The organism is Clostridia bacterium, from assembly GCA_017410375.1.
Lineage (GTDB): Bacteria > Bacillota > Clostridia > RGIG6154 > RGIG6154 > RGIG6154.
This window is the reverse complement of the sequence record JAFQQW010000066.1, coordinates 57,672-115,342: the sequence shown is the minus strand read 5'-3', so window position 1 is coordinate 115,342 and position 57,671 is coordinate 57,672. Positions and strand designations below refer to the sequence as shown.

The 57,671-nt window shown below is 41.0% G+C and carries 31 protein-coding genes and 1 riboswitch (2 of these 32 cut by a window edge); of the genes, 24 read left to right on the top strand and 7 right to left on the bottom strand.

Annotated elements, in window-relative coordinates:
• The 4 genes from IJE10_11010 to IJE10_10995 form a co-directional block, all read right to left on the bottom strand.
• Positions 1-1,416, bottom strand: partial view of a recombinase family protein gene (locus IJE10_11010; GenBank protein ID MBQ2968633.1) — the 5' portion only. 159 nt of this gene lie to the left of the window's left edge; 1,416 of the gene's 1,575 nt are visible here — the first part of the coding sequence; the start codon lies at positions 1,414-1,416; its stop codon lies off the left edge, out of view.
• Positions 1,409-2,650 carry a recombinase family protein gene (locus IJE10_11005; GenBank protein MBQ2968632.1) on the bottom strand — a complete coding sequence of 414 codons (1,242 nt, stop codon included), beginning with the start codon at positions 2,648-2,650 and terminating at the stop codon, positions 1,409-1,411. The genes IJE10_11010 and IJE10_11005 overlap by 8 nt, the downstream gene beginning before the upstream one ends.
• Before the next feature lie 222 nt (positions 2,651-2,872).
• On the bottom strand, positions 2,873-3,250 hold the full coding sequence (locus IJE10_11000; GenBank protein MBQ2968631.1) for an RNA polymerase subunit sigma-70: 378 nt from the start codon (positions 3,248-3,250) through the stop codon (positions 2,873-2,875).
• 775 nt (positions 3,251-4,025) lie between these two features.
• Entirely contained in the window at positions 4,026-4,265 is a 240-nt protein-coding gene (locus IJE10_10995) for a gamma-glutamylcyclotransferase (protein ID MBQ2968630.1), read from the bottom strand.
• 1,385 nt (positions 4,266-5,650) lie between these two features.
• On the opposite strand from IJE10_10995, the gene IJE10_10990 reads away from it, so the two are divergent.
• The 7 genes from IJE10_10990 (at position 5,651) to IJE10_10960 (ending at position 13,846) form a co-directional block, all read left to right on the top strand.
• The gene (locus IJE10_10990) at positions 5,651-6,244 is read left to right on the top strand and encodes a hypothetical protein (protein ID MBQ2968629.1); all 594 of its coding nucleotides are present in this window, start codon (positions 5,651-5,653) and stop codon (positions 6,242-6,244) included.
• 8 nt (positions 6,245-6,252) lie between these two features.
• The gene (locus IJE10_10985) at positions 6,253-7,065 is read left to right on the top strand and encodes a nucleotidyl transferase AbiEii/AbiGii toxin family protein (GenBank protein MBQ2968628.1); all 813 of its coding nucleotides are present in this window, start codon (positions 6,253-6,255) and stop codon (positions 7,063-7,065) included.
• Between the two features lie 155 nt (positions 7,066-7,220).
• Positions 7,221-9,017 (top strand): hypothetical protein, encoded by a 1,797-nt coding sequence (locus IJE10_10980; protein ID MBQ2968627.1) that lies wholly within the window; start codon positions 7,221-7,223, stop codon positions 9,015-9,017.
• Between the two features lie 418 nt (positions 9,018-9,435).
• On the top strand, positions 9,436-10,056 hold the full coding sequence (locus tag IJE10_10975) for a helix-turn-helix domain-containing protein (protein MBQ2968626.1): 621 nt from the start codon (positions 9,436-9,438) through the stop codon (positions 10,054-10,056).
• 3 nt (positions 10,057-10,059) lie between these two features.
• Positions 10,060-10,299, top strand: coding sequence for a hypothetical protein (locus IJE10_10970; GenBank protein ID MBQ2968625.1), 240 nt, complete (start codon positions 10,060-10,062; stop codon positions 10,297-10,299).
• Positions 10,300-10,486: 187 nt separating this feature from the next.
• Positions 10,487-10,708 carry a hypothetical protein gene (locus IJE10_10965; protein ID MBQ2968624.1) on the top strand — a complete coding sequence of 74 codons (222 nt, stop codon included), beginning with the start codon at positions 10,487-10,489 and terminating at the stop codon, positions 10,706-10,708.
• Positions 10,709-10,774: 66 nt separating this feature from the next.
• Positions 10,775-13,846, top strand: coding sequence for a metallophosphoesterase (locus tag IJE10_10960; protein MBQ2968623.1), 3,072 nt, complete (start codon positions 10,775-10,777; stop codon positions 13,844-13,846).
• A 652-nt stretch (positions 13,847-14,498) separates the two neighbouring features.
• Here the strand turns inward: IJE10_10960 and IJE10_10955 are convergent.
• A complete protein-coding gene (locus tag IJE10_10955; protein MBQ2968622.1) occupies positions 14,499-14,681 on the bottom strand; it encodes a CopG family transcriptional regulator in 183 nt (60 codons plus the stop codon).
• Positions 14,682-14,825: 144 nt separating this feature from the next.
• Here IJE10_10955 and IJE10_10950 point away from each other — a divergent pair, with 144 nt between their 5' ends.
• From IJE10_10950 to IJE10_10940, 3 genes are all read left to right on the top strand, one after another.
• Positions 14,826-15,371, top strand: coding sequence for a hypothetical protein (locus IJE10_10950; protein ID MBQ2968621.1), 546 nt, complete (start codon positions 14,826-14,828; stop codon positions 15,369-15,371).
• A 426-nt stretch (positions 15,372-15,797) separates the two neighbouring features.
• Positions 15,798-16,661, top strand: coding sequence for a hypothetical protein (locus tag IJE10_10945; protein MBQ2968620.1), 864 nt, complete (start codon positions 15,798-15,800; stop codon positions 16,659-16,661).
• Between the two features lie 112 nt (positions 16,662-16,773).
• Complete coding sequence (locus IJE10_10940; protein ID MBQ2968619.1) at positions 16,774-21,708, top strand: hypothetical protein; 4,935 nt, start codon at positions 16,774-16,776, stop codon at positions 21,706-21,708.
• Positions 21,709-21,784: 76 nt separating this feature from the next.
• Here the strand turns inward: IJE10_10940 and IJE10_10935 are convergent, their stop codons facing one another.
• Positions 21,785-22,573, bottom strand: a complete 789-nt coding sequence (locus IJE10_10935; protein MBQ2968618.1) for an AraC family transcriptional regulator — start codon at positions 22,571-22,573, stop codon at positions 21,785-21,787.
• A 669-nt stretch (positions 22,574-23,242) separates the two neighbouring features.
• On the opposite strand from IJE10_10935, the gene IJE10_10930 reads away from it, so the two are divergent.
• The 8 genes from IJE10_10930 (at position 23,243) to IJE10_10895 (ending at position 48,473) form a co-directional block, all read left to right on the top strand.
• On the top strand, positions 23,243-25,456 hold the full coding sequence (locus IJE10_10930) for a hypothetical protein (GenBank protein ID MBQ2968617.1): 2,214 nt from the start codon (positions 23,243-23,245) through the stop codon (positions 25,454-25,456).
• Positions 25,457-25,544: 88 nt separating this feature from the next.
• On the top strand, positions 25,545-26,972 hold the full coding sequence (locus IJE10_10925) for a family 20 glycosylhydrolase (GenBank protein ID MBQ2968616.1): 1,428 nt from the start codon (positions 25,545-25,547) through the stop codon (positions 26,970-26,972).
• 27 nt (positions 26,973-26,999) lie between these two features.
• Positions 27,000-33,338 (top strand): copper amine oxidase N-terminal domain-containing protein, encoded by a 6,339-nt coding sequence (locus IJE10_10920; GenBank protein MBQ2968615.1) that lies wholly within the window; start codon positions 27,000-27,002, stop codon positions 33,336-33,338.
• Positions 33,339-33,387: 49 nt separating this feature from the next.
• Positions 33,388-36,234: a glycoside hydrolase family 2 gene (locus tag IJE10_10915; GenBank protein ID MBQ2968614.1), complete on the top strand. Its 2,847-nt coding sequence runs from the start codon at positions 33,388-33,390 to the stop codon at positions 36,232-36,234.
• Positions 36,235-36,637: 403 nt separating this feature from the next.
• Complete coding sequence (locus IJE10_10910; GenBank protein MBQ2968613.1) at positions 36,638-40,654, top strand: hypothetical protein; 4,017 nt, start codon at positions 36,638-36,640, stop codon at positions 40,652-40,654.
• A gap of 306 nt (positions 40,655-40,960) precedes the next feature.
• Entirely contained in the window at positions 40,961-43,690 is a 2,730-nt protein-coding gene (locus tag IJE10_10905) for a hypothetical protein (protein MBQ2968612.1), read from the top strand.
• 18 nt (positions 43,691-43,708) lie between these two features.
• Positions 43,709-45,283: a glycoside hydrolase family 127 protein gene (locus IJE10_10900; GenBank protein MBQ2968611.1), complete on the top strand. Its 1,575-nt coding sequence runs from the start codon at positions 43,709-43,711 to the stop codon at positions 45,281-45,283.
• Positions 45,284-45,308: 25 nt separating this feature from the next.
• Entirely contained in the window at positions 45,309-48,473 is a 3,165-nt protein-coding gene (locus tag IJE10_10895) for a polysaccharide deacetylase family protein (GenBank protein MBQ2968610.1), read from the top strand.
• A gap of 123 nt (positions 48,474-48,596) precedes the next feature.
• On the opposite strand, the gene IJE10_10890 is transcribed toward IJE10_10895, so the two are convergent.
• Positions 48,597-49,433 carry an AraC family transcriptional regulator gene (locus IJE10_10890; GenBank protein ID MBQ2968609.1) on the bottom strand — a complete coding sequence of 279 codons (837 nt, stop codon included), beginning with the start codon at positions 49,431-49,433 and terminating at the stop codon, positions 48,597-48,599.
• A gap of 136 nt (positions 49,434-49,569) precedes the next feature.
• Here IJE10_10890 and IJE10_10885 point away from each other — a divergent pair, with 136 nt between their 5' ends.
• The 6 genes from IJE10_10885 to thiD form a co-directional block, all read left to right on the top strand.
• Positions 49,570-52,932 (top strand): right-handed parallel beta-helix repeat-containing protein, encoded by a 3,363-nt coding sequence (locus tag IJE10_10885; protein MBQ2968608.1) that lies wholly within the window; start codon positions 49,570-49,572, stop codon positions 52,930-52,932.
• Between the two features lie 433 nt (positions 52,933-53,365).
• Positions 53,366-54,052 carry a DUF554 family protein gene (locus IJE10_10880; protein MBQ2968607.1) on the top strand — a complete coding sequence of 229 codons (687 nt, stop codon included), beginning with the start codon at positions 53,366-53,368 and terminating at the stop codon, positions 54,050-54,052.
• A gap of 6 nt (positions 54,053-54,058) precedes the next feature.
• Positions 54,059-54,970 carry a LysR family transcriptional regulator gene (locus tag IJE10_10875; GenBank protein ID MBQ2968606.1) on the top strand — a complete coding sequence of 304 codons (912 nt, stop codon included), beginning with the start codon at positions 54,059-54,061 and terminating at the stop codon, positions 54,968-54,970.
• Between the two features lie 203 nt (positions 54,971-55,173).
• A riboswitch (TPP riboswitch) is annotated at positions 55,174-55,278 on the top strand.
• A 107-nt stretch (positions 55,279-55,385) separates the two neighbouring features.
• Complete coding sequence (gene thiM, locus IJE10_10870) at positions 55,386-56,207, top strand: hydroxyethylthiazole kinase (protein MBQ2968605.1); 822 nt, start codon at positions 55,386-55,388, stop codon at positions 56,205-56,207.
• The gene (thiE, locus tag IJE10_10865) at positions 56,194-56,838 is read left to right on the top strand and encodes a thiamine phosphate synthase (GenBank protein ID MBQ2968604.1); all 645 of its coding nucleotides are present in this window, start codon (positions 56,194-56,196) and stop codon (positions 56,836-56,838) included. The genes thiM and thiE overlap by 14 nt, the downstream gene beginning before the upstream one ends.
• On the top strand, positions 56,831-57,671 hold the 5' portion of the coding sequence (gene thiD, locus IJE10_10860) for a bifunctional hydroxymethylpyrimidine kinase/phosphomethylpyrimidine kinase (protein ID MBQ2968603.1). 599 nt of this gene lie beyond the right edge of the window; 841 of the gene's 1,440 nt are visible here — the first part of the coding sequence; the start codon lies at positions 56,831-56,833; the stop codon falls past the right edge of the window. The genes thiE and thiD overlap by 8 nt, the downstream gene beginning before the upstream one ends.

Below are 57,671 nucleotides of genomic sequence, written 5' to 3'. Positions count from 1 at the left end.
TGCTGAAGTTTGGTCAGCTTTTCTTTGACGTTCCGTTTCGAGGGCAACCAATTGACTTTTGAGGGTTTCGTATTTTTCCATAAGTTGTTGGCGATCGTTACGGGTTTGAGACCGGCGTGTATTTTCGTTTATGCTTTTCCGGATAAGAATTTCAGTTGTTTCGAGTTCTTCTGTGAGGCGTTTTTGTTCTGTGTCCAGTTCTGTGCAGTCTGAAAGGGTTTGTTGCATCAGACGACAATCTTCTAATATGCTTTCTTTAAATGTTGTTATCTTGCCGAGGGCGTGCAGAAACAGTTCTTTGAGCTCCTCTTCGTAAAAATGGGGCGTGGTACACTTGCAAGTGCCATTGAATTTGTTGTTGCATTGCCAAACGATTCTTTTGTACTTACTGTTGGAGTGCCACACTTTTGAGCCGTAAGGACTGCCGCAATCACCGCAGAAAATGCTGGATGAAAAAATGCTTGAAGAGGAGAAGCGGTGCCCCGTTTCTTTTCGCCGTTTGATTTCGGCTTGTACCATGTCCCACTCTTGAGGAGGTATGATTGCGGGATGGCTGTTTTCCACATAATACTGGGGCACTTCGCCCTCGTTTATTTTGGTTTTCTTTTGCAGAAAATCCACCGTAAAAGATTTCTGGAGTCGGGCATCACCGCGATATTTTTCATTTTGTAGTATGCTTTTCACAGTTGAACTTTGCCATTTTGTCTTGCCACCGGGCGTTGGGATTTCTTCTTCGGTAAGCTTGCGGGCAATGGAGCTCGGCGCGTTTCCTTGCATGAACATACGATAAATCCGCCTTACCAGCTCCGCTTGGTCGGGTACAATCTCGGGAAGACCGTTTTCGCCCTTTTTATAGCCGAGAAATTGTTTGTATGGCAGGCTGACTTTGCCGTCTGCAAATCGTTTCCGCTGACCCCAGGTCACGTTCTCGGAAATGGAGCGGCTTTCCTCCTGGGCAAGGGAAGACATGATGGTAATCAAAAGCTCGCCTTTGCTGTCAAGGGTGTAAATGTTCTCTTTTTCAAAGTATACTTCCACGCCCTTTTCCTTCAGTTTTCTCACGGTGGTTAAACTATCTACAGTGTTACGGGCAAATCGGCTTACCGATTTTGTAACAATAAGGTCTATTTCTCCCGAAAGTGCATCTTCTATCATGGTGTTGAAACCTTCTCGTTTTTTTGTGTTGGTGGCAGATATTCCTTCGTCCGTATACACTTTCACAAATTTCCAATCCCGGTTTGAAAGAATGTAGTTGGTGTAATAATGCACCTGCGCTTCATAGCTTGTGAGCTGTTCTTCGCTGTCGGTGGAAACTCTTGCATATGCTGCAACTCTTCGCTTGTACGGAGCCTCCGTTTTAGGCGTTCTTGCATGTATGTTCCTGGTTGCAGGGATAACGGTAATGTTCTTATTCATGTTCTTGGCTCCTTTCTTCTGCGTTGCCTGTCCATAATTTAACGGATTCTTCTCCGTTTTTGAAGATGAATATCAACTTGTTATTGTTTTCAACGTGTATAGCCGTTATTTTATTGTGAAGGGCATTTAAAGTCCCTACTGCTTTCAATGTTATGTCGTTTAAGATTCTTTCGGGTATCTGCTTTGATGCACAATGCTTTTTGCCGTAGGTGTTGTAGGTGGTGCAAATCCATACAGGACCGGTTGGCCGTATCTTTCTGCGATAACGCTTTCCGCAGTTGGCACATACCATAAGTCCTGTATATGGGTATGTTTTGTTGACAGAATCTTTCGAACTGTATTTTTCGGCACGACGTTTAATTTCTTGTTGCACAGCGTTAAATTGCTCAAGAGAAATGATTGGTTCGTGATTGTTTGCTATATGGTATTTCGGTAGCTCCCCGTTGTTTGTTAGGATGCGTTTGGTAAGATGGTTTTCGCGGTATGTCTTTTGTAATATCAGATTGCCGGTGTATGTGTAGTTTCGAAGAATAATGGATACGCCTTTATCACTCCATGCGTTGCCGTATCTTGTAACATACCCCTTTTCGTTCAGCATTTTCATAATGGCGGTAATGCCCAGACCCGAAAGATAGTTCTCGAAAATGAGCTTTACAACTTTGGCTTCTTCGGGGACGACCGTAAACACACCTTTGCGGTATCGGTAGCCGAATATGTTTTCACTCCAGGGTATGCCGTTTTCAAAATTGTGCTTGATGCGCCACTTCTGATTTTCACTTGCGGATAAGCTTTCTTCCTGGGCATAAGAGGCGAGGATGGTGAGCATCAGTTCACCGTCGGCGCTTGCGGAGTGAATGTTTTGTTCTTCAAAGTATACATCCACTCCAATGCTTTTAAGCTCTCTTATCGTTTCAAGCAATGTAAGCGTGTTGCGAGCAAAACGGGAAATGGATTTTGTAATTATCATATCAATCTTTCCCGCTCTGCAGTCATTAAGCAACCGAACAAAATTCTCTCGGTCGGCTTTAGTGCCGGTCGTAGCCTCGTCTGCATACATTCCGCAAAATTCCCAGCCGGGATGTTCTTGAATCAGGTCTTTGTAAAAGCTGACTTGAGCGGACAAAGAATGCAGCATAGTTTCTTTGCCGGAAGATACTCTTGCATACGCCGCAACTTTTGTCAGCTTTGGTATATGCAAGGTTTGAAATTTAACTTGTCTGATTTTTCGTTCCATGTCGGTTCTCCTTTGTATCATAGTTTGGGTACTACATATATCACTCTGAACCGAACAAATAGCAAGTCTTTTCAGGCAAAAATACTGCACAAAGATATGCCGTGTTTTTGTGCGAATGTATTGCGGCACTTGTTGTAGTCGGTTTCGGTGATGATGTTGTTTTTCAGCATAGTTTTTAAAAGTGACAGGCTTAAACGGTATGAAAAAAGCCCGCTCTTATAATCAAGCGGACTTTCTGCGGATTCGGTTGTAGCACTCGCGGTTACAGTATTTACGGTTCTTGTTGCCATAACTTACAAACTCCTTTCCACAGCATTTACAAACCAGAGTGTAATAGGCTTGCTTTTTGACAAGCTCCTGGTGACTGTTCCAATACGCCATGCGACATCTGTCTGAACAGTACTTCTTTTCTTTGCGGTTCGGTCTTTGCTCAATGGGCTTACCGCATTGCTGACAGACTAAACTGCTTTTCTCTGCCGGATGCCTGCGTAAATGTGATTTAACGGTATCGGGAGAGATGCCGAGTATATCAGCTATCTTTTTATAGCCAAGACCGTTTAACGCTAAATTTTTGATTTGGTTCTGCATTGCTAATTTCATAACATTTCCTTTCTGCCCCGGGGCGGTCAAATCTCTACGGGTATTGCCTTGAACAACGGGCGGCTCCCTTTATGCAAAAAAATTAAAAATCAAAGGGGGTATTAACCCGGGAGTGTTTTTGTTTCTCGTTTTACATTACCCCAATCATAAGCATCTCCTCCTTTCGGGCATATAAAAAGCCTCCACAGTTTTACCTGCGAAGGCTTAAGTTTTGTTTGACTGTATCATAGCACGAAGAACAAACTGTAATCAAGTGGATTTTACTGTAAATTTATCGGCACTAAAGTTTGGTTTTCGCCACCTAAACAGAATTCCGCCGGGTCCATTGTTCGTGTGGGGGAAAGGCCAGGCTATCAGCCTTTCCCCTACACACATGAACAGCCCAAATAAATATCTATATTTATATGCAGTTTTCCGTTCTGAATTTGAAACGTAAACAGCATCAGTTTTCCGTTTTCCGATTATTCAGAATGAAACCATTGTAATTATACCATAGTTTTATGGTATCATTCTATGGTTTTAGGTATCCAAATCATAGGACACATAGGACAGCAGAAATTCTATTTTCACATATATGTATTAAAAAATATTACTTTTGCTGAAAATTTTTCAATTTAATTTTCGCTATAATGTACTTTCTCGTGTCCTATGTGTCCTAAGCCTTTATTTAAGCTACTCTTATAGGACACATGCAAGCAATTTATGGTGTTAAAGTTGTTTTGCTTCGACTCCGATTATAATGATATCACAAGTCAACCCCTCATTCTACACCATTTTACTCCACTTTTTCAGAATTTCCAACCGCAGGAAATCCGATTCCTTCGAAATTGAAGTTCCCTTTGCGTATTTGGTCCATATCCGCTTCTAATGCTTGGGTGTAGTCCGCATGCTTCCGTTCTTTGGCGATGCAGCCCATACAAAGGCAATTTTGGTTGAACATAGACATCATTCGACCTTTTTCCAATGAACCACCGCAACGGTCACAGTTCTGTTTTGTAAAAAATTTGTCGTTCATATTCGCACCGTCTTTCTCATTCGTGTGGTCACATATTACCTCTGAATGTCAAAGAAAGCAAGTCTTTTATGCCTATTCCCCTGAAAACTTTTGCGAATTTTTGCGTGAAGGGGGGCGCCCGTTGACCGAGAAAAAAGGCCCAAAGATTTTACCGCCCCCAGGGTGAATCTTTTTTATATATTGTTTCACTTCGCTTTTTCTTATAGCAAAAGTCCCCCGAAGCACATTTACTCCGAAGGCTTAAGATTATATTTCTCTATTATGTAGTTTAACAAATATTGAGAGTCCATTCAAGTCCATTTAAGTCCATTTAAGTCCAAAACAGTCCACTCGTTTTACATTATCATTGTAACACAGATGCACTGGACAAAACGGACATCTTTTGATACCGGCCACAACTTTCAATTCCTCAGGATATTATCATATAACAGATTGCCGTGACATTTGTGACAATGTTGGACAAATCACACCATATTTCCGATTGCTGTTTCTTAACGCAAAAAAACTCTTACGTGCGCGTATATGTGTTTGCGTTGCTTTATTTCTATTATTTCTTATATTTTTATTATATATAAAGAAAATGAGAAACATAAGAAACAACAAAGCGGAAAGGCTTACCACAAGAGAGGCTTCAGAGTTGCCTAATTTGTTGACTATGCTCAAAAACGGAAATGCCGGAAACACCCCAAGATGTTTCCGGCGTTTTCAATGAGAACAAAAATCAACACTATTTTATCCGGTTGTGAGATGAGAGAAGCATCTTTGTTCAGCAAAAATAAAAAATTCAGAAGTGAAAAAATTCAATTAACATTTCATTGCTTTTATTTTAGTTTTCATACGGGCATACTGCAAGCATAAGCACCGCCTCCTTTGGAGCATACAAAAAGACTCCGCAGTGTTGACCACGAAGGCTTGGGTTTGGTTTGTGTCAAATTGTAGCACTAACCTCCCTTTTATCACGCGGATACGCAACTGTATTCGAGCTTCATGGAAAATTTTTTCAGTCCGGCGTTCGTAGTGGGGAAAGGCATGGCTTTTAGCCTTTCCCACACACGTGTACGCTTGGAACGTAAGTGACTATATACAATAGGTGTTCCGTTCCAAATCCAACGGAAAACCAATATATAGATTTCCGTTTCTCGGGATACGTGCATATCCAAAAGAGGTTTGTGCTACAATTTGACACAAACCAAAATAGGCTGCAATTGCCGTATTTAGCGGCGTAATGAAAAGTCGGACATGCTCAAAATTTCTAATTTTTTTGGTGTGTCGACGTGGTGAAACTGAATTTACAATTAGGCAGGCTATAAAAACAAAAGAAAACATTGACTTACGTCGTAATTTGGAGTATAATATTACGAGAGTAGTTACGAAGAGGTGATTGTATGAATTGTATGGCAGAGCTTATTAATATAGCAAAAAATAATGGTGGAATTATAGAAACCAAAATCGCTGCAGAACATGGTGTGTCCAAGGCGGTGCTTTGTAAAATGTGTAAAGAAAACAAAATTCAAAGAATTGCAAGGGGTCAATATATTCTTCCTGATGATATGCAGGACGAACTTTTATCCATCAGCAAGCGTTCCGGAAAAATTATTTTTTCACATGAGACGGCTTTATTTTTACATGGGATTTCAGATCGAACCCCCTTTGAGCATACAGTTACTGCTCCATCCGGATGTATTCCGTCCGAATCAATTAAGTCGGAATGCAAAGTATATTATATAAAAAAAGAACTGTTTTCATTAGGGAAAACAGTAGTAAAAACGGTGGCGGGAAACGGTGTGCCGGCATATGATATGGAACGTACCATATGCGATATAATCCGTAGCCGTAATAAAGTGGGAACAGAAACATTTTTATCAGCGCTCAAAATGTATATATCTAATCCCGAAAAAGATTTGAACAAACTAAATGAGTATGCAAAAAAATTAAGAGTGGAAAAACTTGTTCGTCAATATCTGGAGGTGTTGTTGTGAGTAATGCAATGAGCTTAAAAGCTAAAATAAGGAACATAGCAAAACAAAAAAATATTCCTGCCCAGGTAATATTGCAAAACTATATGTTTGAACGTTTGTTAGTACGACTTTCGATGTCTGAATACAAAGATAAGTTTGTGATGAAAGGCGGAATGCTTGTTGCTGCAATTGTAGGGCTTGATAACCGCGCAACAATGGATTTGGACACTACCCTCAAAAATTTACCTCTTACGACGGAGTCAATTCGTTCTGCATTAGAAAGTGTTTGTGAAATTTCTTGTGATGATGGCATCTGTTTCGAGGTTGGTAAAATTTCGCCTATTCGAGAAGATGATATATATGGTGGTTATCGGGTAATGCTGGATGCAAAATTTGAGACTCTCGTGATATCTCTTAGTGTTGATGTGTCTACAGGTGATGTGATTACGCCTCGTGCAATCCCATATAGATTTACGGAAATTTTTAATGATGATATGTATTATGAATTATGGGCGTATAACATTGAAACTGTTATGGCTGAAAAAGTTGAAACCATTCTCAGAAGAGGGGTATTTAATACCAGACCCAGAGATTTTTATGATGTTTACATACTTACCACTGCTCAAAAATATGATAAAGTTTTATTTAAAGAAGCGCTGAAAGCTACTGCCGCACATCGAGGTACTGCTAATCAAATCACGAATGTATCTGATATATTGAAAAACATTGAAGAAAGCGATGAACTGAGAGCTATGTGGGGCAAGTACCGAAAACAGTTTGCGTATGCCGCAGAAATAGAGTATGTTCAGATTATGGATATCTTGAAAATCCTAGTTTTATAAAAGTTCATAGAGCGGTTTTCGTCTATTTTGCGGAAAAATGTTGTTAAAATAAGCGAGAGATTTATGAGCGGAACGCTCTAAAGTGGTACAAACGGGAAAATTTAAGGAAATAAAAATTAAGGACGTATAAAAGTAGTGGGGGGGGGGAAAGTTTCATGGATGTCAAAAAGGAAATATGTGAGTTCGTTTCTTCAAATGAATCTGCAGGAGCCCTTTTGCTTACGGGACAGTGGGGTTGTGGAAAAACTTATTTGATTAGGGAAATTGCTCGCGAATTAAATAATGGTGAAAAATACATTGTTGTTACAATCTCTCTTTTTGGTATAGAAACTGTAGAACAGCTTCATAAAAAAGTGAAAGAAAACGTTTTTTGCGCACAAATCTTACGCAAAAATGCAAGTGGTACTGCAAAAGTAATAGGTCCTATCAAAGAGCGCATTAAATCCATTGCATACGCTTTGAGCGAGTATTCGAATTTTGCGAAGGGAATAAACACTGCGTTATCTATTAACTTATATGATTTCGTTGTGCCTTCTTCTGAAATACAATGTTATTGTGAAAAAACAATTATCAGCAAGAAATTGGTATTAGTTTTTGATGATTTCGAAAGATGCAACGTTGATAGCACAAAATTATTAGGGGCTATAAATGAATATTCTGAAAATGCAGGCATCAAAACAATAATTGTTGCAGACGAAAAGCATATATTTGGCAGCAAGTATAATGATTTCAAGGAAAAAGTTATATCACGCACCGTGCATTTAGTTTCTGATTACAAAAATATAATCACGGAGATTGTGAAAAACTATAAAGAAACGACCGCTGGATATGTCGAATTTTTGCAGAAAAATTTAGACGTTTTAATACAAATTTTTAGTGAAAGCAAACATGAGAATATTAGAACATTCAAAACATATATTATTGCTTTTGAACGGATATATGGTACTTGGAAAAGGAGTTCTATTCCAACTGAAAAAATGGCTCAAATTTTATATTCGTTCGGGGCCATACATTTCGAGACAGCAGCAAATAATTATGTGAAGCACGAAAAATATGGGTATATGTTTGCAGAAACAAATGCAAAAGAAAAGTACAGCAAACTACTGCTATCGTATCAACTAAGGCCGCTTCAAAAATGGAGTGTTGAAGGGATATGGGACGAAGAGGAACTTATTAATTCGTTGCGAGTACATTTTGAGCCTAAAGCAGTTACTTATTATGAGATTTTTCTTAATTGGGATTTTTGGAATTTGGATGATGAGATTATATCCAAAGGTTTGCCAGACGCACTTGAGCTCGGATATACCGGTGGGCTTTGCTGTCAGGAAATTATAAGTTTGCTTAGTCGAGTGCAGGCGTTAAATGAATATAAAATCCCTTTACCGTGTGATGTGGATTATCAAAAATTGCTTTCGGGGTTTAGAACAAGAGAAGCTGAAATTAAGGCTGGGAGGTTAACAGAGCCCAAGAATTCATCGTTTATGACTCCCGAACATGTATCTAAATTGTGTGAGCATGCCCAAGTGTTATACAAAGAAATTGAAAGAATGCGAGACAGAAAGGCAGCATGGGAATATCGGCGTAAGTTTATAGAATACTTAAAATCGCCTGATTTGGTCGACAATTCAAACCTTCGTAGTCAAAGTGTAGTTTCATTTGATGACGAGTTGTTAGAATGCTTTGTTTCCGCGTATAGAAGGGTTGAAAATAGTGAGAAGCGAGAGTTGTATCATACTTTAAACGGTCTTGTATTTGATTATAAATACGTGTCAAGTCATGACGATATAGCAGAAACAGTGAAAAACCTTGATAAACTTGTTAAGATACTTTTAGAAATGCTAAGCAAAGAAAAGGATTCGTTTACAATATACATTATTGAAGAAACAACGACATACATAAAAGAAATGAATGCAAAGATAGCGGAAGAAAATAGTGTTGCTAACATCGGCTGACGAAAGTCTGTCGCTTTAGTGTTTAACGATCGGTTATGCCGGTCGTTTTTTATACACAAAAGCAGAAAGTACATTGTTATTTAAGTTGAAATTATAATATGAAGTTATGAGATGTGGTATCAATGAATGAATTTGTGGTTGAACTCTTCATAGCGAGCGATGATGAGCAGGATATAAACGATTTCTAGTCTAAATGAAGATGAAATGGAGAAATGGAAAGAAAATATAGAAAAACGAGCATTGAGTGAGTATTATAAACAAAAAAATTAATCTCCAAAGGAGGGTTTACTAAGATTAGTTCTTACATTAAATTTAACAAATTAAAATCAAATAACTTCTATAAAGTACTTGACAATTTTATATCGTAGTGCTATAATATCTATACTGAAACAAAATGTTTCAGTATGGAGGAGATTTCATGCGTATTAAAGATGATTTTAAGAAAAAGATAATAGTTGATTATATTGATTCTTATTTTGATAACTATAGGGAATCCCCATCACTGAGACAGATAGCAGAAGAAACCGGTATTTCTCTTTCTACTGTGCACAGATATTTGCAGTCCTTAAACGATGATGGAGTGCTTGCATATAAGGGACGGCGTCAAATTCAGACATATCGTATGGATAAAGAGCATTCATCTTATTCAATGCCGGTTTTGGGGTATGTCGCATGTGGAGAAGGACAAGAGGAAAGCGAAGAAATTATTGAATATATTAGATTGCCTGAATCATTAATCGGCAAAGGAGAATTTTTTGTTCTTATTTCCAAAGGTGAATCTATGATAGATGCAGGGATACATCCAGGGGACTATGTTGTTATCAACAGAAGTCAAAAACCTAATATTGGTGATATTGTCGTGGCATTGTATGAAGGAAAGAATAATCTTAAGGTTTTAAAGAAAACTGATGATGGCAAAAAATATTTCTTGGAGTCATGTAATTCCAACAAAATAGAGTATCCCGACATTTATGTGCAAGACCTTAAAATACAAGGCGTTGCTATTAGTGTAATTCATAGTCTTAAGAAAGTGTTATAATGCATGAGTAAAGAAAAAATATACAAATTACCAGGGTTTAAATGTCCTAATCCTTTATGTGGAGCAAAAAATATTGCGTTTGCTGCAAATAAAAATATATTTAATCATTCGAAGATTATGTTGCTTAAGGATGCTAAAGATAACATGTGCGCAGACTATATTGTGATTTGTCCTAAATGTAAGTCGCATTTAATAATTTGGAATCAAAGCATGGTTAATATTCCGATGATTGTTCAAACCTAAATACTATTAGTGATACATCCACCCATCTGTGAATATGGGAATTATGGATAGGCATCAAGTTGGAGATTGAGTACACGAGTAGCTCAGTCGGCGACTTGATGTTTTTTTATATTATCGCAATTTATGACAAAAATAACACTCTCAATATTGTATAATAAGATTATTTATTTTAAGAAAGGATGATAATATGAAAGAAGAATATATTGTTCGAGCAGATTTTTATCCGAATGGACAAATTGTCCCCTTAGGTATTACAGGAGTGGGTGGAGAGACAATATATATTCATAAATATATTGAAAACAAACAAACAAGTTCTAAACAATCAGAATTTATATGCTTTACTGAAAAAGGCGAATATAAATTGACATTAAATAATAAAAAATGGACTGTAAAAGTAAATGATATTTAAATATCTGCAATTTTTGTTGTAAAATCTTCTATTTTGATGTATAATGTCGATATAGGAGGGATGCTTATGAGTCTATCTGTTATTCATTTTTCTGATATACATATAAACAACGACAGAGATTCTATTTTCAACAAGGTTGGAAAACTTAAAGCAGCGTGTGTTAGTTCGCTTCCATCAAATGGGAGTGTAATTATTGCGATTTCAGGAGATATTGCATATTCTGGCAAAAAAGAACAATATGATCTTGCAAAAAATATGTTAACGGAAATCGCCGAATACATTAAACAAGAAAAGAATTCAGATGTTAATATATTATTTGTGCCTGGTAACCATGATTGTGATTTTGAAAGCACGTCATCAGAAGTACGCAATGCACTTATACAATCTGCAAAGCAATCGAATATAGATCGTGAATATTATAATGTGGTAAACAGTGTGCAACAAGAGTATAACAACCTCGCAACATATTATGACATTGATAGTTCGCAATGTCTTCCAACTAAAGAAGTGTCAGTTGGCAACAATAAGGTGCTTTTTCTTTTGATGAACACATCATGGATGTCAGTTCTTAAGGAAAATCCAGGTAAAATAATAATGCCAACTAGCCTTTTCCCAACTGTAAAACTGGATGAATATAAGGTTGTTTTTTGTATGTATCACCATCCGGATGGCTGGTTGAACCCAGACTACAAAAGAGGATTTGTTGATTATGTTCGTACAAATGCGGATATGATTTTAGTAGGACACGAGCACGAAAGGGATAGTTATAAAATAGAAGGAACCTCTTTTTCTGTTTTTTGCAACCACGGCAAGGAATTACAAGACAGTTATAGCGAAAACAGCGGTTTTACAGTACTTAATTTTGATTCGTCTTTTCAAAACTATAATTTGATTGATTTTATATGGTCAAATGAAGCATATAAAAGAGGCGAACAAAGAAGTAATCAATATCATAAAAATATTTCGGCCGCTCGAAATACATATCATCCAAATGAAAAAACATTGTCAGAAGCAAATGATATCGGTATTACTATAAATCATTTTGCAAAAGATGATGTAACGTTGACCGATTTATTTGTTTGGCCTGATTTGGTTAAAAGTGATTACCATAATGAAAAGAGAGGAAATAAAACAATCCGAACCAATATTGCTGAAGAATTGTCAGATAATGCGTTGAATATTTTGGTAGGGGCTTCTACAGGTGGAAAGACTGCTTTGGCAAAACGTCTGTTTTTGATAGAGGAAGCAAAGGATTCTTGTTGTGTATTTCTTAATGGAAAATCATTTACTTCTTCTGATATAAGTAAAATAAGAGAAACGATCGAAAATACTTTTGTATCTCAATACCATGCCGATTGTTTAGAGGATTTCAACCAATTACCAAAAAACAAAAGAATAGCAATTGTTGATGACTTTGATTTGATAAAATATAACAAGGATAGACGGGCAAAAGTTTTGGATTTCTTGTGCGGCTTTTTTGGTCGTGTTACAATTTTTCTTTCGTCTTCTATGGAGTTACCAACAATATTGACGTCAGAATATATTGCTTCGTTAGACCAATTAATCTATTATGATATATTGCCGTTAGGAAATACTAAACGAAAAGAACTGATTTCAAAATGGTATCATTTGGACGAAAACGATTTGACTGAAGAAGAAATTTCGAGTCGAATAGAAATAGCTAGAAATCAAATAGATACGTTTTTAGGTAACGGTGCTGCATTTATACCTGCATTGCCTGTTTTTATTATTGGTACCTTGCAAAATAGTGATGCATTTAAACAAACCTTTAGTGGTAGCAAATATGGCTTTTTATACGAATCGCTTATTGGTAGTTGTTTATCAAAGGTGTCTGATAGCTATTCAAAAGCAGGAGAATACAATATTGACCAAAGTGTATTATCAAGATTGAGTTTTGAAATGCTAAAAAACGGTAAAACTAGCTTTTCTGAAGAACAGTTAACCGATGCTATATCAGAAATAGGCGAAACTTACTTTTTAAAATTATCTGCAACCGATTTTTTGGCTAAGATGATAGAGGCAAATATTATTCGCTTGAGTTATGGAGAAGGCTCTGTTTATCGATTTAAGTATCCGTATATTTTTTATTATTTTGCAGGAAGATATATAGCATACAACCTAAAGGATCCTGATGTTATCAGCATAGTTGAAAAAATGAGTTCGGCTCTATATAACGAAACATATGGTAACATTATCATATTTGTATGCCATTTTGCTGGTAGTAATGAAATTATAGACACCGTCCTACTGAATGCTTATGCTACTTTTGAAAACTATGAAGCCTTTGATTTCCAAAAATCCAATCCTATTTTTGATGAAATTAAAGAAGCTGTTAATGCACTTATTCCAAAGACTGTAGCTAGCGACTCTAATGTAGAAGCTAACAAAGAAAAAGAATTGTTAAGGTTAGACGAAATAGGAATAAATGATGGAACGGCAACCGAAGGCGAGTCAGTCATTGATACTGAGATTTCAGAGAAAGAAAAAGAGATGGCTTCTGTGACCTCTGCCTTAAAAACGATTGAGGTTTTAGGTCAAATACTTCAAAATTATCCTGTAGCGATAAGAGGGAAAGAAAAGTTAGAAATAATAACTGAAATGCACAAACTTGGTATGCGTTCGATTCAGGCTATTATTAATACTATGGGTTATGTTGAAAAAGACTTAATAGAGTATGTTATGGAGCGGGCATTAAAGGATAAAAAGAAATTCCGTCGTGAAGATGTAGAAAAGGCAACCCGTAGATTTATTAATATGCTTGTTTCTGGTATGGCGAGAGGTATGGTTCATCAAGTTGCTATTTCCCTTAATAGTGAACATTTACTACCTGCAGCACAAAAAACATTTACGGAGGATGATTCGATTTCATCAAAATTGATTTTAGCAGACTTGAAAATGAATTGTTTAAATAAGTTTTCATATGATGAAATTCAGAGTTTAAAGAAAACGTTTGAAAGTTCTAATGAAATGTTTGCTTCGCGTATATTAGATTCCATAATCGGTCATTACCTAAACTATAATAAATGTGACCATGGTTTAAGAACGAAATTTTGTAACCTTTGTGGATTTTCCAAGCAAGAAACAATTTTGGCCCAACACAAAAATTTGCTAAATTAATGTAAAGTTGTGTTTGCACAGGTTAAAAACAACGCAACAACTTTTTGTCAAATTTGAAGACTAAGATAAATTAAAACTAAAATGTAAAGAGTAAATGCAAACAGCGGCTGACGAGAGTCAGTCGCTTTTGTATTTGACGACCGGTTATGCCGGTCATTTTTTATTTTCAAAAGCAGTATCATCCAAGAAATAAATAACCTACAGAATTTGTTGAACGAGTGCAAGCGCGAAGAACTTGCAGAAGAAACAAACGAATTAGATAAAAAAGTAATATGCAGATTGATGGATATCTTAAAAGATGAAAAAGTAAATAATGTTGAAAAAACAGAGTAATTGCACCTATCGTTAATTCGGGGTGCATTGTATTATTTAATAAGTTATTTGCCACCAAAACAGAACGATTTAGATGACATTCTAAGTCGTTCTGTTTTTTATTACTTTTATAACTTTCTCAAATAAGTTTTATTTGTAGTAAGCATCCTGTATCTTTTTATTTTTTATTGTTCGCATTAGCAATAGTGCCATTAGGTTTTAACCTAATGTTCCAAAGGTTTCAACCTTTTATACAGTATGCTTTTTTAGTAGGGGTTTATAATTTTAAAGTGACGGAGGACAAAAAAATACCGCACAAGTCGTTTTGTGCGGTCAATAGTTAATTAATTTCTACATCATCAACAGAGTTTTCAAGTATTATATTTATCAATTCATTTCTTGAGCGATTACTTTTAGTTGCTAAATCATCTATTTTCTGTAATGTGCCTTCTTTAATGCGAACAGAAATTATTTTATAACCATCTTCACCTTTTTTATTTATCTTAATAACACTTTTTGCCATAATGTATTCACTCCTTGATACAATTATAATGTTTATAAATATCAAAATATATATTACAAAGATATTCAAAATGTATTCACAAGGATTGACTTTTATATGTATTTCTGTTATAATATCTATATACATATTTTGGAGGGAATAAAAATGAATGAAAAATTAAAAGCCTTTTTTGAAGCAAAAAAAGAGGAAGAATTAAAAAAGCAAGAAGAACTAAACAAAAAACAGGAAGAAGCAAAGAAAAAAACTTTAATTGACTTGGGCTTGTTTGAAAAAGTATATTCACCTGATAATAAACAAAGTGATGAGTTTTCCTGTTATGAATGGGATAGCCAAACTCAAACTAGCAAGTATTATAAAAAAGTGCCAATAGATGTATCTGATGAAGAATATGAAGAAGTTAAAAAATATTCCAAACAAACAGAAGATGTAATTCTTAATCATTTTAACAAAGACAATCCTATTGCAACAGCATTAACTGTTATAGCGTGGATTGTATTTATTGGTGGATTTATTGCTGGTATTGTATTGGGAACAGTAGAGGTAGAAAGAGGATATTATTATACATATACTGATACAGAGTTTTCCTTTGCTATCGCTTTTGTCTATTGGTGTGCTTCTTTGATAAGTGGAACAATGTTTCTTGGTTTTGCAGAAATAATCAAACTTTTGAATGAAATAAGAAACAAATAAAAACTACATAAAGCACCGCCTACAATGTAAGCGGTGCTTTTACCATTTTGTTTCTCTATAAAACAACGGCATCTAAATCATTCGGCTCTTTCAAAAAAGAACCGATAGTTGATTCAATCTCAACTATCGGTTCGTTATTTTTTTGCCTAAAAGTCCTTTAGATAAAGGGCTTTTTCTTTTTGGGGTGACCTTCCTAAGTAAAACGTGCATAAAAAAATTAGAATTTGTTCAGAAATATTTGTTTTTCTCTTTTCTTCCGTTATTTTGTACCCCCATTGTTAAATTTTTTGAAACTGGGTTCAAAATTCGGTTGTTTCCAATATTATTATATTTATGCAATATGTTTTCATTGACACAAGAGATATAAAGCAATATAATTATATTATAGAGATTGCATAAGCGGCAGAAACACGAATGGAGGTTTATATGGGAACAGGAATGCTTTTAATTGCCTGCGTGCTTGCGGTACAGCAGTTGGAGGCAATGCTCATAAAACGATATGGAGAAAAACATGGCGAAGGCGGCATGGTATTTAACGGGATTATTTGCCTGTTTGCGATGGTGTACTTTTTCATAACGGATCAGGGGGGATTGCATTTTCCCGGTAAAATATGGGGCTACGGTCTTTTAAATTCCCTGATGTATGCCGTAGGCTTTTACAGTACCTATGTGGCAATAAAATCCGGCTCTTTTGCGTTGACAAGGCTTTTTATTTCCTTTTCGGTTATGATTCCCACTTTTTACGGTATTTTAATTTTAAACGAGTCGGCTTCGACGATGACGTATGTTGCATTGGGCATGATTTTAGTATCTCTGTTTTTGATGCATTACCAAAAAGGCGAGGGAAACGGGCAGAAGGTCACATCCAAATGGGTTTTGAATGTGGTGCTTGCAGTTCTTGCCAATGCAGCTCTTGTAATTATTGGCAGAGTGCAGTTTGGCGCGTTTGGCGATACATACAAAAATGAGTTTCTGATTCTTTCGTTAGGGGGTGCGGCGGTAGTCCTTTTTGCACTGGGCATTCTTATGGAAAGAAACAGCTTTAAAGCGACAATCCGTTACGGCTTGCTGTATGGGGCAGGTGCCGGCGTATTTAACGGAATCAACAATTTGCTGACCCTTGTGACATATAATTACTTGCCTCTTTCGGTTTCTTCTCCGATTAAATCGGGGCTGGGAATTGTATTCAGCTTTTCGCTTTCGCTGTTTCTGTATAAGGAAAAATTCAGCAAAACGCAGTTTTTGAGTGTAATGATCGGAATTTTAGCGGTGGTGCTGATGAATTTATAACAGTTGATTTCGGGTTTCAATATCATTATATTTTACCAATATGTTTTCATTGACAGAGATTTTTTTTCAATATAAAATTAAATTAGAAAAGAGTTATAGAAAGGATGGTTTTATGGAAAGGATTATAGCTTTAATGGTTTGTTTGGCAGTTTTGTTTTCGCTTTTCGGTGCAATGCCGGTTGTGGCAGCAGAAAAGCAGGTTACTGTTCTGTTAAATGGGTCTCCGGTTACATTTGATGTTCCGCCGATGCTCATGAACGGACGTACCATGGTTCCGATGCGTGCGATTTTTGAAGCACTTGGTGCGAAGGTAAATTGGAGCGAATTTAACGAATCTGTTTCGGGCATATCCAAAACAGGAAAAAAGATTGTGATTTCCATTGGTTCTAACAGAGCAACCGTTGACGGTGTGCCTGTGGAGATTGATGCACCGCCTGTATTGGTAGACGGAAGAACCCTGGTTCCGTTGCGTTTTATTTCTGAAAGCTTTGACTGCGAGGTGGGTTGGGATGACGCAACCTATACCGTTACCATTCAGGATAATCAACCGGCGGTGTCTGATACAACCTATTTTTACACCCCAAGTCATTTCAGAGAGCTTGGTGTTTGGATTCTGGAGGGAGAAACCGGACTAAGAGGCAGAACTGACGGTGTTGGCGATGTGCCGGCTGAAAGTGCACCTGCAATTCTTACCGCTGACATTGCGGTTGAAGGACAGTATAAGCTTTGGGCATATGCAAAGGATTTTGAAACCAACAATCCCGGTGCTCGCTTTTTCCATGCATCGATTGATGGCGTAATCTCTGATGTTAAGCTGGGTGCCCATGGCAAAGAAGGCTTTGCGTGGCAGGAAGTTGGTACATATAACTTAACAAAAGGTAAGCACGATATTTGTCTTTTAGACACATCAGGCTTCTATGCTCGCTGTTACGGTCTTATTTTATCAAGAGATTTAAGTTATGTTCCTACCGACAGTGAAGAAGAATACGGCCAATATTATGCGATTAACACAAGTGAAGACGGTATAGTTCCTTCGCAGTATCCTGCATGGGCTAAGGCAGAAATGACAGATATTGCTAAAACGGAAACCATTGAAAATGAAAAGATTAAAATGGTGTTCTATGAGGGTACAGTTCCGCGCGGAAGATTCGTGCAAAACGAAATTTTCTTAAAGGTCGGCAACGAATGGAGATTGGTTAAAGCAAAATCTGAAGATTTAGGTGTTTTAGCAATGCGTGCAAACGAAGCACCCATTAAATATGATACACCTGCCGTCTCTTTAACCGAGATTCCTAAATTAGCATATGAAACGAATTATGATGGATTTTATGGTGAAATATCAACCAAAGTAAATCAATCTTTCTACAAAAGCGGTAAGCCGGAATGGCTGATTCCGACCTTCATGCAAAAGGACGGCGATAAAATCGTGCTGGGCATGTCCTCTGAAAATGTGGATGCAACTTTAACGTATTCGTTTGATGAATTGTCATTTGAGCCAAAAGTTACGTTTAATGCTACCATGAAGAAAGAGGGCGCATATTCCTTTGCCTATTTCACCGGAGATGAATTTAAGGATGACGAATTCGACAGAGTTACTGCGCCTGTAACCTATGTAAAGGATTTCATTCCTGAAGAGGATTGTGTTTTGGGTGAATATTTAATGTTCACGCCTATGGTTACCTTCACCTTCGGCGAAGGCAACAATGCAATCACAAAGGGCTTGGTTGTTGACCCGACCGAGGTAAGACAGGATGTTGCAACCCCCGGAAGAATGGACTTTGGCGTGATGTTCCGTTCACCTAACGGATTAGCGCGCGGACAGCTGGTTGCCCCTGTATTTAACAGCGAAGGCTCTCTTTTCAATGCCGGGGACAGCTATGCTTTCTCCTACAGACTTCTGTACAATAACGAAGATGCCTATGCAAATTATGTGCATGTGGCAGAAGATTTGTATAAGTGTAATGATATAAGAAGCAATTACTATCATTCCATCAATGAGGCGATTTATAACACAACCGATCTTCTTATGGATGATATGTACGGTGGTTGGGATGATAAGAGCATGGGCTTTTATTACATGGAGCATGAGCATCATATAACCCAATCAAACATCATTGAAATGATGCAACGCTATATGCTCACAGAAAATGAAGCAATTTTAGAGGAAAGAGCAATTCCTTCGTTGGCATATTTGCTTACAAGAGGCGGAAAGCACTTTGGCAGAACCATGACTTTCAGCACCTATTTCCCGGATCCGCCGGCTCCTTTAAAAGGTGTTGACGAATATAACTCTGCTGCAACTTTTGTTGGTTTATACCGTATGTCTCAGGGCAGAACGCCGTTCTTCTTAAATTATGCAGCACAAAAGTCTGAAATCGATACAGAACTTTGGAGTATAGCAGGATTAAACGCAATGAATAATCTGCAGCCGGATGACAGATATGTTGCGTCCATAATCGAGAAAGCCGATAAGTATATTGCAGAAACAATGGATAACCCTGATAGTTCATTTAATAACAGACCGTATGTTGACGGTTTCGTTGCAGGTGACTCCAATGCTATGCTGAATGCTTTCTTACAGGCGTATGAAGCAACAGGCGAGCAAAAGTACCTGGATGCGGCGGAAGATGCTGCGCAGTACAGCATGTATACCCTTTGGACAACCGGTTATCAGAACGATTATGCGACATCAGATTACACCGTTGACCCGGTAAAAACGGTTGAAAGACCCCTGGTAAATGACGGCTTTGGCTGGTACTATCATAAGGACGGCATTCGTTGGAGAGTGGGCAATCCTTTTGGTGTGGTAACGCTGGCAAAGGACAGCGAAACCAAGCTCAAGGAAGAAACCGCACCCGGTTGGGTGCCTGCAAGAACGGGCATGACCACAGAGCATATCATGACTCCTGCAAACGGTAACGCTATCTACATGAATATGTGGCCCGGTTCGATGCTTAGAATTTATAAATACACCGGCGACGAATTCTTCTTAACGCAGGCAAGAAATGCGATCGTAGGCAGATTCGGTAACTATCCCGGTTATTATAACGAACGGTATCTGCTCCACGATAAGCAAGCAGACTATCCTTACAAAGGACCTGACTTTAACTTGATTTACTGGCATCATATCCCCGTATTTTTAGGCATGTTAGAGGATTTCCTTATTAACAATATCTGGCTTCGTTCAGATGCAAATATTGAATTCCCCACAGTACTGCAGACAGGTTATGCATATTTCACAACCAATCAGTACGGCTTTGCGCCGGGTAAATTCTATGATGAAGACGGTATGTGGCTTTGGCTTGACAGAGGCATTATTGAGCCCGACAGCGTGGCGGTTGACTATATCACAGCAAAGAAAGACGGCGTTTTAGGTCTGGCAATGGTAAACGAAAATGATACCGCCCTTACTACAACCATCACATTGGGTGAAAAAATCCCGAATCATGAAACCTATACCGAAACCGCAACCTTTTATGATAAAGACGGCAACAAGTCCACGGTAGAAATTGTTAACGGAAAATTTACCGTTACCATTCCTGCGCGCGGTATACAGTCGGTTGTATTGCATCCCGATGTGAAAACACCTGCATTTGCCCGTGACTATACCGTTTCAAACACTATGGGTGACACCTGCAAGACATTTAACGGCGGTAAAGCATATCTCCTGCAGTTTAACGATGAAAATTATTATGCATACATTTACACGACGAAGAGACCGCAGAACACAAAATCTGTAACCTTTGACTACACCATCGACGGCAAAAAAGAAAGTGTAGTAATTGATGAATATCCCTTTGAAACAATCATCAAGGTGCCTGCCGATCAAGATATTCAATTTAAAGTTACTGCAACAGGGCTTGACGGGAAGACGACAGTCGTTACAGAGAATGTATTAAGTCCGCTGTCAGACGATGAAATTAAACCCTATGTTTACGGAACATATGAGGAGGAAGAAATTACTTCTTCACTTCCTCAATTCAAAGCCTTTGACATAAATGTGTCTGCAATCGGATTAAGCGATGCCAAAACCTTCCGGTTAGTTGTGCCGACCGAAGAGTTGCTGAAGAATATAGGCATTAAAACACTTAACGAAGGTGAAATGTTAGGTGCAAAGGTGCAGGCAGTTTTACACATGAAAGCGGGAGATGGCACAGCTTTGCTTGAAAACACCATCATTTCAAACGAGGTAAGAGATAACGGAACAACGGTTCTCATTGTAACACCCACAAAGAATGCACCTGCTGAGATTTACCACGATATTAAAACCAGCACAACCGCAAAAATAATTCCTGCCAGCGGGAAATTTGAGGACTATAAGGTGGAAGAAGGTAATGCTTCAGGAGACAGTAACACACCTGATGTATCCAAGCTTCCTGATTTTAAGCCGTTTGCGGTGACTTACAGAGGGCAGGGATGCTCCGGCACTGCACTCAGATTTTTAACACCTTTTTTTGATTATCCTTTCGACTTATCAGAAAACCTGCTCAAAGGTCTTAAGCTTACAATGGTTATGACCGAAAACAAGACGGGCGAGAGCAAGGTTTACGAATGCATAATCGAAAAAAATGAAATGCGTGATGATACAACCGTTTTGCAGATTCAGGCACCTGAAGGTTTAAAAGCTGCCGATTATGTAACGACACATACCTTTAAACTCACCATTTCAAAGCCGGATCAGAATGTGGATGTCGAAATCCCCGATCCCGAAAGTGTAAAGGATAAGGTTGTTGCCGTGCCGGATACGTTCAAGGCGTTTACGGTTAGACCTACAGGCGTAGGTGCATCCAAGTATCTTCGGGCGGTTTGCAATCTTTCGGAGTTTCCCTTTGAGGTTGCGGCAGGGACACTTGACGGCTTGAAGATTAAGGTGGAATTCAGCCATGGCGGCAAAAAGTACAGCATCGATTCGGTTGTTGTATCAAACGAAGCCCGCGGTACGGATCAGACCGTTTTAAATATTGATTCTCCCGAGCTTCTGGAAATGTTCCCGGACAGTGCTGCCCAAAGCTCCTTCAGACCCGATATAATCTTTATGGATAAATAAGCAAAAGAAAACACGCAAAAATAATATGCACCCCAAAAGTGTCTAACTTTTGGGGTGCATATCAGTTTTCTGCGTTTTATTTTCTTTTTTGTCGATATTGAAGCGGTGTGTAGCCGGTTTCTTCCCGGAAGTTTTTAATGAAGTAGCTTACACTGTCATACCCACATTGCCTACCAATTTCCGCGACCGGATCGAATCCGTAGCGGAGCAGTTTTTTGGCGCGCCGTATGCGGATGGCTTTTAAGGTGTCCATAATGGTCTCGCCGGTTTCCTTACGGTAGTATTTGCAAAGAGAAAATCTATCCATGCCGATTTCTTCTGCAATCTGATCCAACGTTATGGGCGAACCGCAATTTTCCTCCAGGAATTGATGAATTTTTTCGGTAGCCGACAGCTCGCGGGCAGAGATGGCGTCTAAAAGCTCTGTTGCCCACATGTATCCGTGTGCTGCACGGGATGTGAGAGTTTTTGCTGTCTGACAAAGAGCGTATAGCTGTTCACGAGAGCTTTCCAGAAAATCCGGAACGTCAAAAACAAACCAATCTCCCACGTCGTAAAGCTTTAAAAGTCCGTCGCCGTTTAAAAATGTAACCCAGGAAGTGGAAAAAGAGTCGCCTAACGGTACATACCCGTGCGGTATATTCTTTCGGGTAAAAAGCCCTTGTCCTTTTCTGAGCTGAAAGGTCTCGCCCTGAGCTTTAAATATGCCTTCGCCGTCTGTTACCCAAAGGAATTGATTTAAATCCCAGCCATTTACGCGGTCTATGTATGGTTGTACATCAATGTGCCCGATTGTGGCTGCAACGAAGGGGTAGTCCTCGGGACGGTATTTTTCCAATTCATAAAAGTCTTGTATTTTCCTCATATTTCCAATATCCTTATATTTTTGCAATATGTTTTCATTGACACTCGCTATAAAATGCAATATAATTATATCATAAAGAGGTGGAAGTGTCAAGAAAAATGTAGAAAATGCATGATAAACTGCGACAGAATACGATCCCGCAGCACTACTTTGAGGAAAGTTTCCAATCGGCACAGCCGATTTTCATGCAACAGGCGTAACCGGCAGGATTAAGCCGCGTAACATCTGCGTGATCCGTTTCGGATATCACTCCTTACGTTTGAAGCGTTCCGGACGGTCCTTCATCCACACGCAAGATAGATGTGCGCGGTTTCTCACCGGCGGTATACAGCCTTTAAAAGTTTATATGCATAAAGTTTCCGGGACAGAGAGTCTTAGAAAGGTGCTAAGGGGACCGGAACCCGATATGATTTATTTAACCACTGAATCATTTTAGCCCTTTTAATTGATTTCTGCTCCGGTTTCTGAAACTCCCCTCTGAAAAGCTCCGGAAAAGCGAATGCTTTCAATCTGCTTTCAAAAAGTGAGCCTTTGGTTTAACCTGCCGAATGTTTGCGTTTTGAGCCTTACTCCTTTCACCACAAGGCTTAAGGAAAATGACAGCATAAGCTTTTCCATCACCCAACGGAGCGCCCATTTCATATTTTAATAATTAAGGAGTGTAAATCCATGAGAAAATTAGTATCACTGTTACTTACAATCTGCATGGTTCTTTCGGTTGTTCCCGCAATGGCAGCTACAATCACCATTGAAGACAACATGAACTACCTTAAAGCACCCGTGTCGCTTTCCTACGGCAGTACAGGTGCAAGCTCGGGCTATGCAGGTTATAGTGGTGAAACTGTATCCTTCGTTTTGCAAAACGGAGGCGAGGTTGCCGAAGCGCTTGGCTTTAAGCTGGAAAAAGGGCTTAAGATTTCGGCATACAACACAGGAAACGATTTTGACGGTCTTGTGGTCAACGCAGATATCACTTATACAGGCACCGCTGCCATGCAGAATGCAGATGGCTCGCTTGTGTATGAAGAAGACGGTACAACCATTAAAATGGAAGAGTTTTCTTATACTTATAAGCTGGTTGATGCACCCGTTATCGGCTTCCGTGCAAACAACGCAGGTACAGCACTGGTTCTTGAAATCAACGGTGCAGACTACTATGACGAAACCGGTACAACCAAGATTGGTGTAACCAGACGCTATAAAGACGCAAAGGCAAAACTTTTTACCGAAAAGCTTTCCAATGCAGTGCTTAGCAATAAGTCTCAGAGCATTGGTTCAACCTACAATACAGGTAAATTCCCTGAAGGTACAATCTTCATTTCTGTAACCGAATTTGATAATGAGTCCGACAGTGTATGGCCCGGCAATCTTGCCGACTGTGGTTCTATGGTAAACAATGAACACAAATACAAAGTATGGGACGAAAACAATGCGGCTATGACAACAGGTTTAGGACCTTCTGCTGTATTTAAATCCAAGGTTGCAGGCACTTATGACATTTGGGTTATGCGTGCAGACCTTGATAAAACAAATGATACCACCCGTCCCGCAAAATTTTATATTGATAATGTCTTGTACAACTCAACCGCAAGACCCGATGATTTTGCAGGCACAGGTGCAAAAGACCGTTACTTCTTCTGGTCCAAGCAGGACGGTGCAACCGTAACCCTTGCAAAGAACCAGAAAATTAAAGTGCAGTGCGCACAGCAGTCGGACACCTATTGCCGTCTTGCCATGATTGCACTTGTTCCGTCCAACGCGGCAATTGATCTTCCGCTTACAAGTACAGATATTTATTCAGGCCCGACCGCGATTTCGCAGGATACGGCTGTTGCATTAAGAGCACTTTACTTAGATAAGGTTATATTGAGCAAGGATGCTGTTAAAGCGACTGTAAACGGCACCGAATACGATGTGGTTGCAAGTGAAATCAACACCGATATTTTCGGTGACGATATTTTAACACCTACCGTTGCAGATGCAATCAAAGCAGCAGGTCTTACTGCAAAGGCAGACGGCACGACTGCTGAATACATTACGGTAAACGGCAAAGAGGTTGTAAATGCACACAAGATTCCCTTGCAAGCAAACGATGTGATTACAGTATCTGAGGCAACCTTAAATGCGTTTTCCCCGGTTAGTGTGGAAGCTCTGTTTGCGGCATGCGGTTCTTCCTATACTACAGGTGTGCCGACCAAGCTTTGTCTGAATCCTACGGCTGTACATAATGCAAAGCTCAACTTTGCACTCACTTATGCAGAGGACGGCTCTTATGTGGAAAACGAAACAGACGGTGAAGGACTTATGGGTGCATACATTACGGGATATGTACAGAATACAACCGATTATACATTAAACGGTGTTACTGTTCCTGCAAATTCTAAGCAGATCATTGCGCATCCTGCTGGACATAAGATTACCTCTTTTGTTGCAAGCAGCAACAATCGTCTTGACTTTAATGTCAGCAACCTGGCTTATAAGGACAGAGAAAACGCGATGACACTAATGCCCGGCAGCACAACAACAGCAACCTGGATGCCCTATCGTATTTCGAGCACACCGAAGCTCAATAAAACCAACCTTTACCTTGTAGATGCAAACACAACCTTTAAGGTTGAGGTTACGAAGAGAGACAACAAATTTGCACTTTCAAGTGATGGCACAGTAACCGCAAAGCTGTTTGTAATCAACTGCGGTAATGATGGAAAAATGACGAGTGTAGCAACCATTGAAGATGTTGTAATTACACCGCTTACCCCGTATGTGGGCACCGTTTCGGACAATCAGACAGTATATGTATGGAACACAACGCCGTACGCAGGTGCAGATGCACCCGGAGGCACTGAAATGATTCCCTTGTGTGACCCCATTACGAAAGAATAAGAACAACAGAATAAAAGCACCCTTAACCCTAGGGTGCTTTTAAAAAACAGAGGTTTATATTCGCGATTTTTTATAAGGAGTGATTCCGTTGATTATACCAAAGCCCAAGCATTACAAAGAAAGCGGTGTTTTAAATATTTTACCCTGCATCGCTTCTGACGATATATTTTCTTCCTGTAAAAAGGCGTTTTCACGCATTGCTTACAAGGTTTTCGGTTTGTGTTTTAAAGAGGGCGAGGGCGGAATTTATGTTAAGCACAAGGAAGCTTTAGCCGAAGAGGAATATGAGATACAGGGAAACACCGTTTTTGCCAAAACAAAAGCCGGTGCGTCTTACGGGCTTTCTACCTTGCTTCAGCTTTTAGAACGCGACGGAGATCAGTATCTTTTAAGGAATACCGAAATTACAGATAAACCCGATAACGCCTTCCGCGGTCTTATGATTGATCTCGGAAGACAGTTTCATCCCTTTGAAACCCTTATATCCTATGTTGACTTATGTTATGTCAACAAGATTAAATTTTTACAACTTCATTTTACGGATAACGAGCTGTGGACGCTTCCCTTGGATTGCTTGCCTGAGGCAGCAACCAAGGGAAAGGCGTACACAAAAACAGAACTTTCTTTTTTGGTTGAATACGCAAAAGATGCGGAAATTGAGCTTGTTCCCGAATTTGAGGGAATCGGACATTCCGCTCATTTAAATGCCGTTTATCCGAATCGCTTCGGAAATGAATATGATACTGAAAAATCAAGCGAGACAGATGGCGCAATTAACGTAGAAGCTACATTTAATGATAACATTATGTGTATCGGAAGACCCACTATTTTTGAAGACATCCGCGCAATGCTTACTGAAATTGCCGAAATTTTTAAACAATCAAAATATATTCATGTAGGATGTGACGAGGCAAGACATCAGAACTGGCTTTCTTGTAAGCATTGCCGAAAATATATGAAAGAAAACGGGTTTGCCTCAACCCGAAGTATGTACAGCCATTTTGCCAGGAAAATTATAGACATTTGTTTTTCTCTCGGAAGAACGCCCATTGTATGGGAGGGATTCCCTAAAGAGGGGTCGGAAGAGATTTCAAGAGACACAATCGTTGTTTCGTGGGAAAACTTTTATCAGACCACAAACGAGCTTTTAGACGGCGGCTTTAAAATTATCAACGCCTCCTGGAAGCCTCTGTATATCCTGCCACCCACCGCTTCTTTCGCTGATGCGGAAGATTTGAATTGGTCTGTTGCAGGATACGACTGGAACCTTTATAAATGGGACAACTGGGCAAAGTTTTCAAAGGCATACGGCGGTATGGAAATTCAGCCGGACAACAGTGTTATCGGTGGTATGCTCTGTACCTGGAGCTGTACATATGAACAGGAAATAAAAAGAGTTTTAAAAGACCTTCCGGCATTGTCGGACAGAACCTGGAACACCACCGGCTATGTCGACACCGAAGCATTTGACGGTGCAGTCCAAGGACTGCTTGAAATAGAAAAAAGACTTGTATAGGATGAAAAGTTAGAAAGGATGCTTTTTTTGAAAAGATTTGTTGCTTTACTGGTTTGCTTTGCAATATTGTTTTCAATTTTGGCTACACTTCCCATTATGGCAGAGCAAAGGGATGTTACAGTATTGATAAACGGAACACCACTTGTATCCGCGGTTTCCCCTGTGGTTACAGACTCGGCAATTCTGATTCCGCTACGCGCTGTTTCAGAGGCACTTGGTGCAACCGTGCAGTGGAATGAAGCAAATGAAACATTTGTTGTCGCAGGTAAAAACGGGAAACGTCTGACCGTTACTTTGAAGTCTGATATTGCAACGGTTGACGGCACACCCGTGAAATTAGATGCAGCTGCAATTTCAGCAGACAGCGAAGCACTTGTTCCGCTGGAATTTCTTTGTGATAGCCTGAACTTTACATCCCGGTGGGATGCTGAAACGTATACCGCTTCCCTGACAAGCAAACAAATAACCGCGGACAGCGTTATTTATTTTTACGGGAGCGCGCATTTTGATTTGGGATGTTGGATTCCCGAGGGGAATTATGCCATGAGAGGCAAATCTGCGACTTCCGTTGATTCCGATATTTTTATCGAAAACACAACAGACGATGCAGTTTTGAATTTTAACATTGTAGCTCCGGGTACATACAAAGTATGGGTAAGCTCTAAAGACTTCCCGAATGACCATCCGGGCAGAAGATTTTTCCGCGTGGCAGTTGACGGTGTTCGCTCCGACGTTACCTTCGGTGCCCACGGCAAATCAGGCTATGCGTGGCAGGAAGCAGGCGTCTATGACTTTGACGAAGGAACGCATACGCTGAATCTTCAGGATACCTCTGCTTATTATGCCCGTTGCGGTGGTGTAATCATAACCGGCGATTTAGATTATGTTCCCTCCAATGTTGAAGCGGAATACGCGGTATATTACGCAGATGACGGAACCAACAGTCAGCTTGTGCCTGCCCGGTATCCCCTGTGGGCAACACGGGCAATGTCTGATACCAAAACCGAAACCATTGAAAACGACAAAATGAAAATGGTGTTTTATCAGGGCAACGGCGAGAAGGGTTCACTTGTTCAGAACGAAATCTATATGAAGAAGGATAATGAATGGATTTTGGTCAAAGCAAGAAGCGAGGAATTGGGCGTTCTTGCAATGCGTGCTTTGGAGGCACCCTACAATGCCGAACGTCCCTTAGTGGATCTTTCAGCCCTTTCGAAAATGGTATTTCGTGCAACCTATGAGGGCTTTGACAGAGAAGTAACATTTGGTGCAACACAGGAATTTTACAAAACAGGCAGACCGGAATGGCTGATTCCCACCTCCATGACAAGAAATGGAGATGCCATTGTTTTAGGAATGTCTTCCGATAATCTGAACGCAACGTTAACCTTTGAATTTGATGCACTGTGTCAGGAACCCAAGGCGACTTTTAACGCAACCATGAAAACAGACGGTGCGTATTCCTTTGCCTTTTTTACGGGCAATGAATTTGAAGACGGTTCTTTCAGCAGAGTAACTGCACCGCTGAGCTTTGTTAAGGATTTTGTACCCGAGGACAGCTGTGTGCTTTCGGAATACATGATGTTTACACCCATGGTAACCTTTACCTTCGGAGAAGGGGAAAATGCGATGACCAAAGGGGTTGTGGTGGATCCGACTTATGTGCGACAAGGGGTTGCAACTCCCGGTGATTCAGCATTCGGTGTGATGTTCCGTTCCCCGAACGGCTACGTTCGCGGCCAGCTGGTTGCACCGCTTTTAAATGATAAGGGTTCACAGTTTAAAGCAGGAGAATCATACGATTTTGCATACAGAATTGTGTATAACAATGCCGATTGGTATGAAAATTATGTTCATGTGGCAGAGGATATGTATAACTGTGTGGACTTAAGAACCAATTACTATCATTCCATTAACGAAGCCATTTATAATACCACGGATCTTGTTTTGGACGATGTCTATGGTGGTTGGGACGATAAAGACAAGGGCTTTTATAATATGGAAGCGAGCGGGTATGTAAGTCAGTCCAATATCATTGAACTTGCACAGCGCTATGCCTTAACCGAAAACGAGCAGATTCTGGAGGAAAGACTGGTTCCTTCTGTTGCTTTTGCGCTGTCCAGAGGCGGTAAGCATTTTAAAAGTGTTGCGGGCGAAGCGTCTTATACCCGGTTTGCACCTGCACCGCTTACCGGCCCGGATAAAACCATTTCGCCGGCGGCATATATCGGAATGTATCAGTTTTCGCAGGGAAGAACACCGTATCTTTTAAATTTAGGTCTTGCCAGCTTTTCGGCTGCCTCAAATCTCGGGGCTGTTTCAGGTTATAACGCAATGAACGATATGTTTCCCGATCAAAGATACATAGATGCTTTGAAAGCAAAAGCAGACAGCTTTATTGAAAGTGATCTTAACAACCCCCAAAGTGACTTTAACAACAGACCTTTTGTCGGAGGTTATGTGCCGGAAGATTCCAATAACTTGCTAAACACCTTTATTCAGGCTTATGAAGTCACGGGCGAGCAGAAATATTTAGATGCGGCAACAGAGGCGGCGCATTTAAGTATGTCTACCCTCTGGACAACGGGCTACCAGAATGATTATGCCACAAAAACGTATACAGTCGATCCCGTTAAAACCGCAGAAAGAATGGAAGCAAACGGGAACGCAAAATGGTTTTTCCATAAAGACGGTGTGCAATGGAGAGTGGGCAACCCTTATGGCGTTGTAACCAAGGCATCGGATGCACAGAACAAACTAAAGGAAGAATCTGCACCGGGCTGGGTACCTGCAAGAGCAGGAATGTCTACCGAGCATTTTGCAACGCCGGCAAACGCCAATGCCATTACCATGAACATGTGGGCAGGCACCATGCTCCGTATGTCGGAGTACACAGATGATGCATTTCTTCTGACCCAGGCAAGAAATGCCATAGTCGGCAAATTCGGTAACTATGGCGGCTATTATTGGGATCGCTATCTTCTGCATGACAAGCAGGCACGCTATCCCTACGACGGTCCCGACTACAACATGATTTACTGGCATCATATCCCTGTATTCTTAGGACTTTTAGAAGATTTCCTGATCAATGAAGTGTGGCTGCGTTCGGAGAAAAATATAGAATTTCCCTCTGTTGTCAATTCGGGCTATGCATACTTTACATCCAATCAGTACGGTTTTAAGCCGGGGAAATTTTATGATGAAGAAGATATGTGGCTGTGGCTGGACCGAGGGATTGTTGAGCCGGACAGCATTGAGGTGAGCTATCTTACTGCGAGAAAAGAAAATACCCTTGGCGTTGCCCTTGTAAATGAGAGCGAAAAACCGCTTACCACTACCGTTACACTCGGTGAAAAAATTCCAAACGCTGCATCTTACAGCGAAACGGCAACCCTTTATGACAAAGACGGCAACCAATCCACCGTTGCAATTACAGACGGAAAATTTACGGTAACCATTCCCGGAAGGGACATTGTATCTGTTGTTTTACATCCGGAGGTGGATGTGCCATTGTTTGCGCGCGACTACACCGTTTCAAATACTTTGGGCGACACAAGTAAGGCGTTTAAAGACGGTAAGGCGCATGTTTTACAGTTTAATGGCGAGAATTATTATGCCTATATTTATACCACCAAAATGGCAGAGGATACAAAATCCGTAACCTTTGACTATACCATCGGCGAAAAGGAAGAAAGTGTAGTGGTGGACGAATATCCTTTTGAAACCATCATCAAAGTGCCTGCGGATCAGGATATTCAGTTTAAAGTAACCGCAACAGCTCTTGACGGAACAAATTCCGTGCTTGCCAAAAGCTTTTTGCGTCCGCTATCCGCAGACGAAATTAAGCCGTATACCTATGGTGCGTATGAAGAGGAAAAACAGATTTCTCTGTTGTCTGATTTTGAGAGTTTTACCATACCGGTTACTGCAATCGGATTGAGTGATACAAAGCTGTTCCGTCTTGTGGTGTCCACCGAGGAACTTTTAAAAGGTACAGGACTTGAAACCGTTGCAGACGGCGAAATGGCAGGCGCAAAGGTCAGTGCGGTTTTGTATGACAAAGCAGGCGAGGGAATAGCCCTGCTCGAAAGCACAATTCTTTCCAATGAAGTTCGTGAAAATGGGACAACTGTTCTGGTTGTGCCGCCAACAGAAAATGCAAAGGCGGATATTTATGCAAGCATCAAAACCGCGACAACCGCAAAAATCATTTCGCCTAACGGAAACTTTGAGACACACAAAGCAATGGTTGAAAATCCCAATCTCCTTAAAGCACCGGTTGACCTGTCATATAGCTCCACGGGTGCTGATTCCGGATATGCAGGCTACAAAGGGGAAACGGTATCTTTTGTTCTTAGAAACGGAGAAGAGATTGCAAAAGCCCTTGGTTTTAAACTGGAAAAAGGTCTTAAATTTTCAGTGTATAATACAGGCAATAACTATGATGGTCTTGTGCTGAACGGTGACATCAGCTATAAAGGTGTTGCTGCTGTGCAAAATGGAGATGGCTCGTTTGTTTATGAAGAAGATGGCACAACCGTAAAAACCGAGGAATTTGAGTATACCTATAAATTGGTGAATGCACCTGTTATCGGTTTCCGCACAAACAGCGCAGGTACAGCGCTGGTTGTTGAAATCAACGGCGAGGACTACTATGATGCGACGGGCACGCAAAAGGTTGGTGTAAACAGACGTTATTCGGCTGCTAAAGCAAAGATGTTTACCGAAAAGCTTTCCAATGCGGTGCTGAGCAATCAGTCGCAGACGACGGGTATTTATTATGATACGGGCAGATTTCCGGAGGGAACCATCTTTATTCCCGTAACGGAATTTGTAAATGAAGCAGACAGTGTATGGCCGGGTACGCTTTCAAAATCTGTCATGACCGCTAACAATGAGCATGAATACAAAGTCTGGGACGAACAAAATACAGCCATGCAAAACGGCAAAGGCCCGTCTATGGTATACAAATCCAAGGTGGAAGGCACTTATGATGTCTGGGTTATGCGTGCCGACCTTGATCAGACAAATGCCACAACCCGTGCTGCAAAATTCTATATTGATGATGTATTGTACAACTCAACCGCAAGACCTGAAGCTTTTGCAGGAGAAGCGGCAAAAGACCGATACTTCTTCTGGTCCAAGCAGGACGGTGCAACCGTAACCCTTAAAAAAGATCAGAAATTTAAAGTGCAGTATGCAAAGCAGTCCGACACCTATTGCCGTCTTGCCATGATTGCACTCGTTCCTTCTTCAGAGGAGACGAATCTTTTTCTCACAAGCACTGATATTTATTCAGGTCCCACTGCAATTTCGCAGGAAACTGCAGAGATACTAAGACCTCTGTATCTGGAAAAAGTTGTGTTAAGCAAGGAGCCGGTTCAGGCTACGGTAAACGGAACCGAATATGATGTGGTTGCAAGCAAAATCAGCACCGATATTTTCGGAGACGATATTTTAACGCCTACCGTTGCAGATGCTGTTGCAGCAGCAGGTCTTACGGCAAGAGCAGACGGTACGACTGCCGAATACATTACGGTAAACGGAAAAGAAGCTGTAAACGTGCATAAGATTCCGTTGCATGCAAACGATGTGATTACCGTTTCCGAGGCAACCTTAAATGCATTCTCGCCGGTTAGTGTGGAAAGTCTGTTTTCTGCATGTGGTGAGGCGTTGAAATTTAAGCTCTGCTTTAATGTGGCACAACTGCACAATGCAAAGCTCAACTTTGCCCTCACTTATGCAGAGGACGGCTCTTATGTGGAAAATGAAACAGACGGTGAGGGTCTTTTGGGTGCATACATTACGGGATATCTACAGAATACAACCGATTATACATTAAACGGCGTTACCGTACCTGCAAATACAAAACAGCTTCTCACACATCCGGAACATCATCCGCTTGTGGGCTACGATGCAAAAAACAACACCCGTTTAGATGTGTATGTGGATCATTTAACCTATAAAGATAAAGAAAATGCTTTGGTTGCATTGCCCGACAGTACAACTACCGCGACCTGGAAACCGTATCACATGTCAAGCAATCCCAAGCTGGATAAGACCAACCTGTATCTGGTGGATGCCGGCACAACCTTTAAGGTGGAAGTGACAAAGAGAGAGGATAAATTTGCACTTTCAAGTGACGGAACCGTAACCGCAAGGCTCTTTGTGGTAAATTACGGAAGCGGTGGAGAAATGCTGGGCGTAGAATCCATCGAAGATGTTGTAATTACGCCTCTTACTCCATATGTGGGCGCCATTTCGGATAACCGGAAGGTATATGTATGGAGTGCAAAACCGTATGCAGGGGCAGATGCACCCGGCGGCTCGACCTTAGCACCACTTTGTGAGCCGATTACAAAATAAAGCTTAAAAAACAAACAGAAAAAAGACTTGATTCTTATGGAGGAATGTCATGAGATTTTACGAGAATCCCGATGCTGTGTACGAAAACAGAGAACCGCAACGGGCATACTATATTCCCAAAAACGAAGGGGCATATACACTTTTAAACGGAAAGTGGAAGTTTAAGTATTACAAGCGGGATATTGATGTGGAAGATACAATATCCGACTGGGCGCAAATCGACGTGCCGTCCTGCTGGCAGATGCACGGATATGGGATTGGTAACGGAGAAGTCATATATCCGAACGCGTCCTATATGTTTGCAGTAGATCCGCCGTATGTGCCCAACGAAAATCCCTGCGGTGTATATGAGCGCGAATTTGAAATTCAAAGCACCGAACGGGAAACATATATCGTGTTTGAAGGCGTATGCTCTTGTGTAAGTTTATATCTTAACGGCAAATATGTGGGATACAGTCAGGGCTCGCATCTGCAGGCGGAATTTAACATTACAGATTATGTGAAAATGGGCACAAATACCGTAACTGCAAAGGTTCTTAAATGGTGTTGCGGAAGCTATCTGGAGGATCAGGACTTTTTAAAGTTTAACGGTATTTTCAGAGATGTATACCTTCTGTCGCGCCCGAAGGGACATATTAAAGACATTGAAATCACAACCGATAAAAACGACATAAATGTCCGTTTCGAGGGACAGGCGAAGGTTTCGCTTTACGACAACGGGAAGCTTTTGGATACCAAGGATGCCGAAAATTTCGTAAGCTTTACGGTGGAAAATCCGGTACTCTGGAATGCGGAAAAACCATATTTGTATGAAGTGGTGTTTGAATATCAAAACGAAATTATTTCGCAGAAAACAGGCTTCAGAACCATTGAGATTTCGCCCCTTGGCGAATTGCTGATTAACGGCACCTCTGTGAAGCTCAAAGGCGTAAATCATCATGATACACATCCTGTAAAGGGCTGGTCGGTAGACTTAGAAGATGACTTAAAGGATTTGCAGTTGATGAAAAAGCTAAACATCAACACCATCAGAACATCCCATTATCCGCCACACCCGAGATTTTTGGAATTGTGCGACGAGCTTGGGTTTTATGTGATTCTGGAAAACGACCTTGAAACGCACGGGTTTGTGTTCCGCACACCGAGCTTTTCTGCGTATGACAGCGATAATCCGTTCTGGACCTGCAACCGTCCCGAATGGAAAGAGGCGTATATGGAACGAATCATCCGCACCGTTGAACGCGACAAAAATCATGCGTCTGTTATCATATGGTCAACGGGAAACGAAAGCGGATATGGCAAACACCATGCAAGTATGGTGGACTGGATACATGAACGGGATAAAACAAGACCTGTTCATTGCGAGGACGCCACAAGAATCGGGTTTCCGAATCATGTGGATATCCATTCACAAATGTATCAGTCCATTGAGGATATGAAAAAATATACCGAGAATGAAGAGGACAAAAGACCGCATTTTCTTTGCGAATACGCACATGCTATGGGCAACGGTCCGGGGGATATATTTGATTACTGGGAGCTTATCTACAGCCATCCGAAACTGATTGGCGGTTGCATCTGGGAATGGGCAGACCATGTAATTTTAAAAGATGGCATTCAGAAGTACGGCGGTGATTTTAATGACCCGCTCAGCTGCGGAAGATTCTGTGCCGACGGACTTGTTTTTGCAGACAGAAGCTTCAAAGCCGGCACCCTGGAAGCAAAAGCGGTATATCAGTATATTCAAACAGAGCTTTCGGGCACAACACTTACCGTTACCAATTTATATGACTTTACAAACTTAAATGAATACGTGCTGAAAATGGAAGTGCAGGCAGACGGCAAAACCGTCAGCGAGAAGGAAATGGTTTTGGATTTACCGCCTAAAGCAACCACAGAAATTGCGCTTGATTTGGAATTGCCTTTACAATGCGAATATGGTTGCTATGTTACAGTACGGCTTTATGATAAGGTCGGATACGAAACTGCGATTTGTCAGCATGCATTAAATGCCACAGTAACTTCATATGAAAACCACTCCGGCTTTGCAAGCATTACCGAGGACGAAAAGAAGATTTATATAACAGGTAAGCATTTTGCGTATACCGTATCTAAGAGCCATGGCAACCTGGAAAGCATGATTATAAACGGCAAACAACAGCTTTGCGATATTGTAAAGCTTACAGCCTGGAGAGCGCCGACAGACAACGATGTGTTCATAGCCAAAAAGTGGGGACCGTTAAACCATCACTGGAGCTATGATCGCGGTGAGTGCCTGGATCTGCTTTGTACAAATGTGTATGACTGCCGTGTACAAAACGGGATGGTTGTGGTAAAAGGCTGTCTTGCAGGTATGAGCCATATGCCGTTTTTCAGATACACCCTGACATTTACCTTCTATGCAGACGGAACGGTCAATGTGGATTTAAAGGGGGATGTGCGTGAAGATTGCATTTGGTTGCCAAGACTTGGCTTTGAATTCAAAACACCCTATGAAAATGACGCGTTTACCTATTATGGAATGGGTGAGCATGAAAATTATATTGATATGTGTCACCATGCCACAGTCGGCATATACAACAGCGACGCGGATGCAGAGTATGTAAACTATGTTTATCCGCAGGAACACGGCAATCACACAAAAACCAAATGGCTTCAGATGAAAAATGGTTTGAAATTCCGCACAAACGAGGCATTTGAATTTGCTGTTTCTCATTATGATACATACAATTTAACCGAAGCTGAGCATCCCCACGAGCTTACAAAGGATAACAGCACAAACATACGGATTGATTACAAGGTATCGGGCTTAGGCTCAAACGCTTGCGGAAGCGAGCTTGCCGAGAAGTATCGGCTAAACGAAAAGGAGATTCACTTTAACTTCTTTATCGGCTGAATAAAATACAGGCAAGGTGAAGAAAAAAGCATCTGCTTATAAAAATGTTTGCACCAAGGCTTTTGCCTTGTTTGCATAGCTCAGATAATGAAATCCCGTTATCATCCGGGGCAGCAAAGGCGTTGCTAACCTTTGTCTGAAAACATACTCAACCGTTCTTATCTGTGCTAAATATAAGGAAAATTCCACTTTCTCTTTTAAAATACTGTCTTCCTGACCAAAAGACAGCAACCGGGAAGGGTGCAGGACGCGTCATCCTGCTTCAGGAATTTTCTGATTTGACGCAGGCATGTACAATCCATAAGATATATGCTAAACGAATTGTACAAGAAAATGATTTTGGAATTTTAAAAAGAATTCCGATAAAAATATATAAAAAAATTACATAAGGAGTGAGTTTTGCATGTTTAAAAAAGCACTGAGCATGGTTTTGGCATTGGTAATGGTTTGTACCATGATTCCTGCATTTACAATAAATGCTTTCGCTGAAACTGTAGCAGATGATGTGTATACCGAGGGTATACCGTATCTCCGTAAAATGATAAACGGCTTAGACGAAAACGGCACACCCAAAAATGAGCCTATCGCTTTGCCGGACAGCTTTGCATTCAATGCGGAGCCGGAAAATGCAACGGCTGCAGATTTGCCGGGAGATGGTGAATTAACTTATCTTCTGGTTGCATCGACCAATCCTTCCAAATCCAATTTTACAGGGGAAATGACATCCTGTAATCTGAACAACCCCATTTTGCAGGACACAAATGCAAAAGGCGTTCGGCAGACCGCCGATGTAAATGCGACCATTATTGTTCCGGGGAATGAGCCTCAGGAATTTCAGCTGGTTACCATCGCGCGCTCTCCTTATCTCAGCAATTATGCCGGTACCGTTGATGTTTATATTGATGGTGAGCTGGAGGACGATGCTTTAGGTGGCGGTCACGTTTCTGCAAATTATATGGTAGATGCAGGGTATGATAACGGGTACACGGAATATGTGCATGGTGATTACTGGGCGCTAAATCCTCGTTGGGACTGGGGTAAAACCGTTACCTTAGAGCCTGGCGTGCATACCGTTCATATCGAAGTAACCAACGGCTCCGGTGCAGGCTTTTACGGCTTAATTCTGTCTACCGCAACCGGCTATGACTGGACCAAAATTACACAGCTTAATAACTATTATGGCGGCTCACAGGTTAACTGCACAGAATTTGCAAACACCTTTGGCGAAGCCGGATTGATTGATTTTACTGCACCTGAAGCAGTATCCGGCGTAGAGGTGCAGGCGAGATATACCGAGTCAACCCTTACATGGGCTGCAATCTCTGAAAATGTTGCTTACAATGATGCATACGCCTATGAAGTTACCGTTTCGGGTAATGGCTATGAAGAAACCTTGACAGTTGTCGGCGAAGAGGCTTCTTTTGAAGGCATGCCGTCCGATACCGAATATACCTATACTGTTTCCGCAATGGATATGGTGGGCAACAAAGGTAATGTTGCGACAGGTACTTTCAGCACTTTAAGCGCAGCAGATTCGGACGAAGCGTATTTTGATTCGGATGCGGAAATGTCGGCTTTTAATGTACAGACAACCGGTATGACCATTGCCTGGTCCGAAGCATTGCTTGGCGCGGAGGCATCGGGCGAAATCGGGTATGCTGTTTATGTCAATGACGAATATTTTGGCGAAACAACAGCCACTTCCATGGAAATTATCGGCTTGAATGCAGAAACAGAATACGAATTTAAGGTTATTCCGACACTGAACGGTGCGGAAGGCACATTTTCTGTTTTAACAGGGAGATTTTTAACGGGTGAGCTGACCTATAGTGCGGTAAATGCAGGCCCATTGCTTGCCTTTGAAACTGCAAACAGTGGCAACGGCTGGTCAGGAAATGTGACCGATTCCTCTTTAAGTGCCGGTGCAATGCGTGGCCGATACTGGAATTCTCCCGATGAAGCGGCAACCATCGGCGAGGGCGCACCTTGCTACTTTGTGGGTAACAATAATAGTGCCGAACAATCCGCAACCGTAAACCTTACAGAAGACGGAAACTATTATGTAGTAATCCGTACAGCGGTCTGGAAGGACGGCAACGACAGACACGTTGAGATTAAAATTGATGGCACCGCAGTACAGGCAAATGCTGTAGAAGGCATTAAATTTGGTGGCTGGGGCGGCGGCAATAATGAGCCGGTTTATTCCGACTATACCATGTTTAATGATTACGCAGAAACACCTGTTACTTTAACCGCAGGCACCCATACCTTGTCCGCAAAAACCAAAAACGGCTGGATTCGTATAGATTATGTGGGTTTGGTAAAAGAAGCGGACTATAACAACGATAACGTAGCCAATAATGAAGATATTGCCTGGTTGCTAGAAAACGTTTTAAATTCCAAGGCAGGGGTTATGAATTTCTATGGCTTTGGTATGATGGATGCAGAAAATGTGTCTATGGAGCTTAACGATGCCAACGAAATTGAAGTAACCTGGAGCCCGAAAGAAACGGCAGAAGGCAACAAGGACCTTACCTTTGAGTTGTATATCAACGGACGCAAGACAAAGACATATGATTATCAGGGCAGAAAACACACTTATACGATGTCCACAGACCCGGAAAACGGCGGTATCGGCATTGGCGACAATGTGGTGAAACTGGTTGCCAAAAACGGTGACGAGGTGCTCTGCACAGCAGAGGAGACCTTTACGTTCTCCGCAGAGGATATGACCACAGCTTATTTCAATGGTGCTGTGCTTGAAACGCCTTACAATAAAACAACTTCTTACGAAGATATGGCGCAAGCTCTGGCTTTGGACTGGACAGATGCCGTTTCAAACAGCGGTGCATTCAACGGCTCTTATAACGTATATGTAAACGACGAGCTGATTGCCAACACCACCGTATCTGAATACGAAATTACAGGGTTAACGCCCGGCACAGAATATGCAATTAAGATCGCAATTGTAGAAAACGGCGAAGTGCTGGATTCTTCCGTTACGGCTTTAACCGGAGTTTTTACCACTGCAAACATTCCAAAAGTTTCGCTGGCAAGCGAAGCAGACGAGACACAAGCCGTTTTGCAGATTACCGATATGTTTGAAGCCAAGGACTATGAAATTGCTTTGTACAGCTCGGCGGCAGACTGGACCTTAAATGACAATGGCACGGTCACCCTGAACAAATTACTTCCGGGTACTAAGTATGAGGTAACCGTTAAATCCACTATTTCCTCTCCTTATGCGGATGAAGCGGTTACCTATGTGCATGATAAGTTCAGCTTTACCACAGCCGGAGAAGCGGTTGGCGAGGCGACTTATACAAGCGGTCTGCCGATTATCAACGGCAATCTGGCAAAAGCCCAGGGCAAGCTCGGGGATGATACAAGCTCTCCGACCAATAACGGCAAGTGGAATTATAATTCCGCTGACTCTTATAAGGGTATATTCGGCTCAGCAGGTGTGCCCATGCTCTATATCAATGCAGGTAACTCTGTAACACTTACGGTTGAAAGTCCTATGGAGCTTCAGTTGTATCTCGGTGCGCAGCTTTATTGCTATGCGGCAGGTCGTTATGTTGACGTTTCTGTAAACGGTACAAATGTTGCAAGACTCAGCGCCACCAGCATGAACGAAAGATTCGTGTCAGATGTGCCCGTTACTTTGCATGAAGGTGCAAATGAAGTCACCCTGACAGGTGGCGGCGCCATTGTACGTTTTGACCATATGGTATTTATTCCTGCAGAGTCCAAGCAGGAGGCTTTAAATAAATATACTGCGGCAAATACTGTCGATTTGCTCGAATCGTCATTCGGTCAGCCAACTGCCGTCATTTCCGAAGCCAATGTTAAAGTGACACAGCTTGGTACCGAATCTATTCTGGTAAACTGGATTCCCAATGACGTGGCAAAAGATATGACCGTACTCTATGAGCTTACCTTAAACAACGGCAGACCTGTTGTTTTGAGAAATAATGCAAGAAGATATATCTTCTCGTCAGAAGACGGATTGAAAACAGGTACAAATACACTTGAATTTGTGGCAACCGACGAAGCAGGAAACGAAGTGGTGATTACCAAGACCATAGAAATTGAAACCCTGCTTCAGATTCAGGTTTCGGAGGTTATGGATGAGCAGGATACCGACCTGGTGGATTCTGTTACCATTACAGCCACCAATCCGACGGGTACAGCAAAAACAGTTACCATTATGGCGGTTGTTTACAAAGGAAACCGTGCAATTGAGAAGCATGTAAAAACGGTAGACTTGCTTCTTGCCGAGACCGCAACATTTGATCTGGAAAACCATGCAAAGGCAATTAAACCGTTGATGAAACTTTCATCGGCACAAACGCAGGTTAAGTATTTTGTATTGGATATGACAAACAACGCATATCTCCCCCTTGAAATCAATTATTAAACAAAAAGGACAGCCCGCATTGCGGGCTGTCTTTTTGTTTTGCACCCATCGTTGCTTCGGTGTGCATTGCATTATTTAATAAGTTATTTGCCAAAAAAGAACCGATAGCTGATTTTGTATCAACTATCGGTTCGTTATTTATTATCCTTGAAGTCTTTATACAGTGGGCTTTTTCTTTGCTAAAGAGGACGTAAAAGGCAAATTATATGTCGCAAAAATCAACATCTGACCATGTTTTTACAACATTTATCACTTGTTATATAAGTACTTATTTGCTATAATAAAGAAAAAAGGGGGCGCTTGACTTTGAAAAAATGGATATGCACGGTGTTATGTTTATGTTTGTTGTGTACAGATGTCACGCTTATATTTGCTGAAAATGAAGCGATTATTGTGACGGTGAATGACAGTGGATACAGCGAATCGGATGGGAAATGGAGAGACAGCGGGCTTGCGGGGTATGACGGGCAGAAGAGCCGTTATGCGGTGCAGGAGGATGATACAGATGAATATGCGACCTTTTCGGCTAAACTGCCTACGGGGAATTATCGCGTATACTATTGGAATATTGTACATAGTGTAGGGCATAAATCACCGAAGCTTACGGTTACCCACGCGGAGGGAAAAACAGAGTTCACATTCAGCAACACCACCGGTGTGGATGGGTTTCTGGATTTAGGTGTGTACAGCTTTAAAAAGTCAAAAACTGCGGAGGTTACGGTTTCCAAATCCGGGAACGGGACCATTCGTGCCAGTGCTGTAAAATTTGTACCGACAAATGAACCTGCAGCACCTGCGATTGAGCTGAAAATCGATCCTGCATCGGCACCGGATGTTGAGCCGGAGGCAAAGGGTGTGTTTGATTATGTTTTCACACCGAAAGAAAAGGAAAAACCCGAAATATCAGTAGAAATCAACGGCGTTCCGCAAAAATACGACCAGATGCCTATGCTTGTGAACAACCGCACTCTGGTACCGTTACGCGGAATTTTTGAAGCACTTGGTGCAAAAATTGAATGGAATGACGCAACACAAACCGTAACAGCAGAACTGCCCTCGACCAAGCTTTCGCTGACTATAGGTGAAACAGAAGCAACGGTAAACGGTCAAACGGTTACCCTTGATCAGGGTGCAATGCTTTCGGACAACGGAAGAACTATGGTACCTGTCCGGTTTATTGCGGAAAGTGTCGGTGCAAAAGTGGATTGGGAGGATACAACCCAAACCGTTATCATTACAAAAGAAAACATAGGCTCCGATTTTACTGCGGTTTATGTAAAGGATTTCGGTGCGGTGGGAGACGGCAAAACAGACGACGGACCTGCCATTCAAAAGGCGATTGACAAGGCTGTTGCAGAGGGCTACGCGAAAGTTGTGTTTGAACCGAATGCAACGTATTTTACGGGAGAGTTGCATGAAAGATGGCCGTATTTCGTGGTAAAAGATGCAAAGCAGGTCGTTTTGGAGGGAAATAACGCAACCATTTTAGTGTCAAGAACCAACACGGCGCTTGCTTTGGATAGCTGTTCTAATCTGATTGTCAGAGATTTATTTATTGACCATGTGACACCGACTTACTTCCAGGGTGAGGTTGTTGGTGTGAATACCGAAAAAGGCTACATCGACGTGCAAAAAGAGGGTGTATATCCTGCTCCGCCTTTGGGAGAGGGAAGCGAAATTGCCGGCGGTGGTGGCTTGCATGGCATGATTTTTGATAAGCAAACCGGATATCGCGAGCTTACACACATGTCTGACCATTTCAAATGTGCATCTATTGAGGAAGTGTCTAACGATGTATACAGATTTTATATTGCATCCGCAAATCAGAATTTGCTTCCGTATATAAAAACGGGTCATATTATAACGCATGGCAACGCTACAAAGTATTATCCGCAGGAAAATATCATGGCACGCGGATATATGCCTGCCGGTAATATCGTGATTACCGGGTGCAGGGATGTAAGACTCGAAAATGTTACGCTGTATTCTGCGATTACTATGGGCTTCAGAGTGTTTGACAATCTTGGAGATATTGCGTTCCTGGGTGTTAAGATTGAGAGAAAACCCGGAACGACCCGTATGCTGGCAACACCTTCGGACGGCATTCATCCGAAAAACAACCGCGGTGCATTGATTTTCAAAAATTGCGAATTAGAGGCTTGTGCTGATGATATTCTGAGCATCAGCACCAAGGATGAGAAAATCAAAACCAAAATTGATTCAACTACATTTGAATTACAGACTACAGATGATGCATATTACAATTATCATATTTATGAGGGCGATGAACTGCTTTTCATCAACCGCACCACCGGCAAGATTTACGGAGAAGCTGTTGTGGCTAATGTGGTAAGAAACGAAGACAAGCGTTCCAACACCGTCACCATTGACCGGGAAATTGCAGGCGTAAGCGATGCGACCAATATGAGCAAGATTTATGTCATGAACCAGACGGCAAATTCTTCCGGCACTATCATTGAAGGCAATGTATTCAGACCGGTTATGCGTCACGCAATGCTGCTCCGTATTGCAAACGGCACCGTGAAAAATAATTTGGTTGACGGTGTAGGCGGCGGCAAGGTCGGGGTTGCTGCAATGTGCGAAGGTAACACAGGTGTTGTAAACAGCAATCTGATTATTTCGGACAATACCTTTAAAAATATCAATCTATGGGGTATTCGTGTCGGGTCTGCACATTTTAATATTTACAAAAAAGGCGGATACCGGCAGAATATTCTGGTGCAAAACAACAGCATTGAAATGAACCGTGGCAACGCATTTCTTTCCGAAAACGGCAACGGCATACAATTCTTAAATAACAGCATTATTATGCATGTAACCGGTCAGGAAGATTATAATGCGATACAGATTGTAAACGGCACGGACATTGAGATTGACGGACTTAAACTGCAGGATAAAAGAGATACAGTTGACTGTGCGATCTCTGTAGAAAAGATGGCAGAGTCCCGAATAAAAATTTCCAACACGCAATTTGATTTGCGTGCGGATATGGAGTCCATACTTTATAAAGATTAACAAAAGAGGAATAAAGCAATGAAAGCAACAGGCATAAACGACAACAAAAAAATACAGGAACTCAAAGCTAAGAGGTTAATCCTGAAACGGAGCTTGCTGAATTATCAGCGCTTGCAAACAGAGCATTATACACCCGAAAATGTGTTTCGCAAAGCAAGTTATAACTGGTACGGAGACTGGGAAGGCAGAGCTATTTTAGCCCTTTCCCATGCAACCATGACCACCGGGGAAAGTATGGCGAATCTGCAAGAGATTATACGAAAGCTACCGATGCATTTCAATGAAAAGGGATATATGGGACCGGTTTATACAGACGGTGTAAAGGATGAGCAACAGCTTGCCGGACACAGCTGGCTGTTGCGCGGACTTTTGGCTTATGTGAAGCTTACCGGAGACGAAAAAGTCAAGGCACAGATTCAAACCATTATCGAAAACTTAGTTATGCAAACAAAAGGGTGTTATAAGCAATATCCTGCAGGCAGTACCGAAAGAGCAAGGCTCGGAGAAGCGATGGGAACAACGACACATGAAATCGCAAACGGCTGGAAGCTGTCTACCGATGTGGGATGCGCGTTTATTTTGCTGGACGGTGTAACAGATGTATACGACTTCTTTGGCGGTACAACACTTCGGGAACTGATTGAAGAGATGATTGCGCACTTTTTTAAGACGGATGTAGTGCAAGAGTCCTTTCAGACCCATGCGACCTTAACGGCATTAAGAGGCGTTTTACGGTTTATGAAAACCGAAAACACGACACGGTATCTGACACAGACTGTGGAAAGAATGCAGGCGTATGTGGAAAATGCCATGACAGAGAACTATCAGAATTACAACTGGTTCGGTGTGCCGAAAGCCACAGAGCCGTGTGCGGTTACAGATTCGTTTATTGTAGCATTGGAATTGTGGGAAATGACAAAGGATGCCGAGTGGCTTGATTTGGCAGAGAATATTTTTTATAATGGATTTCTTTCAAGCCAAAGAGATAATGGTGGGTTTGGCTGCGAATTATGCACGGGAGCGGATTTGGAAAGCGTGCATATTATACCTAAGTACTATGAGGCGTATTGGTGTTGCTCAATGCGTGGAGCAGAGGGTTTTCTTCGATATCTGGAAAAAAGTGTTTTGATTGAAGAAAATACTATTACTTTTCCCATATACAATTCCTTTTCGACAGAGCCGAAACACGATGCTGTAACTGGAATTAATCATGCAACCGATTATCCTTACCGTGGAAAAGGCGAAATTATAATTCGAACAAAAAAACACTTTGACGGAACAGTGCGTCTGTATATTCCGGAAAGCGCAACAAAATTTTCTGTTTCCGTAAACGGAAAAACTGTTTCTTTTTCTATTGAAAAAGGCTTTGCGAGTATTCCTGTTCAAACCAATGAGAAGATTACAATTCAATATAATTTTGAATTGACAGAGGGAAAGAAAAAGGCACTTCGTTATCCCGGATTTACCAAGCGAAAAGGAGTTTTAATCTTAGCAGAGGACAGAGAAAACAATGTTCCTCTTATGGACATCGGCATTACAAAGGATATGTGTGATATGGGTATTAAATATCAGGTTTTATATCCGGATATGTGATTTGTGAAATTATGAGGGAGTGCTTATGAGAAAGATATGTTTAATGATAATAATGACTATGTTGGCATTGATGTTAAGTATAACGACTGTGTTTTCGCAAGAACTAGAAACACTGCTTATCAAAGCAAGAAATTTTCAAGAAGATGAAAGAGGAGATTGGAGAATAGCTTTAAGCGGTACTGCATGGGATGGTGCTATGCTGGAAGGTTTAGCGAAAAACAAAGAAAATGCGGCAACAAAATATATATATCTGAAAAAAGACGGTGAATATATTATTTGGGCACATTCAAGAGATTACGGAGAAACAAAAGGTCCAAGATATTATCGGATTTTTGTAGACGATAAAATAGTTACGCATAGTGAAAATGCTGATAATTACTTTGGAGATGTAAAATCTGAAAACAATAATTTTGTATGGGAAAAAAGTCAAAAAACAGAATTGAAAAAAGGCTGGCATAAAATAAGTTTTTATACAGCAAACATGGAAGCGCGTTTTGATTCTATAGTAATAACAAGTGATAATTTATACACTCCTCCTGGAGCAAACACAACGGAATTTCAAGGAATGAGAGATTTGGTAAATCCTGTTTGGAATGAAAATCCGTTGAGTTATACCGGCATACAGCCGGACAGTGCGGTTGTGAGCTGGACATCAGCAACAGATAATAAAGGTGTATGTTTTTATCAAATATACAAAAATAACGAATTAGCAGATACGGTAGATGCAAGTGTGCACGAATATAAACTCGAAGGTTTAGAGCTTAATACTGATTATGATATAAAGATTGCGGCGTTTGATGCTGTCGGAAATAAATCGTTTACAGAATCAGTTAATGTACGCCTGGGAAGCAGCGATAAATATTCTATTCTTTCAGCAGCATGGAAAAAAGGCGGAGTAGAGGTCTGTGTCAGAAACAACTCAGATGAAGAAAGAAAAGCCATATTGATTACAGCCTTATATGCAGAGAACAGAATGCTGAAGAATATATCAATGCAAAACATAGATATAGAAATAAACAACAGAAATGTTTATGAGTTTGATATAGTGCCGAAACAAGATGAAACCGTAAAATTTTTTGTATGGAACGCAACGAAAGATATCATACCTGAAGCTCAGGTGTACGAATATTCACTTATTGACTCGTTGTTATTAAAACCTGTTCCTGACAAAACTGTAGTTTTATCATTTGATGATACATTGAAAAACCATTATACTATAGTGGCGCCTGAATTAGAGAAACGAGGATTTAATGCTACATTTTACATAACAGAATTTGACAGAGAAGAGTATGGAGCGGCGAATTATGAAGATGGCGTAAATAAAGGTATTTACATGTCATGGTCTGAAATCGCGGATTTAGACGACAGAGGTTTTGAAATCGGAAATCATGGATTGCATCATAGAGGATTCATAAATGAAGCAAATAATTTTGACGTCATTAAAGAAGATATAGAGGGATTGGAAGAGCGTTGCAAAACTTACGGGGTTACGTTGCCTACAACATTTGCGTATCCGGGGTTGCAAGTTACGCAGGAAGGAAAAGACTATCTGAAGCAGAAGGGGTATGTGTTTGCAAGAACAGCACATGCCGATGCCTATAATCCTTTAACTCAAGATCCGCTTGAGGTTAAAGCTGCAAACGGAACAGATTTATTTAACTATGACGCGTTTATTACGAAAGTTAGTTACGCAAAAAATGGTGAAATACCTGTTCTTATGTATCACGATGTTAATCAACACAATAAAGAAGCCTTTATCAAAACATTGGATTATTTGAAAGACAATGATTATTTGGTTTTATCATTGAGAGATTTAACCGAATTTATAGATGTCAAAAAGGCTTTATACGGAGAGGTATTAACAATACCGACAGTCTTTGGCGACAACATGGTGTTGCAAAGAGATAAAAATATTAAAATATGGGGAGAAACTTTAGCAAGCGAAGAAGTGGTAGTGACTTTAAACGATGTAAGAGCTACAACAACGTCAGATGCTTCGGGTGATTGGAGTTGTGATTTGCCTCCTCAACAAGCCGGCGGGCCATATACCCTTTCTGTAACTGCGGCAGGAGAAACAATAACATTCAATAATGTATTGATAGGAGATGTATTTGTTTGTTCGGGACAGTCGAATATGGCTTATTCCCTTTCAACTGTTGCAGACGCTGAAAATGAAATTAAACAAGCGGAAAATTATCCAAATGTCAGATTGTTTTGTCAGGATACGGGAGGAAGCAGTCTGCCGGAGATAAATGCGAAAAATGGGCGTTGGGAGATTTGTAATTCCGAGTCTGCTGAAAATTTTTCCGGATTAGGATATCTAATAGGTAAAAAAATGTATGATGCACTTGAGGAAGAAGTACCGGTAGGGATTTTATTTGCAGCACGAGGCGGAACAAGTATAGATTATTGGACAAGTGCAGAGGCAAAAAAGATGGCTGCCGAAATGAAAGGTTCAGCACAGGATGTATCGCGTTATAACTCGGGTGAATGTTTTAACCTTATGTTAAATCCTATGTTGGGATATCAGGCGAAAGCTTTTGTGTGGTATCAAGGTGAAAGTAATTCTGTAACAAAGGCGAGTGAATCGGAACAAAAAGAAACCGCAGAATTATATGAATACGCACTTTTATCTATGATTAAAGATATAAGAAATAAATGGAATGATCAAAGTTTACCATTTATTATAGTTCAGCTTCCTAACTATGAGAAAGAAACGTATGACTATAGTTATACAAGAGAAGCCCAGTATGATGTATGCAGTACAGATAATTATTCGTATATAGTATCAACGTTGGATATAGGTGACGATTACGATATTCATCCCAAAAACAAACAAGCTTTTGCAGATAGAATATGTCTATCATTACTGCAAAATATTTATGGAAACGAAATCATTTCAATACCGAGATTGAGTAATGTTAGCTTGAATGGTTCAATGGTTTCTTTGGTATTTGATAATGTCGGAGATGGACTAAGTATAGTGGGTAATGGTGGATTTGAAATTGCAGGTGGCGATGGAGTGTTCTATCCTGCAACAATTGAAATATCAAATAACACCGTGCGTCTTTTCAATTCGAATATAGACAATCCGGCTTTTGTGAGATATGCGCATATGAAAATACCAGTGGATTATGTTAGAAATTCACTCGATATTCCGATACCGGCATTTAGTTATACGTTAAATTAAGAAATGATGTTGATAAATACAAAAAGTCCGATTATTCACACAATGTGAATAATCGGACTTTTTGTACATATAGAACTCATAGAAAAATCCCTGAAAAAGGGTGCAAACACTGAAAAAGTCGAGTTATCCCCTTTTTTTCTTTCTGTATTGCAAAGGAGAGAGTTGTTTGGATTTTTTAAACGCTTTTGAAAAAGCAAGAGGGTCTGTGTAGCCTACATAGCTTGCAATTTCTGCAACAGATAAATCGGAGTGCTCTAACATCAGTGCGGCTTTGCTGATGCGGTAATTTAATAGATACTGCTGTGGAGACATGTTCAGCAGACTTTTGAACAGGTTGAAAAGATATGTGCGGTCAATATTGACAAAATCAGATATTTCAGCGACCGAAATATCTTCGGCATAGTGAATATCTATGTAACTTAATGCTTTTCTTAAATAGATCTCTTTTTGATTGGAAGGGATTTTTTTCTTAGGGGTATTTTTGGCATTTTCCAGTAACCGGGACATAATATGGTAAAAGTTTGCAATCTGTTCGGTCTCCTGTATCATGGGTGTGGCAGAAGGTGCATTTATCATGTCCCTAAAGAGCGGTTTTAATTCTTTTTTCAGACTGTAGCGCATAACGGGAGACTGTATTGTAAGTCCGATTGCATTCATATAGCTTTCAGCCTTTAAACCGTTAAATCCAACCCACACATAGGTCCAGGGATTCTGTTTATCCGCAGAATAAACGGTTGTTTGTCCCGGAACAATCAAAAATAGATCGCCCTGCCCAAGAGAATAGGTTTTGCCCTCGGCACAAAAGGTCCCCTTGCCGGATAAAATGTAATGCATAACATAATGCTGACGTTCACAGGGACCGTAGGTGTATTCAGGAATACACTCTTCAAATCCGCACTCATACAAGCTAAGATCTGCCGACGGATGATTGAAGATTTTATAACCGTAGCTGTAAATCATAATATCCCTCCTTTAAAATCAGTATAAAACACAAATTGAATTTTGTCAACATTTAACCATATTTTTACAACATTTACTACTTGTTGACCATCGGCGCATTTGGTATAATGGTAGTAGTAAAGAAAGGGTGTTATCTATGAAAAAAGCAAATTCATTCCTGTTATGTTTGATGTTGGTTTTGTCATGCGTGTTATCTGTGCAGGCAGAAACAACAAACGCGTCAGAAGGCAGTATTGTAATTGATGCGATTGCAGGGGCGGATTATTACACAGAAAGTTATACCGGAAGCGGAGCGGCGTGGACAAATACAACAAATGCCGATTATTATCTGGCAGGTAATGCTTCCAGAAGCTTAGGAGGTAATAACAGTGGTACAGCAACAATTGATATTGATGTTCCTTCTGCAGGCTTTTATAAAGTTGAATATGTACATGTGAAAGCAACGTTAGCACATAATTTGAAAATTACACATGGAGAAAAACAAGCTTCCGTTTCTATCCCCGGCGGCGGTTCATCAACCGCTTGGATGGATTTAGGTACATACTATTTTGAGGATAACGGCAGCGAAAAAATTGTAGCGGAATGTGTTTCGCAAGGTGATTCCTATGCAAGTTATCGCTTCCGTGTAGATGCTGTTCGTCTTACACCGATAGACTATATTATAGACGGTGTTCCCGGAAATGGCAGTTATTTTGAAGAACATTTGACAGGAAGCGGTTCTACATGGGCAAGTACTACCAATGCAGATTATTATCTTGAAGGTAGCTATGGCAGAAATTTAAACGGTACGAATACCGGTTCCGCAACATGGAAAACAAATGTGCCGGTAGCAGGGTTTTACAAGGTGGAATATGTACATGTTAAACTTACAATTGCACATGAGGTTGTGATAAAGCATAGCAACAAAGAAGAAACGGTTAACATCCCCAGTGGTGGCTCAACATCTGAGTGGTTAGAACTTGGCACATTCTATTTTAACGGAAATGAAACAGAAGCTGTAGTTGCTCAGAGAACAACAGCGGGAAGCGGAGCGAATTTGCGTGTAGATGCTGTGCGCCTTACGCCTATCGACTATTATGTTATAGACGGCGTTCCCGGCAACGGCAGTTATTTTGAAGAGCATTTAACAGGTAGTGGTGCTACATGGGCAAGCACTACATCTGCAGGCTATTATTTAGAGGGTAGCTACGGCAGAAACTTAAATGGTGCAAATACCGGATATGCAATGTGGAAAACAAGTGTACCGGAAGCAGGTTTTTATCAGGTTGAATATGTAAATGTCAGAATGACACTTCCGCATGAGGTTGTGATAAAGCATAATAACAAAGAGGAAAGTATAGATATCGCCAAAGGCGGCTCTGAATCCGTGTGGTTAGAACTTGGCACCTTCTATTTTAACGGCAATGAAACAGAAGCGGTTGTGGCAAAGCGGACGGAAGCCGGAAGTGGTGCAAACCTTCGTGTTGACGCAATCCGGTATAAAAAAGTCGAAGCCGAGGGTGTGCTGCAATTTGAAACGGTAAGCGGAAAAGTGGAAAATGGGAAAGTTTCTGTTTCGGCTTCCGTGAACAACGAAAAACAGGCATCAGGAATTGTAGTTGCAGGCTTTTATAAAGACGACGAAATGGTTGATGTGGATTACCTGTCGGAAAGAATAGTGAAAACCGGCTTGGAAGTGTATACATTTGAAAGCGAAGAAACGGATATTGACCAAATCAAAATATTTGTATGGGAATCTATGACAACCATGGTTCCGATGTTGCAGCAGTATGAATTAACGGTTATAAACGGCGTTGTTTCTCCTGTTGCAAAGGCTTCCGAATTTGGTGCGCTTGGTGATGGTGTAACAGATGATGGCCCGGCTTTAGCCCGGGCTTTTTCTTCCATACAAAATGGTGGTGTCTTAAAGCTGGACCCCGGTAAAAACTATTTTGTAGAAACAAAAGATGGAATTCCGAGCTATTTTGTGTTGGATGGGTATAAAAATGCAACCATAGACGGACAAGGGGCAACACTGACCTTTACCCGTGGCAACACACCGTTTTTGCTTCAGAATTGTGAAAATGTTACATTAAAAAACTTAAAAGTTGATTATAATGAGCTAACATATTTTCAGGGGCAGATTTTGGCAGTAGATAGTGAAAACTATAGTATTGATGTGCTGTTGGAGGATGGATATTTAGCTGCGCCGATTGGCACAGGAACGCAGGTTTCGGGCGGTGGCGGTTTGCACGGCATGATTTTTGACACCGAAACGAAAGCGAGAAGAATCACCGGAGGACATTTAGATCATTTTAAAGCATCTGAGATAGAGGAAGTTGACGCTGATACATTCCGTTTTACATTTAGCGAAAGCTACCGGGATCAATTTGAAGGCATTTTTGTCGGGGATACTGTAACATACGGAATGGGCAAAAATATTCCTTCTCCGGCAGGGGATTCGGGCAAGCTTGCGGCAGGCGCTGTGCTTGTTACCAAAAGCAGTGACATTACTTTTAAAAATGTAAGCCTTTATCGCTCTCTTATCATGGGGTATGTAGTGTATGATAATGTTGGTGATATTTGCTTTGACAGCGTTCGTATTGAGCCCAAGCCCGGCACAACCGGGATGCTTTCCACCTGTTCGGACGGGATTCATGCGAAAAACAACCGAGGGAGTGTGAATATTCAAAATTCCTATATCGAGGCGTGCGGTGATGATTTGATTTCAGTAAGCACCAAGGACGAGGTGATTAAAGAAATGGTCGACACCAAAACCTTTGTATTGCAATCTACGGAAATTGTTTATTATTTTTACGCTATACAAGAAGGGGACACTTTGCAGTTTGTGGACAAAGAAAACGGTAAAGTGTTAGGGACAGCAGAAGTTATCTCGGCAGAGGCGGATGCTTCGAAGCGAACGCATCAGGTTGTGTTAGATGCTGAAATTCCGGGTCTATCAGATTATGACAACCTTGAAAATATCAGAGTCATTAATCAGTCGGCAACCTCGAGGGGTACAGAAATTACAGGCAACACATTGATTCCCGTTTTCAGACACGCAATGCTTCTTCGGTTAAATGATGCACGGATTTTAAACAACAAGGTTTTGTCTAAGGGCAGTACCATAGGCATCAGAGTGCAGGACGAAGCAGGCGTAGGGCCTTTTTCCGAAAATGTAATACTTTCCGGTAATGAAGTAAACGGTACTTACTTGAGCGGGATAACGGTCGGAAAAACAATGGGAGATGCAGAGCAGAACATCCAACTTGAAAACAACAAAATAAAACCGTCAGCCGGAAAAGGCATCCGACTGGAGTTCGCACACAAAATTATAATGGATAACAATTTCATAACCATGAATGCGGTGCAGAACGGAATGCCTGCGGTTCAGATTGAAAATTCTGCCGATGTTGATCTGGGAAGATTAACAATAACCGATACAAGACAAAACAGACCCCATTGGCTAGATAGCGATGGTTCTGACGTAAAGGCTGAAAATGTAATTGTTCAGCCATAGACTTGTTTGCACCAGGGTTAAAACCTTGTTTGCATAGCTCAGGTAATGAAATTCCCCTTGCCTAAAGGGGCGACAAAGAGGTTGCTAGCCTTTGTTGTAAAATATACTCGACCTTTCTTATCTGTGCTAAATATATGAAAATTCGGCATTCTTTGACCGAAAAATCTAACCAACTTTTCGGTCTTCCTAACCAAAAGACAGCGACAAAGAAATGTCGCAAGGCCCGTCACCTTGCACCGGATTTTCTTGTTTTGACGGTACAATGTATGCATAATCCATGAGGTGCATACAAAAAGGACAGCTCGCATTGCGGGCTGTCTTTTTATAGTGCAGTTGAAGTTATCGGGTATCGCTTTTATTGTTCTTTTGTGATAGAATTTTAGTATTACCACTTTTGCTGTCTGATGTGTTATAATACCATTGAGGTGATGATGTGGGAATTGCGATAAATGCATTAACAATCATAACAGGTTCTCTTTTTGGAGGTATCTTCAGAAAACATATAAAATTTAAAAATTTCACGGTGTTTGGTATTGCAATCATGATTATCAGCATGGTGGGATTTTTTGAAAACATATTTGATGTGAACGGAATGGTGTTAAAAAGCAACGATTTACTTGTAATTGTTTTTGCGCTGATTGTCGGAACAATAGCAGGGGATTCCATTCAGTTGGAATCAAAAATTTCAAATCTGTCAAGCTTTGCAAATGGCAGCTTTACCGGTTTTATGGATGCGACAATATTTTTTGGCGTTGGCGGCATGCAAATATGCGGACCGATTCTGCTGGCAACGGTTGGCGACAACAGCCAGCTGATTTTAAAAAGCATTATAGATTTCCCGTTTGCTTTGATGTTTGGTGTCAGCTACGGCAAAAAGGTTTTATTTTCATCCGTGCCTGTGGCATTGGGGCAGGGTATTATTGTTTTGCTGACAATGCTGTCCAAAACATTTTTTGATACAATGGTTATCAAACAATTGTGCGCAATGGGGTACATTATTTTGTTTTTTTCCGGCTTCAATCTCATTTGCGCAAGCAAATATAAGATAAACAATATAAATATGCTTATCGGAATTTTTATCATATTGCTTTATAATGTAATACTCAGATTATGGAGGTAGATGTAGATGACAATACAACAATGCAAATATGTTCTGGAAATATTAAAAATGGGGTCCTTTAACGAGGCGTCCAAAACCCTTTATATCGCACAGTCAAGCTTATCTGCCGCTGTCAAAGCGCTTGAATCGGAGCTGAACATAAAAATTTTCGAGCGCTCCAACAACGGTGTTTGCCTTACAAGTGACGGTGCGGAGTTTGTCAGGTATGCTTCCCAGATTATTGAACAGAACAATTTGATACTTGCCAAATATAACTCAGATCAAAGATGCAAAAAGCTGTATATCGCAACACAGCATTATGATTTTGTGGCTGATATATTCGGGAAAATGTTAAATTTGGTTGCAGAGGATACCTATAAAATATCTTTGATTGAAACAAAGACATATAACGTCATCCATGATGTGGAAAGCGGGTATTGCGATATTGGAATTATTGCGATTAAAAACACGGATTTTGATATCATGAAACGAATTCTGACTAATAAAAAATTAAACTTTACCTCCGTACTGAAGACATTACCGCATGTATTTGTCAGAAAAGAGCATCCGGTTTGCAACAACAGCATTTTAACTTATGGCGAGCTGGCTAAATATCCGTTTGTTTCATACGAACAGGGAAACCATAATGTTTCCTTTTTTACTGAAGAAATTATGGAAATTTCGGATGTGAAGAAGCACATAGAAATCAGCGACAGAGCGAGTCTGATGAACGTGTTGCTGACCACCGACAGCTATACGGTAGGCACGGGGATTATGCCGTCCACCTTAAACGAAGGAAAAATTATCAGCATACCGCTCGAAAGCGATTCGTACTATAACATAGGTTACATCCTGCACACGGACAGAACACGCTCAGACCTTACAGAGTGTTTTATAAAAATGTTAGAAGAGTCAGCGGAGCAGGTATCAAAATCCTAAAAAAGAGGCTGTATTAAATTTACAGCCTTTTTTGCATAGTTACATCTGAATTCGGGATACTGAATAAGAGGTGAGTATAGCAAAAGGTATGGAACGAAAATGTTGAAAAGGTAAGCTTTAACCCATCCCAAAGGGATATGCATAAATAAAATGCAGAAAAAGGCTTGCATTTTTAAGAAAAAAGGAGTATAATAGACTTACAATTAAACAGACGGGAGCTTGTAATACAGGCTGAGAGGAAGGTGCGACCTTCGACCGATAACCTGATTTGGATAATGCCAACGTAGGGATGCCTGAAAATAAGCATATTTGCGGAAGTTATCAAATCGATAATTTCCGCTTTTTGTTTTTTAAAAGGAAGGTTTCCGCTGGATAATTGAATACAACCCGAAAAATTCGGAGAAAGAGGCAAAAAATGTTAGGAAACCAGCTTGAAAAAGTAAGAGAGAGCAAACCGCTTGTGCATTGCATCACAAACTATGTGACGGTAAACGATGTGGCAAACGCGATTTTGGCGTGCGGTGCAAGTCCGATTATGTCTGACGAGCCTAAAGATGTGGAAGATATCACATCCATCTGCGGTGGTCTTTGCATCAACATCGGAACTTTAAACGAAAGAAGTATTGAGGGAATGTTTGTGGCAGGCACAAAAGCAAAGGAAGAGGGGCATGCGGTACTGCTTGACCCGGTCGGGGCAGGTGCAAGCAAGCTCCGCACCGAAACAGCCTTGGCGCTGATGCAAAAAATTCGCCCCGATATCATTCGCGGAAACATCTCGGAAATTAAAACCTTAGCCTTAGGATTTGGTACCACCAAAGGGGTGGATGCCGATTCTGCGGACACGGTGACAGAGGAGAATTTAGACGAAATGGTGCGCTTTGTAAAGGATTTTTCCCAAAAAACAGGCGCAGTCATTGCGGTTACGGGCGCGATAGATTTGGTTGCGGACACGCAAAATTGTTATGTTATCCGCAACGGCAGACCTGAAATGAGCGGCATTACCGGCACGGGCTGTCAGCTTTCGGGACTTGCCACCGCGTTTGCCGTTGCCAATCCGCAAGACAAAACAAAAGCCATAGCGGCGGCGGTTTGCATGATGGGTCTTGCGGGCGAAATCGGCTGTGCGCATCTTTTGCCGGGCGAGGGGAATTCTACGTTACGAAACCGTATTATTGATGCCATTTATAATATGGATGCGCAAACATTGAACAAAGGAGCAAGCTATGAAGTGCGATAAAAAAGATTTACTGCTCTATGCGGTGACCGACAGGACATGGCTTGGAAACAGCACGCTTTCAGAGCAGGTGGAGCAGGCCTTAAAGGGCGGTGCGACTTTTGTTCAGCTTCGGGAAAAAGAATTAGACGAGGACACTTTTTTGCAGGAAGCCCTGGAAATCAAAGCCCTTTGTGCAAAATATGGCGTTCCCTTTGTGGTAAACGACAATATTGATATTGCGCGAAAGGCAAACGCTGACGGCATTCATGTGGGACAAAAAGATATGGAAGCAACGGCGGTGCGTGCTTTGATTGGCGAGGACAAAATTTTGGGCGTGTCGGCACAAACAGTGGAGCAGGCCATTTTGGCAGAAAAAGCAGGTGCGGATTATTTAGGGGTCGGCGCGGTGTTTCAAACAGGCTCTAAAGCCGATGCGGAGGACGTGAGCCTTGAAACCCTAAAAGAAATCTGTGCGGCGGTCAGGATTCCCGTCATCGCCATTGGTGGTATTGGCAAACAAAATGTTTTAAAGCTTTCGGGAAGCGGAATATGCGGTGTGGCGGTCATCAGCGCGATTTTTGGAGCAGCCGACATTGAAAATGCCACCCGCGAGCTAAAGAATTTAACAAAGCAGGTGGTAAAGGATGATTAAAGGTGCAATATTCGACCTGGACGGTACAATTTTAGATTCCATGGGTATCTGGGATACCGTTGCCGAGGACTATCTCCGTACTTTGGGCAAAGAACCCAAAGAAAACTTAAAAGAAACCTTTAAAACCTTTACCTTAGAGCAATCTGCCATGTATTATCGGCAAAATTACGGGGTTTCTCTTTCGGTAGAGGAAATTGTAGCAGGCATCACCCGAATGATTGAAGATTTTTATAAGGAACAGGTTTTGTTAAAGAAAGGCGTGAAAGCCTTTTTGGCGTGTCTGCAAAAACGGGGCATAAAAATGTGCGTTGCCACCGTCACGGACAAAGCTTTAGCGGAAACTGCCCTTCAAAGGCTTGGTGTGCGTTCCTGTTTTTCAGAGATTTTCACCTGTGCCGAAGTGGGGCACGGAAAAGAAAAACCGCACATTTACCGTGAGGCACAAGCGCATCTTGAAACCGAAAAAGAGGAAACGGCGGTGGTTGAGGATGCTCTGCATGCTCTGCAAACCGCAAAGCGAGACGGCTTTATTACGGTCGGTGTGTTGGATTCCCATGAACAAGAGCAGGAACAACTCCAAAAAACTGCAGATTTTTATATTGCTGATTTTGAAAAAGCAGAAGAAGTACTGTTTGGAAAAAGAAAAATGAGGACGGCACTCACCATTGCAGGGAGTGATTCAAGCGGCGGCGCAGGCATTCAGGCAGACCTTAAAACCATGACTGCAAACGGTGTGTATGGCATGAGTGCCATCACCGCCATGACAGCACAAAATACCATGGGCGTGCGCGCCATTGAAGAAGCTTCTCCTGCCTTTTTAAAACAACAGCTGG

Bases quoted from the DNA above. Each gene is read 5' to 3' on its own strand.
- IJE10_10890 (MBQ2968609.1), bottom strand. From the start codon at position 49,433: ATGATTTACAGCTACGGTTATAAAATCTTCAATCATCCGTCGGCAGAT.
- IJE10_10875 (MBQ2968606.1), top strand. From the start codon at position 54,059: ATGACAATACAACAATGCAAATATGTTCTGGAAATATTAAAAATGGGG.
- IJE10_10975 (MBQ2968626.1), top strand. From the start codon at position 9,436: ATGCGTATTAAAGATGATTTTAAGAAAAAGATAATAGTTGATTATATT.
- IJE10_10885 (MBQ2968608.1), top strand. From the start codon at position 49,570: ATGAAAAAAGCAAATTCATTCCTGTTATGTTTGATGTTGGTTTTGTCA.
- IJE10_10935 (MBQ2968618.1), bottom strand. From the start codon at position 22,573: ATGAGGAAAATACAAGACTTTTATGAATTGGAAAAATACCGTCCCGAG.
- IJE10_10980 (MBQ2968627.1), top strand. From the start codon at position 7,221: ATGGATGTCAAAAAGGAAATATGTGAGTTCGTTTCTTCAAATGAATCT.
- IJE10_10995 (MBQ2968630.1), bottom strand. From the start codon at position 4,265: ATGAACGACAAATTTTTTACAAAACAGAACTGTGACCGTTGCGGTGGT.
- IJE10_10945 (MBQ2968620.1), top strand. From the start codon at position 15,798: ATGGGAACAGGAATGCTTTTAATTGCCTGCGTGCTTGCGGTACAGCAG.
- thiE (MBQ2968604.1), top strand. From the start codon at position 56,194: ATGAAGTGCGATAAAAAAGATTTACTGCTCTATGCGGTGACCGACAGG.
- IJE10_10900 (MBQ2968611.1), top strand. From the start codon at position 43,709: ATGAAAGCAACAGGCATAAACGACAACAAAAAAATACAGGAACTCAAA.
- IJE10_10960 (MBQ2968623.1), top strand. From the start codon at position 10,775: ATGAGTCTATCTGTTATTCATTTTTCTGATATACATATAAACAACGAC.
- IJE10_10990 (MBQ2968629.1), top strand. From the start codon at position 5,651: ATGAATTGTATGGCAGAGCTTATTAATATAGCAAAAAATAATGGTGGA.
- IJE10_10915 (MBQ2968614.1), top strand. From the start codon at position 33,388: ATGAGATTTTACGAGAATCCCGATGCTGTGTACGAAAACAGAGAACCG.
- IJE10_10940 (MBQ2968619.1), top strand. From the start codon at position 16,774: ATGGAAAGGATTATAGCTTTAATGGTTTGTTTGGCAGTTTTGTTTTCG.
- IJE10_10985 (MBQ2968628.1), top strand. From the start codon at position 6,253: ATGAGCTTAAAAGCTAAAATAAGGAACATAGCAAAACAAAAAAATATT.
- IJE10_10970 (MBQ2968625.1), top strand. From the start codon at position 10,060: ATGAGTAAAGAAAAAATATACAAATTACCAGGGTTTAAATGTCCTAAT.
- IJE10_10950 (MBQ2968621.1), top strand. From the start codon at position 14,826: ATGAATGAAAAATTAAAAGCCTTTTTTGAAGCAAAAAAAGAGGAAGAA.
- IJE10_10955 (MBQ2968622.1), bottom strand. From the start codon at position 14,681: ATGGCAAAAAGTGTTATTAAGATAAATAAAAAAGGTGAAGATGGTTAT.
- IJE10_10895 (MBQ2968610.1), top strand. From the start codon at position 45,309: ATGAGAAAGATATGTTTAATGATAATAATGACTATGTTGGCATTGATG.
- IJE10_10910 (MBQ2968613.1), top strand. From the start codon at position 36,638: ATGTTTAAAAAAGCACTGAGCATGGTTTTGGCATTGGTAATGGTTTGT.
- IJE10_11005 (MBQ2968632.1), bottom strand. From the start codon at position 2,650: ATGGAACGAAAAATCAGACAAGTTAAATTTCAAACCTTGCATATACCA.
- thiM (MBQ2968605.1), top strand. From the start codon at position 55,386: ATGTTAGGAAACCAGCTTGAAAAAGTAAGAGAGAGCAAACCGCTTGTG.
- IJE10_10965 (MBQ2968624.1), top strand. From the start codon at position 10,487: ATGAAAGAAGAATATATTGTTCGAGCAGATTTTTATCCGAATGGACAA.
- IJE10_11000 (MBQ2968631.1), bottom strand. From the start codon at position 3,250: ATGAAATTAGCAATGCAGAACCAAATCAAAAATTTAGCGTTAAACGGT.
- IJE10_10930 (MBQ2968617.1), top strand. From the start codon at position 23,243: ATGAGAAAATTAGTATCACTGTTACTTACAATCTGCATGGTTCTTTCG.